Below are 55515 nucleotides of genomic sequence, written 5' to 3' on the forward strand. Positions count from 1 at the left end.
GTTGACTTTTGGCACGCTGTTGAGTTCTCAAGGAACGGTCACTTCCTTCAGGCCGCCTTCCAGCGGGCCCTCCGGGCGCTTCGTTCTTTCGTGTTCTTAGCTTACCAGATGTTTTCCGCTCCGTTTTCGGCGCTTCGTTCATCCAACTCGCTTGTGTCTTCCGCGACCTGACGGCCCGTCCGACGTTCCAAACTTTAGCCGATCCCCGCTCCATAAAGCGAATCCGGCCCGATCTTCCGAATTCGCGCACGACAATTCGCACTGACCCGCGACAAGGCGCGACTCAGCTCGAAATGAGAAGTGGTGATTCAGGAGATCGGCTACCCCGGGACCGTCCGTGCAGAGCGCGCGTCCGGTTCTCCCTGTCAGGCAGCTCGGAGAACACTAGACCTCTGCCGGGGCGACGTCAATCCGGGACCGGGCGGTCCGCCGGGACCTGGAAGGCGAGGACCGCGACGTCGTCGTAGTGGTCGGTGGTGACGCCCATGGTGCGGAGCAGGCGGGCGCAGACCACCTCGGGGCTGCCGATGGCGCCGGCCAGGGTGTGGGCCAGTTGGTCGATGCCGTGGTCGATGTCCTCGTCGCGGCGTTCGACCAGGCCGTCGGTGTAGAGGACGCCGGTGGTGCCGGGGAGGAGGCGGAGGGTGTGGGAGAGGTGGGTGCCGCCTCCGGTGCCGAGTGGGGGGCCGTTCTGCTCCTCTCCTCTGAGGACGGTGCCGTCGGGGCCGCGGAGCAGGAGGGGGAGGTGGCCGGCGGAGGCGTAGACGAGGGTGGCGGGGGCCTGGTCCCAGACGGCGTAGGTGCAGGTGGCGATCTGGTTGGCGTCGATCTCCATGGCGAGGCCGTCGAGGAGGGTCATCACCTCGTGCGGGGGGAGGTCGAGGCGGGCGTAGGCGCGGACGGCGGTGCGGAGCTGGCCCATCACGGCGGCGGCGCGCAGGCCGCGGCCCATGACGTCGCCGATGACCAGGGCGGTGCGGCCGCCGCCGAGGCCGATGACGTCGTACCAGTCGCCGCCGACGGCGGCTTCGGCGCCGCCGGGTTGGTAGGTGGCGGCGACGGTGAGGCCGGCGGGCTGTTCGAGCTTCTGCGGGAGGAGGCTGCGCTGGAGGGTGACGGCGGCTTCGCGCTGGCGGCTCTCGGCCTCGCGCAGGCGGGTGGCGGCGAGGACCTGGTCGGTGACCTCGGCTGCGTAGACCAGGACGCCGACGGGGTGGCGGACCACGTCGTCGTGAGAACCGGAGCCGGAACCGGAGCCGGGGCCGGGGCCATGGCCTTCGCTCGGGGCGAGGGGTGCCGGGCCGGCGCCGACCAGGGCGGCCGAGGCCGCGGCGGCGGCGGCCGCCGGGTCGGTGCCGCCCTCGCTGCCGAGCGGGACGCAGGAGACGTTGTAGTAGCGGCTGCCGTCGAGGCCGATGATCCGGCGGGCCTTGACGCTGCGCGGGCGGCCGCTGCGCAGGGCCTGGTCCATCAGAGGGAGAACGCCGAGGCCGGCGAGTTCGGGGAGGGCCTCGACCGCGGGGAGGCCGGGCGGGCGGTCGCCGAAGAGGTCGCGGTAGGCGCGGTTGGCGTAGCCGAGCTGGTGGAGGGGGCCGTAGGTGACGGCGACCGGGGCGGGGAGGCGGCCGAGGACGTTCCGCAGGTCGTAGAGCTCGTGGATCTCGCGGAGGTCGAGCAGGGCGCCGGGCACGCCGGGCTCGCGCGGGGCGGGCAGGTTGACCGGCTCGCCGGGCGCGGGGGGCGGGGCGGGGCGCCAGGCTGCTCCGGTGAGCCTGGCGCTCCAGCGCATGAGGTTCAAGCGAGGGCCGTTCCTTCGGGGGACCAGCTCGGCGGGTCCGCGAGTCCCCGGGCGAGTTTCTGACGGATCATCACATCGTGTGCTCGGCAGGCCACTCGGCGTGATGGTCCGGACGGGCTGATCCTGTCAGGCCGGGGTGCGATTCCGGAAGTCGTACGACCATTTCGGGGTGTTTCGTCCCATCTTGTGGGACGCACTGCGGCAGGATCCGCCCCGGGCCGGTCCGTCCCGGTCACGGCTTGAAGCCCGCTTCGAACTCCGAGCGCGGGTGTTCGACGGCGCCCAGCGCGACCACTTCGCGGCTGAACAGGCCGCCGAGCAGCCAGCCGGTGAGCACCCTTATCCGCCGTTCGGCGCTGGGCAGTCCGCGCAGGTGGCGGGCGCGGTGCAGCCACCAGGCGCGGCGGCCGGTGAGCCGGCCGCCCCGGCTGGTGTGGGCGACCGCGCGGCGCAGGCCGAGCGAGGTGGAGCAGCTGACCCGGCCCGGCTGGTAGGGCGTCAGGGGACGGTCCGTCAGGGCGGCGGCCAGGTTCTCGGCCAGCAGGGTGGCCTGGGCGAAGGCGTGCTGGGCGTTGGGGGCGCAGTAGGCGGGGTGGCCGAGGCGCTCGGGTGCGGTGGGGTCGGGGACGGAGGCGCAGTCGCCGGCGGCCCAGAGCGCATCCACCGCGACTCCGTCAGGTCCGGCGGCCTGGAGGGTGGGCAGGCAGCGCACCCGGCCGTGCCGGTCGAGCGGGAGGTCGGAGTCGCGCAGCAGCGGCGCGGGGCGGACGCCGGCCGTCCAGACCAGGGTGCGGGCGCGGAAGCGACTGCCGTCGGAGAGGGCCATCAGGCCGTCGGCGGCGGAGTCCAGGGTGGTGGAGAGCCGGACGTCGATGGAGCGCTCGCGCAGTTCGGCCACGGTGTGCTCGGCGAGCTCGGGCGGCTCCTCGGGGAGGATCCGGTCGCGGGCCTCGACCAGGACCCAGCGCAGGTCCTCGGGCTGGAGGTTGTGGTAGCCCTTGGCGGCGTACCGGGCCATGTCCTCCAGTTCGGCCAGGGCGCCGACCCCGGCGTAGCCGGCGCCGACGAAGACGAAGGTCAGGGCGGACTGGCGGAGCTCCGGGTCCCGCGTCGTGGAGGCCAGGTCGAGCTGTTCCAGCACGTGGTTGCGCAGGGCGACCGCCTCGCCGACGGTGGCGAAGCCGAGGCCGTGCTCGGCGAGGCCGGGCACGGGGGCGGTGCGGGAGACCGAGCCGGGGGCCACCACCAGGACGTCGTACGGGAGTTCGGTGAGCTCGACGGCGCCGTCCCGGTCCACGGGGGTGAGCGTGACCCGGCGCTCGGCGTGCTCGATCCGGACCACCCGGGCGGTGAGCACCCGGCACTCCGTCAGCAGGCGGCGCAGCGGGACCACCACGTGGCGGGGGTCGACCGAGCCGGCCGCGACCTCGGCCAGCAGCGGCTGGTAGGTGAGGTAGGGCCGGGGCTCCACCAGAGTGATCTCGGCCCGGCCGTCCCGGAGTTCGGCCTTGAGCAGCTGTTGCAGGCGCAGCGCGGTGGCGGTTCCGGCGCAGCCGCCGCCGACGATCAGGATCCTGATGGGGCCACCTCTTTCCGGGGTGAGCGCGGGTCGACGGCCGGGGCCCGCCCGGTCGCGTCCTCCATGACGCCCTGTCGGGTGGTGTCTTGTCCACAGGCCGTACCGGATCGGGTGGTGGAAACCGGCCGAAGAGTGGACCGTCAGGTGGACCCCAGGTGGCCGGGATTTGCCGTCGTCCGGGCCTTTAGGTCCACTTCTGCCGCGAACTTCCTTGAACTATGGTCGGATTGTGCGTTGGGCCGGGCAAGGTGCCGGTCCCGTGGAGCTGTCCGACTGCAGTGGGCCCGACCGGGGAAGGTTGGTGCGGAAGTCCGCCCGATCCGGGGCGGCACCGTCCTGCTCGGGCACCGCCGTGCACCTGGGGGGTGCCCGAGCGGCCGGACTGTGTGGCGCCCGTCCGGGCGCCTTCGGGGGAGGTTGTCATGACTGATCAGGAACAACTGCTGGGGATGCCCGTGCCACTACAGGCCGAGCGGAACACGACCGGGGTGGTGCCGGAGCAGCGGGGCCCGGGCGCCCGGGAGAGCTACACCGCGCCCGACGAGCCCTCGGGCGCGGCCCGGCTGCGGGTGGACGCCCGGCGGAACCTGGAGAGCGTGCTGCGTGCCGCCCGCCAGGTCTTCGGCGAGCTCGGCTACGGGGCCCCGATGGAGGAGGTCGCCCGTCGCGCCGGGGTCGGCGTGGGCACCGTGTACCGGCGCTTCCCGAGCAAGGAGGTGCTGGTCCAGCGGATCGCCGCCGAGGAGGTGGCCTGGCTGACCGCGCAGGCCAAGGAGTCGCTGTACGGCGGCTCCGGCCCGTGGGAGGCGCTGGCCGGGTACCTCTCCCGGGCGGTCGGCTCCGGCGCCGGGCGGCTGCTGCCGCCCTCGGCGTTCCGCTACGCGGAGGAGCTGGCCACCTTCCGGGACGCGGCGGAGCCGCAGGTGCCCGAGCAGCTGCGGCGCTCCGAGGAGCCCGGGGCACAGCTGACGGAGCAGCAGTCCGCACACCGGACGGCGGAGCCGGCCGGGGACGCGGACCCGCGTCAGCTGCTCCACCTGCTGGCCGCGCTGGTGGCCCGGGCGGGTGCGGCCGGCGAGCTGCGTCCGGGGGTGACCGTCGCGGACGTGGTGCTGGTGCTCACCGCCGCCGTGCCGGTGCACGCCAGGGCGGCGCGCGAGGAGGGTGCCGAGGGCGGGGCCGGCGAGGGTCAACTCCAGGACGCTCCTTCGGAGCGGCTGTTGCAGATCCTGCTGCACGGGCTGCGCGCCCGCTGAGCGGTCAACACCCGTACTGAGCAGGTGTCCTGTCGGTGGGTCCGGGCCCGGGAGGCCTTCCGGGCCCGGACCTCCGGCGGTGCCCGTACGGGTGGGTCCGGGCAGGCGCGGCTTCCCGTGCCCGCTCCGCTATGCCATTCTTTGGCCGTGGTTGGAGCCATTGTCCCGTTGCGTGCCGTTCGCCCGGCCGTGGCCGCGGCCCGCGCCGGTTCGGTGCGCCGGACGGTCACCGTGGTCCGTCGTACGGTCCGGGGGCGCACCCCGGCCCGCTGGGAGGCACGTTGAGCGCCGAGGAGCAGAACGAGCACGGCCACGGGCTCGACGCCCCCGGCCAGGTGCCGGACCAGGCGAGCGCCCCGATCCGCGAGTCGCTGCCCGGTGGCCGGGCCGCCGCGGTGCCGCCGGGCCGGGTGCCCGGGCAGGCCGCCGCGGGCCAGGGCGGGGTCACCCCGGAGGCCTTCATGGGCGTGCCCGGGGAGCCGCCGGCCCGCCCGGTGGTGCCCGCCCCGGCCGATCCGGTCGACGGTGAACGACCGCCCTCCGACGCCGAGTTGACGGCGATGGTGCGGGCCGGGGACGACACCGCGTACGAGGAGCTCTACCGGCGGCACGCCGACTCGGTGCGCCGCTACGCCCGGACCTGCTGCCGGGACAGCTTCACCGCCGAGGACCTGGCCGGCGAGGTCTTCGCCCGCACCCTGCAGGCGCTGCGGGCGGGCAAGGGGCCGGAGTTCGCGGTCCGCGCCTACCTGCTGACGGCGGTGCGCAACGTGGCCGCCGCCTGGGCCCGCAGCGAGCGCCGTGAGCAACTGGTCGACGACTTCAGCACGTTCGCCAAGACCTCGGCCGCCACCATCGACCTGGACCTGGCCGACCCGGGCGCGGACGCCTGGGCGATGGCGATGGCCGACCAGCGGATGGTGATGCAGGCCTACGCCGAACTCCCCGAGGACGACCGGGTGGTGCTCTGGCACACCGAGGTCGAGCGGGAGTCGCCGAAGACCGTCGCGGTGATGCTCGGCAAGACCGCCAACGCCACCGCCGTCCAGGCCCACCGGGCCCGGGACCGGCTCGCCGCCGCCTTCCTCCAGGCCCATGTGTCGGGCAGTCAGGCCCGGGACTGCGAGGCCTACGCCAACCGGCTCGGCGCCTACGCGCGCGGCTCGCTGCGCAAGCGCGCCTCGGCCGAGGTCGGCCGGCACGTCCAGGAGTGCGACCGCTGCACGGCCGCGTACCTGGAGCTGACCGAGATCAACACCGGTCTGCGGGCGGTCCTGCCCGGCGGTGTGCTGGTCTGGGTCGGGGCCGGGTACTTCACCGCCGCCGCGGCTGCGGTGGGGGTCGGCGCGGTCGGCGCCGGGGTGGTGGCCGGGACGGCCGCGACCGGGGGCGCCGCCGCCGGTGGTGGCAGTGGTGGTGGCGGCGGTGCCGCCGCCGTGGGTGAGGGGCTGGGGACGGCCGCCAAGGCCGGGATCGCGGCCGGGATCGCCGTGGTCGCGGCGGCGGTGGCCGCGTACGCCCTCACCGGCGCGCCCGAGCCCAGGCACCCGGCGGCCGCACCGGCCGTCTCCGCACCCGCCGTTCCGCCGCCGGCCGCACCCGCGCCCGTGGTGCCCAAGCCGGTGCCGGCACCGCCGACACCCACCCCCACGCCGGAGCCTCCGGAGGAGCCCACCCCGACGCCCGCCCGCCCGGCACCCGCTGCTCCCGTTCCGGTAGCCACGCCTGCTCCGGCGCGGCCGGCGCCCTCGCCGACCCCGACCCCGACCCCTCCGCCGGCTCCGAGCCCCACGCCCAGCCCGACGCCCCCCTCGGTGCCGACACCGACCCCGCCGGCGCCCCCGGTGGTCACCCCGCCTCCGACGCCCACCCCGCCGACGGTGCCGACCCCGACACCCGTGCCGACGCCGACCCCGACCAGGCCGACGGTCTTCGACTACTGGGCCGACGCCCTGCCGTTCACCCCGCCCGGCGGCCACCGGGACGTGCCGCCGGCCCCGTCGATCCGCCGGGGCGGCGGCTGGCTCTGGCAGCGCACCGGCCTGTGGATCGGCGGCACCCGCTACCAGCGCGGGCTGAGCACCCGGGTGCCCGCGCAGATCACGGTGGACCTGAACCGGAGCTGCACCTCGTTCCGTGCGACGGCCGGGCTGGAGGACGCCGGCCTGCGGTTCGGCGCGGTCCGGCTCTCGGTGGAGGGCGGGGACGGCACGGTGCTCTGGCGGTCCGGGCCGCTGGCGCCGGGCGACCGGGCCGTACCGGTGAACGCCGACCTCGCCGGGCAGCGCTCGTTCCGCCTGGTCGCCCGCGCGGAGTCCGGCGGCTGGGGCCTGATCGACCTGGCCAGTTGGGCCGACGCCCGGATCAGCTGTACCTGATCCGGGCGTCGGGGTGGGTCTGTTGAGCGGTCGTCAGATCGCGCAGCTGCCGTCGTCGTCGCAGACACCGACGGCGGCGGGCTGCTCGGCGGCGGTCTCGGCGGAGACCTGCTCCAGGACGCGCAGGAAGGTCTCGGCCTCCTGGCCGCCCTGGACGGCCCACTTGCCCTCGAAGACGAAGGTCGGCACGGCGGTGATGCCGAGCTCCCGGCCCTCGGCGATCTGCGCGAGGACCTCCTCGGCGCCCTCGTCCCCGGCCAGGTAGGCGGCCACCCGGTCGCGGTCCAGACCGGCGGCGGCCGCGATGTCGGTGAGCGCCGCGCGGTCACCGATGTCCACGCCGTCGCTGAAGTGCGCCTTGAGCAGGGCCTCCTTGAGCACGCCCTGCGCCTCGGGGCCGTACTCGGTCTCGGCCAGGTGCAGCAGGCGGTGACCGAGCAGGGTGTTGGCGTGCAGCGCGGTGGCGAAGTCGAAGGTGATCCCCTCGGTCCTGCCCAGCTCGGTCACCCGGGCGTCCATCGCCACGGACTGCGGGCCGTAGCGCTCGGCCAGCCACTCGCGGTGCGAGGAGGCGGTCTCGGGAGCGTCCGGCACCAGCTGGTACGGCCGGTAGACGATCTCGACACCGTCCTTGCCCTCGAAGCGGTCCAGCGCCTGCTCGAAACGACGCTTGCCGACGAAGCACCACGGGCACGCGATGTCCGACCAGATCTCGACCTTCATGACTCTCCTGCTGCTCCGGATGTTCGGGGGACGGAAAGGTGAACTATCAACCAAGCTGTCCTGATTCCCGGGCGGACGGAGCGGAGCTGTGACGGCCCTCACCGGAGCCTGAACCGCTCAGGCGGCGGGCGGGGCCGGGACCACCAGGACCGGGCAGGCGGCGTGGTGGACGGCGGCGGTGCTCACCGAACCGAGCAGCAGGCGGCTGAACCCGCCGTTGCCCCGGGTGCCGACCACCAGGGTGTGCTGGCCCCGGGTACAGCGGAGCAGCACCTCGACGACGTTGCCGAGCACCACGTGCAGGGCGAGCGGGCCCTGGAAGGGGCGGCCCCGGGTGGACTCGACGGTGGCGACGGAGCGGCGGAGGCCGTCGGCCATGCTGGCCGAGAGCCGCTCGATGCTCTCCTGCACCAGCTCGATCATCCCCGGCGGGTAGCCGGTCGGGGACGGGTTCACCACCGCCAGGACGTAGAGCGGCAGGCCGAAGAGCTCCGCCTCGCTCATCGCCCGGTCGAGCGCCCAGAGGGAGCCGTCCGAACCGTCGCACGCCGCCAGCACCCCGGGCGGATCACCGACGGGCACCTCCGCGGACACCGGCAGCACCTGGGGGTCCGTCACCTTCTCCGTGCTCGACACTCCCCCATGATGGCCCGTCAGCTGGGGAAAGCCTGGTAACCAGGCCCGGAGGGCGGCGACCCCAGGGGCGCGGGGCTCTGCTGATCTGCGGCTCCGCCGCGCGGGCGCGCAGGGGAACGGCAGCACCTGCAACTGGCTCGCCCGCCCCGACCTCGCACTGGTCCGCCTTCCGAACTCGCGCCCGCGCGGCGGAGCCGCAAATCAGCAGAGCCCCGCGCCCCCAGAGGCGTAGCCACTTCCGTTCACGCAGGGCGGGCCAAGGCTGGACGGGTCGGAGTGGGGAGGCCGGTCCAGGCGGAGCCGTGGCGGCGGGCGTGGATGCGGCGGAGCCAGAGCTCGGTGGAGACCAGTTCGGCGAGGCCGGCGACGGTGTCGGGCGGGAGGTCGGTGGCCCGGGGGCCCAGGGTGGCGAGGGCGGTCTGGACGGCGGGGAGGTCGATCAGGCCGGCCTCGGCGAGGAGCGGGGCGCGGAAGAGTTCGGCGAGGCCGTCCGCGGCCAGGTGGAGCCCGGCCAGGTCGGCGGCGGTCCGGTCCGGGCGGGGGCCCCAGTCGGGGGGCAGGTCGGTGGGGGTGGCGCCGGCCAGGACGGCGCGGAGCAGGGCGTGCCGGGCGCCCGGCTGGAGGCGGGTCTCGTCGGGGAGCAGGCGGGCGGCCCGGACCACCTGGTTGTCCAGGAAGGGGGCGTGCAGGCGCTGGCCCTGCTGTTCGGCGGCGTGCAGCAGGGTGCGGTACTCGGCGGCGTGCCGGTGCAGGGCCTGCCGGGCCCGGCGGGCGCCGGGCGGTTCGACGGGGGCGGGGCCGCGCGCGGCCAGCCGGAGCCGGAGGGCGACGGCGGAGAGGGCGTCGTCGGAGAGCCAGCGGGCGGCCGGGCCGGGGACGCACCAGGCCAGTTCGGCGGCCGACCGTTCGCCGGGGCCGCCCGCGGCCGCCCGGTGACGGACCGTCAGCCGGACCGCGGCGTCGTCCAGGGCCTCCGCATACCGGGCGCGGGCCAGCCGGTGGGCGGCGCGCCAGACGGTGAGGGGCGTGCGCAGGCCACCGAACGCGCTGGTGGCCGCCGCCCGTTCGGCCCCGGCCAGGGCGGCGACCGGGGCGGCCAGCCGCCGGGACCGGCCGGCCCTGACCAGGTCCGCCAGCCGGGCCGGGTGGCCGTCCAGCACCTGGCGGGCGCCGTAGCCGGTGAGGTGGTCGGCGCCGCCCGCCTCGAAACGGTGGCCCAGCCGGGCGACGGCGACCAGGGCGGTGCCGGGTTCGTCGGTGAGCGGCCCGGGCGGCATCCCGCCGGCCCCGGACAGCCCGGCCAGCTCCGCGTACGGGAGCGGTGAGGGGACCATCAGCCGCCGCAGCCGGGGCAGTTCCGGCTCGGCCCCGGGCGGGACATCCTCGGGGAGGGTCACCGCGGTGAGGCGTTCGGGCCCGGCCGGACCCGGCCGGGGGCCCGTGGGGCGGGCCCAGGAGCCCTTCACCGCACCGTTCCTGGGCACGGGGGCCTCGTCCTGCTCGGACTTCGAGAGGCCCTCCGAAGCAGGGGCCGGGGCGATCGGCACGGCGGCGGCCAGCAGGGCCACGGTCGCCGAGCCGGTGCCGTACGAGAGGTCCGCCCCGAGCCGGGGACGACCGGTACCGCCCCGGGAGGCGCGGACCCGGCAGCGGACCGACTCCAGCAGCGCGCGGGTCAACTCCCGCACCGCGGGCGCCTCCTCGCGCTGGGCCGGTGCGCCGCTCTGCTCCGGCTCGTAACCGGAGACGTGCGCCCTGCCGTTGCGGATACCGAGCAGATGGCCGGGCGGCACCCGCCGCACCCCCCGGTACGGGGTGGACTCGCCGAGCGCCTCGGGCGACTCCGGGCAGGCCAGCCGGGCCGCGAGGTGGCCGGTGTCGAGCGGGGCCCCCACCAGGTCGGCCAGCGGGAGGGCGGCCGTGGCGTAGGCGGTGCCGCCGTCGTACGGGGTCTGGAAGACCGGCAGGACGCCGGCCAGGTCGGTGAGCAGCACGGTGGAGCGGGGGCCGGTGCGGAGCACCGCCGTGTAGCTGCCGGGCCAGGTGGTGAGGTGGCGGACGGCGCCGCCGCGGGCGGTGGCGAGGCCGGCGGCGAGTTCGGCGTCGGAAGCGCCGCAGCGGCCGAGGACGGCGAGGTGGACGGTGCCGGGCGGCTCCGTCGCGGGGCCGCTCGGCGGCGGACCGGTGGTGACCACGGCCCGGGCCCCGGGGCGCAGCGTCACCAGGCGGATCTCGTCCGCGCGCCAGTCACCCACCGCCCAGAGCGGACTGACGCCGGGCCAGAGCACGGTGGCGGCGATCGGGCGCGCCTCGCCCAGCCCCGGCCCGGGCGCGCTCCCGCACCACCCCGTGAGCCACCGCATCGCGCCTCCCGCCAGCCCGAAGCCTCCGGAGGCCATCGTGCCACCATCTCCCCACGGGATCACGGGACTTACGCCAGTAGACAGACCGTCAGGAACGACGCGCCCGCAGGGCACCGACCCCAGGGCAGCGACCCCAGGGGCGCGGGGAACTGCGCGGGTACGGAAGGCGGACCAGCGTGAGATCGGGGCAAGCGAGCCAGTTGCAGCACGTGCCGTTCCCCGCGCCCCTGGGTCGCTGCGCTGCCGGGCCTTCGCGGTTCACACGGGGCGGACCGGGCCTTCCCCTCCGGGGCCCGGGCCGCCCGTGCGGAGGGTGTGTTGGCATGGGCATCGCGGAATGGCCGAAATGCGTCACCCAGCCCGGGAGGGCATCCGCATGCCCTCCCGGACCCCACCCCCGCCCGCGGGGATGTTGGCGGAGGTGTCCCCCGGCCCGCCGGGTCCTCGACGACGGGCCGACCCACAGCACCCAGCGAATCGCCGACCAGCCCATCGGGCCAGGGGGCACAGCCGGGCGCACGTCTGCACCCGACCGGAGCACGCCCGTCCGGCGCGACCCCGGCGAGGCCGCGGCGCCCGCGCACCACCCCCCTGCGCGACCCGTAGAGCGGCACGCGATCCCGCCATCCGGAATCCGGACTATTAACCCTCGGAACCCGTACGACTACGCTAGGTGGTGCAAGCAGTGGCTCGCGCCGGAAGCCGTCGGCGGGCACGCCACCCCATCCGCCACCCACCCACGGCCTCCGCGCCGTTCACGATCAAGCCACCGTGCACGGGCGCGCTCAATCCGCAGACCCGCCGCACCGCGCCAGGGGGTGCCGCAGCCACCATGACCGCCAGTTCACGAGGGCCGAACGAACGGCTCGGCACGCTCCTCACCGTGGCCCAGATCAGCAATGCCGGCCTCGCCAGAAGGGTCAACGACCTGGGCGCGCAGCGGGGTCTGACGCTCCGTTACGACAAGACCTCGGTGGCCCGCTGGGTCAGCAAGGGCATGATCCCGCAGGGTCCGGTGCCGCACCTGATCGCCACCGCGATCGGCTCCAAGCTGGGCCGTCCGGTGCCGCTGGACGAGATCGGGCTGGGCGACACCGACCCGGCGCCGGAGCTCGGCCTGGCGTTCCCGCGTGACGTACCGGAGGCGGTCCGCTCGGCGACCGACCTGTGGCGGGTGGACCTGGAGCTGCGCCGGGGCCCCGGTGGCGGGCGGTGGAGCGACAGCCTGGCCGGGACCTTCTCGGTCTCGGCGTACGCGACGCCGGTCTCCCGCTGGCTGATCACCCCGGCCGACGGTTCGGTGGCCCGGGAGGCCGGGGTGGCCGATCCGTCCGGGTACCGGGTGGGGCACTCGGACGCGGCCAAGCTGCGCGAGGCGGCCCAGGAGGCCCGGCGCTGGGACTCCAAGTACGGCGGCGGGGACTGGCGTTCCTCGATGGTGCCGGAGTGCCTGCGGGTGGAGGCGGCGCCGCTGCTGCTCGGCTCGTACAGCGACGCGGTGGGCCGGGCGCTGTTCGGCGCGACGGCCGAACTGACCCGGCTGGCCGGGTGGATGGCCTTCGACACCGGCCAGCACGAGGCTGCCCAGCGGTACTACATCCAGGCGCTGCGGCTGGCCCGGGCCGCCGCCGACGTACCGCTCGGCGGCTACGTGCTGGCCTCGATGAGCCTCCAGGCCTGTTACCGCGGCTTCGCCGAGGAGGCCGTGGACCTCGCCCAGGCCGCGCTGGAGCGCAACCGGGGGCTGGCCACCGCGCGCACCATGAGCTTCTTCCACCTGGTGGAGGCCCGCGCCCACGCCCGTAACGGGAACGCGGCCGCCTGCGCCGGGGCGCTCTCCGCCGCCGAGAGCGCCCTGGAGCGCGCGCGGGCGGGCGACTCCGATCCGGCCTGGATCGACTTCTACGCCTACGACCGGCTGGCCGCCGACGCCGCCGAGTGCTTCCGGGACCTCGGGGAGCTGTCCAAGGTCCGCCAGTTCACCCGGGAGGCGCTGGCCCGGCCGACCGAGGGGTTCGTCCGCTCGCACGGCTTACGCCTGATCGTCTCCGCGATGGCCGAGGCCGAGGCCGGCGACCTGGACGCGGCGGTGGCCGCGGGCGAGCGCGCGGTCGACGTGGCCGGCCGGATCTCCTCCCAGCGCAGCCGGGAGTACGTCCTGGAGCTGCTCCGCCGTCTGGAGCCGCACCAGGAGGAACGCCGGGTCCGCGAGCTCACCGAACGGGCCCGCCTGATGCTGGTCGCCCCCGCGTAAATCCGGATGCCCCCACCTCGGGCGCCCGGCTAGTCTCGTCCTCGTCCAGGTGCGCAGGTGGGGGCTACTTCGGATCTGATGGGCGCGGGTTCGAGTCCCGCTGCCGCTCCGGCGGTGTAGCTCAGTAGGTAGAGCATCAGGCTATGCCTCCGCCGCTCTTGTCCTCTGGACGCTCTCGTCACGTCGGGGTGCCCGCACCGGGCGCCCCGACGTGTTTCCGTCTCCGGCCAGTGAGGGAAGTCCAGCATGTCCCGGTTCAACCTCCGGCGGCCTCCGGCGCCGCCCCGCGGTCCGGCCTCGCCGGTGACCACGACCGGGCAGCTGACGGCCAATCACAACAGCGGCACCGGCCACCTCCGGGACGCCCGCTCCGAGCTCTTCCTGCTCGCGGTGGCCAACCTGGTCGGCCAGCGCTCCTTCTACGAGCAGGCCGCCGACCGGGACGACCGCTACTCCCTGCTGGTCCGTCAGCTGGCGGTCTCCGACCCGGAGTGGACCCTCGCCCTGCTCCGCTGGCTCCGCTACGGCGCCGGGCTGCGGACCGCCGCCCTGGTCGGCGCGGCCGAGTTCACCCGGGCTCGGCTTGACGCCGGGGCGCCCGGCTACTCCCGGCAGGTGGTCGAAACCGTGCTGCGCCGGGCGGACGAGCCGGGCGAGCTGCTGGCGTACTGGACCTCCCGCTACGGCCGGGCGCTGCCCAAGCCGCTGAAGCGCGGCGTGGCCGACGCCGTCCGCCGCCTCTACACCGCCCCGGCCCTGCTCAAGTACGACACCGCCAGCAAGGGCTACCGCTTCGGCGACGTCCTGGAGTTGACCCACCCCACGCCCGATCCGGACCGGCCCGGGCAGTCCGGACTGTTCCGCTTCGCGCTGGACCGGCGGCACCACCCGGAGACCGCCGAGCCGCCCGCCGGAGACGAACTGCTGCGTAGCCACCACGAGTTGACGGCCGTTCCGGTGGAGCAGCGGCGTGCCCTGGTGACCGCTCCCGGCGGGGCCGAGCGGCTGACCGCCGCCGGGATGACCTGGGAGGCGCTGGCCGGCTGGCTGCAGGGCCCGCTGGACGCGGCGGTCTGGGAGGCCGTCATCCCGTCCATGGGGCCGATGGCCCTGGTGCGGAACCTGCGCAACTTCGACCGGGCCGGCATCGGCGAGCAGGCGGCCGCCGAGGTCGCCCGGCGGATCTCCGACCCGGTGGAGGTGCGGCGCTCCCGGCAGTTCCCGTTCCGCTACCTGGCCGCCCACCGCACCGCCTCGAAGCTCCGCTGGGGCGCCGCGCTGGAGACCGCGCTCGGCCACTCGCTGGCCAATGTGCCCGCGCTGCCCGGCCGGACGCTGGTCCTGGTGGACCGCTCGGGTTCGATGTTCGACCGGTTCAGCGAGCGGACCGAGCTCAACCGGGCCGACTCCGCCGCGCTGTTCGGCAGCGCCCTGGCGCTCCGCGCCGAGCAGGCCGACCTGGTCGAGTTCGGCTCCGGCCACCAGCGGATCGAGTACGCCCCCGGCGAGGGGGTGCTCGGCATCCTGGAGCACTTCGGCTGGCTCGGCGGCACCGAGACCGCGGCGGCCGTCCGGGACACCTACCGGGGCCACGACCGGGTGGTGATCATCACCGACGAACAGGCCGCCCCCGGCAACGCACTCGCCCCCGTCCCGGCCGAAGTCCCGGTCTACACCTGGAACCTGGCCGGCTACGCCACCGGTCACGGCCCCTCGGGCGGCGCCGCCCGGCACGTCTTCGGCGGCCTCGGCGACTCCGCCTTCCGGCTGATCCCGCTCTTGGAGCGAGGCCAGGACACCGGCTGGCCCTGGGAGTAGGTTGACTGCTCGTCGGCAACGGGCCGGGACCGAGGGGCGGGTTCATGAGCGAGAAGTACGACGTCGTGGTGGTGGGCGGGGGAATCGTCGGGCTCTCCACCGCGTACGCGCTGACCGTCGCCCGGCCGGGCGTGCGGGTCGCGCTGCTGGAGAAGGAGCCGGAGTTCGCCGCCCACCAGACCGGGCGCAACAGCGGCGTCATCCACAGCGGCGTCTACTACAAGCCCGGCTCCCTGAAGGCCCGTTACGCCACCGAGGGCGCGAGCGCGATGGTGGAGTTCTGCCGCGAGCAGGGCATCGCGCACGAGGTCACCGGCAAGCTGATCGTCGCCACCCGGGCCGACGAACTCCCCCGGCTGGCCGCCCTGGCCGAACGCGGCCGGGCCAACGGCATCCCCGTCACCGAGCTCGACCGGGCCGGCATCGCGGAGCACGAGCCCGAGGTCACCGGCCTGGCCGGGCTGCACATCGGCACCACCGGCATCTGCGACTTCCCCGCCGTCGCCCGCCGCTACGCCGAACTGGCCGCCAAGGCCGGGGCCGAGCTGCTCACCTCCACCCCGCTCACCCTGGTGCACCGCCGGGCCGACGGCCTCACCCTGCACGCGGGCGGGCGAGAGCTGCACTGCGAGGTGCTGGTCAACTGCGCCGGCCTGCACAGCGACCGGATCGCCCGGCTGGCCGGGGACGACCCCGGGGTGCGGATCGTGCCGTTCCGCGGCGAGTACTACGAACTCACCGAGCAGCGGCGGTCGTTGGTCCGGGGGCTGGTCTACCCGGTGCCGGACCCGGCCTTCCCCTTCCTCGGCGTCCACCTGACCCGGGGCGTCCACGGGGACGTCCACGTCGGCCCGAACGCCGTCCCGGCGCTGGCCCGCGAGGGCTACGACTGGCGCACCGTCAGCCTCCCCGACCTAGCCGAGACGGCCCGCTTCCCCGGCACCTGGAAGATCGCCCGACGGCACTGGCGCTACGAACTCGGCGAGCTCCACCGCTCCCTCTCCAAGCGCGCCTTCACCACCGCCGTGCAGCGGCTCCTCCCCGCCGTCACCGCCGCCGACCTGGTCCCCGCCACCGCCGGTGTCCGCGCCCAGGCCGTCGCCCCGGACGGCACCCTCCTCGACGACTTCGCCTTCGCCGGCTCCAGCCGCACCGTCCACGTCCTGAACGCCCCCTCCCCGGCTGCGACCGCTTCGCTCCCCATCGGCCGCGAAATCGCCGCACGGGCACTGTCCGCACTGGGCTGACGCCCGGAGGGCAGCGACCTCAGGGGCGCGAGGAACTGCGCGCAGGGGAACGGCAACACGTGCAACTGGCTCGCACGCCCCGATCCAGCGCTGGTCCGCCTTCCGTACTCGCGCAGTTCCTCGCGCCCCTGAGCCCCGCTTCCGCAGTGTCCTAAACTCGGGGAATTGTGACTGCCACCGCCCCCGCACCCCAGAGCTCCCCGTCCGCGCGCCTGTCGGCCGCCCCGGCCGGCTACCCCGCGCCGATGTACCCGCACCGGGCCACCGAGGAGCAGCACCGCGAACACCGCATCCGCAGCTTCCAGCCCCGCCGGGGCCGGATGACCCCCGCGCAGGCGGGGGCGCTGGACCGCGGGTGGGAGCGGTACGGGCTGGCGATCGACGGGACTCCGCTGGACCTGCCGGAGCTGTTCGGCGAGCTGCCGGTCACCCTGGAGATCGGCTTCGGCATGGGCGAGACCACCGCCGCGATGGCCGCCGCCGACCCGGGGACGGGCATCCTGGCGGCCGACGTGCACACCCCGGGCCACGGGAACCTGCTGCAGCTGCTGGAGCGCAACGGTTCGCAGAACGTCCGCCTGGCCGCCGGCGACGCGGTGATCCTGCTGCGCGACATGCTGCCGGACGCCTCGCTGGCCGGTCTGCGGGTGTACTTCGCCGACCCGTGGCCGAAGCCGAAGCACCACAAGCGCCGGCTGGTGCAGCAGTCCTTCCTGGAGCTGGTGCTGCCGCGGCTGGCGCCGGGCGCGCTGGTGCACTGCGCCACCGACTGGGAGCCGTACGCCGAGCAGATGCTGGCCGTGCTGTCGGCCTCGCCCGAGCTGGAGAACCTGCACCCGGAGGGTGACGGGGCCGGTTGGCTGGAGCCGGAGGAGCACCCGGCGGGTTCGGTGCCGGGTTACGCGCCGCGGCCGGAGTGGCGGCCGGTGACCAAGTTCGAGCGGGCCGGGATCACCAAGGGCCACGTGGTGCACGACCTGCTGTTCCGACGCCGCTGACGCCGTTGCCCCGAGGCACCTGACGCCGTATCACAGCACTCCGCGTCAGGTGCCCGATTTGCCCGGAGCCCTCCCCTGGCGGTGGGTGGTTCCCCTACCCTGTGCCGGGTGAGCAGTCCGCCCAGTGGCGGCCCGCCCCGGCCCGCGGCTCCGGCCGGGGGCAGCGCCGCCACCGCCGATCCGCTCCCGCCCACCGCCGGCTCCCCGACGATCCCGGGGCCCCGGGTGCGGCGGGCCGGCCGCCTGCTGCCCTGGCACCCGTACGTGCGGGCCGAGCAGCTGCTGCGCCGGGCCCGGGCGCTGCGCTATCCGGCGCTCTCCTCGGCCCTGGCGGCGTTCGCGCTGGCCGGGTGCGGGGTGCTGATCCTGCAGCTGGTGCACCGGCAGACCGGGACCACCGGGCTGCTGGTGGGGATGGGGCTGGCGCTGCTGCCGCTGCCCTTCGTGCTGGGGGCGCTGGCCTGGCTGAACCAGACCGCCCGGGTGCCGCTGCGGCACACCCTGTTCTGCCTGGCCTGGGGCGCCTGCGCGGCGACCACGGTGGCGATCCTGGCCAACGGCTGGGCCGGGGACTTCCTGATCGCCCGTCAGGGCAGCGTCCGGGGCGAGACCCTGCTGGCCGACGTGGCCACTCCGCTGATCGAGGAGGCGGCCAAGGGCGCGGCGCTGGCGATGCTGCTGCTGCCGGTCCGCAGGCGGCTGCGCTGCCACGTCGAGCGGACCTGCGCGGTGCTGGCCCGGCGGACCCAGCTGCCCGCCCGCCGGGTGGCCAAGGTGGCCCGGGTGCTGCGCCCGTACCGCCGGCCGGAGTTCCGGCCCCGGGTGCGGCCGGCGTACTTCCGCCGTCCGGTGCGGACCCCGGCGCGGCGGCGGGCCCGGTCCAGTCCGCGCACGCTGGCCGCCGGGGTGGTGCTGGGCGGGGTGACGGCCTGCGGCTTCGCCTTCACCGAGAACGCGCTCTACCTGGGCCGGGCCTTCACCGACGACCAGCAGGACCGGCTGGACAGCATCGGCCTGGGCGCCGAGCCGAGCCTGCGGGACTTCGACTCCACCGTGCACACCTTCGTGCTGCGTGGCCTGCTCTCCCCCTTCGCCCACCCGCTGTTCACCGCGCTGACCGGCCTGGGCATCGCCGTCGCCCTGACCACCGGCCGCCGCTGGGTGGCCCGGCTGGCCGCCCCGACGGGGCTGCTGTGCTCGATGTCCCTGCACGGCGCCTGGAACGCGGCGGCCGGCGAGGGCATCCGGGGCTTCCTGCTCGTCTACGGGCTGCTGATGGTGCCCTGCTTCGCCGCGCTGGTCTGCTTCTCCCTGTGGGCCCGCACCAGAGCCCGGGCCGCCCGGCACCGGGAGCTCCAGGCCGCCGCCGCCGGATAACCGATTTTGCTTCTGCGCAGCTCTCACGTACTGTTTGGTTTACCGACGCGGGGTGGAGCAGCTCGGTAGCTCGCTGGGCTCATAACCCAGAGGTCGCAGGTTCAAATCCTGTCCCCGCTACTCAGTAGCAACGAAGGGCCCGATGGAGATCATCCATCGGGCCCTTCGTCGTTCCGCGGAAAACCCGTTGTGCGCCCCGGCGCCTCCTGCCTACAGTGGCGGCACACTGAAGGGAGGTGATCCTGAGTTGAGTTCTTTCAGGATGCGTGAGGTGGCTGCTCGCTAGAGCCGCCCCTGCCTGCGCAGGACCCGAGGGCGTACGACCTCCGGCGGCAGGCGAATTCCAAGCAGTCACCCGGCCCGTGGGCTCACCGGTACATCCCCGGTGCCTCACCGGCCCGCCCCGGCAGGGGCGGCCGGCGAGGAGCAGCCCACGGGCCGTCTGCGTGCCCGCTCCGACCCGAGGTGACGGAGGTCGTGCACGCCCTGCCCGGCGGGTGACCGGTCCGCTACAGTCGCAGCGACTTCGGGAGGGGTGGGCGCGGTGGACCTGCGACAGGACGGCGTGGCGAAGGTCGGGATGGGGTCCGTGGTCGGGGCCGGGCTGCTCGGGCTGGTGCTCTACGCCTCGACCTCGACGGACTGGGCCGGGGCGCTCGGCGGCGGGCTGGTGGTGGCCGCGGCCTTCTCGGTGGCGGGGGCCGGGGTGGGCTTCCTGTTCGGCATCCCCAGGCTGCTGACCAGCGGGGCGGCGTCCAGGCCGGACGACATGAGCGCCACCTCCACCGGCAGCTACTCGCCCAACACCAATCTGGAGCAGGTCTCCGACTGGCTCACCAAGATCCTGCTGGGCGCCGGGCTGACCCAGATCGGCTCCCTGCCCGGCCTGCTCCGCGAACTCGGCCACGCGCTGGCCCCGGTGGTCGGCAACGGCCCCGGCGCCGCGGCCTTCGCGGCGGCGCTGACGGTCTACTTCACCGTGATCGGCTTCCTCTCCGGCTGGCTGCTGACCCGGCTCCGGCTGGCCAAGGCCCTGTCCACCGCCGACCGGCAGACCCTGGACGACTCGGTCCGGCAGACCCGGGCCCGGGCGCACGAGCTGAACTTCACCAGCGCCGAGGTGGAGAAGCTCTTCGCCACCCAGACCGAGGGCCTCCAGGTGCAGGCACTGGCCCTGCTCCAGGGCGACCCGGACCCGGAGAACTACCACCTGATCCTGCGGGCGGTGAGCAGCGAGCTGCCGCCGTTCGTGCTGCTCCAGGCGCTGTTGGCGGCCAAGGCGGCGGTGGAGCACGGCGGGCTGGCGCCGGAGCAGCGGCGGGAGCTGCGGTTCGCGGTGGAGAACAAGATGCGCAACGACCGGGCGGTGCCGCCGGATTCGCGGCGGCGGGTGGTGGCTGGGCAGATCCTGAAGCTGCTCACGGCGGAGGCGGTGACGCCGGTGACGCCAGAGGTGCTGGACGCGGTGGTGCCGGCGGTGCTGGCGGAGCCGGTCCTCCCGGCGGCGCCCCCGGTGCCGGGGCCGGTGCCGGTCCAGGCGAAGGGCGGCGAGGACGTGGCGGGCGCTACGAACGGGCCGAGCGTCGGCGGTGGTCAGCCCGCCGGAGGATGAGCAGCCGGCGGGTGCGGCCGTCCCCGGGGCGGGGGAAGCGGCGCACCTCGGAGCCGACCTGGTGCTCGCCGAGGCGGGCCCGCAGGGCCGGCAGGTGCGGGCACGGGCGGGCGGTGCCGTCGTGCAGCGGGAAGACGCGGACCTCGCCGTCCGGGGCGGTGACCCGGACCAGTTCCAGCAGGGCCGTCAACTGCCGCTCGGGCGGGAAGAGTTCGGGGTAGGCGAAGAGCAGGTAGGAGCTCAGGCTGAGGGCGAAGCTGCCGTCCGCGAAGGGGAGGCGGGGCAGGGCGGCGGCCACGTAGCGCTCGGGGTGGGCGGCGCGGTCGGCGGTGAAGAGCGCGTGGGCGCGGTCCCAGCTGCGCAGGTAACGGTCCGTCGGGCGGGCCCGGGCCGAGGGGTGGATCCCCGGGACGAGGGCCATCCGGGTCCGGGCGGCCCGGGCCAGCGCGGTCAGTTCGGACGGGGCGGCGGTGTAGACGGGGTCGGCGGCGACCACGGTGACGCCGAGGGTACGGGCCTCCGCGGTGAGGCCGGCCGTGCCGCCGGGGCAGTCCAGGACCGGGCCGCGGAGGGCGGCCAGACCGGCGCGGGTGAGGTCGAAGAGGCCGCAGTACTCGTCGAGGGGGCGGGAGGTGACCAGGGTGCTCACCCGATCATCGGAGCACGGCGGGCATGGGGGTGCTCGGCAGCGCGTGCAACTGGGTCATCTGCCCCGGTCTTGCGGTGTGGAGCCTTCCGATTCGCGCCCGCGCGGCGGAGCCGCAGATCAGCAGAGCCTCGCGCCCCTGGGGCGTCTGAGGCAATCAGCGGCACAGGGCCCGGATGGCGAGGCGGTTGACGTTGGTGAGGCCCCGGGTCAGCAGCGGGGTGAGGAAGACGAAGGCCAGGCCGAGGAAGGAGACGCCGAGGATCTGCCAGTTGGAGGTCAGGTAGTACTCGTGGTGGACGCCGGCGTCGGTGGTGAAGTCGTAGAGGCGGTAGCCGGGCCAGTCGGTGTAGCGGGCGAAGACCCACTGGTAGGCGGGGAAGGCGGCGAGCACCCAGCCGACGGTGAGGGTGACCACCGGGAGCACGAAGGCGAGGATCGACCAGGGCAGCATCAGGACCTGGTAGAGCGCGGCGCGCCAGCCGAGGCCGTCGGCCAGGTGGGCGGTGACGGCGCCCCAGAAGCCGGGGCGGCGCCGCTGGACCGGCGCGGGGTCGCCGACCTCGGTGCCGAGCAGGGTGCGGGCGCGGTGGCGCTCCAGCGCGGCGAAGCCGCGGCCGCCGGTGGTGAGGGCGGCCAGCACCGGGAGGCCGAGGACGGTGACCACGAGGCCGAGGCCGGCCGAGAAGAGGGCCACGGTGAAGGCGAAGCCGAGGACCGCGAGCGGGAGGGCGGTGAGCAGGAAGCCCAGTTCGCGGTAGGGGGCGGCGGTGAACGGCGCCCGCCAGAAGCCGGGGTGGGCCGCGCTGTCCGTCCGGCTCTCGTACTGCGCCGCGTAGTGGTGGGTCTGACTGGTCATCACCGGCTCCTGGTCCGCTTGCTGCCGCTCCTGGCTCACGCTCCTACGGTCGCAGCGCGGGGCGGGCCGGCGGAATGAGGCGGGCCGGTGGGTGGGGGGTGGGGTTCTCCCTACCCCCCACGGGCCCGGGCGGTGACGGGGCCGGTGCCGCGGCTTCCCGACGGTCCGTCACCGGATACCGTACGAGGGTGAACCACGAGGACCTCCTGCTCAGCCCCCGCACCCGCGCCGACGACCTGCTGGACTGGGCCGCCGAACAGGGGCGGCACCCCGTGCCGGAGGCCGCGCTGCGCACCGTGCTCGTCCTGCTGGAGCTCGGCGACGGCCGGATGCACGACGGCTTCCCGGAGCTGACCTCCGCGGTGCTGGAGCAGCTGCTGTACGAACGGCTCTACCTGTACGTCCAGCCGGAGTCCGAGCCGGAGGCGTACGGCAGGGCGGTGGAGCTGCTGATCGACCATCAGCGGGCGACCAAGCGGCTGAACGCCAAGCGGCAGGAGAAGCTGCACGCGGAGGCGGAGTGGCAGGGCGAGCTGCTCTGCGGGCTGCTGCGCCAGCCGCACCTGGTGACCTGGCCCCGGCTGTACGCACTGCTGCTGCGGGCGGACGGGGTGGACACGGCGGACGAGGCGGCGGTGCGGGCCTGGCTGGACGGGTTCCGGGAGCTGACGCGGGAGCAGCGGGCCGAGGCGTACGGGGCGTTGGCCGGGCTGGACGAGGTCGGCTCGGACGGCGGCTGGGGTCCGACCCGGGTGATCTCGGTCGGGATGGCCACCGACGGGGCGCGGATGCTGCTGGAGAACCGGCTGATGCAGCGCTCCTACCGGAACCTGGCGGGGCTGAACGCGCTCGGGCTGCCGATGCCGGAGGAGCTCTCGGGGGACTTCGACGCCTTCGAGGCGACGGTGGCCGAGGAGGCGCTGCGGCTGTGCGGCGAGTGGACGGTGCCGGGGCTGGCGGCGCTGCTGGTGCACGAGTACCCGGACCTGGCGCCGGAGCCCGGGCACGAGGAGATCGAGGAGTACCTGACGGCCCAGGGGTACCAGGACGAGGAGTGACGGGACCCGGACCCGCCGCCGGGTGGGCGGCGGGTCCGACGGTGCGTCAGGGGTTGAGGCCGTGGCCGTTCAGCCAGGTCAGCGGGTCGACCGGGGTGGCGCCGGCGGGGCGGACCTCCAGGTGGAGGTGCGGGCCGGTGACGTTGCCGGTGGCGCCGACCTTGCCGAGCTCGGTGCCGGGGGCGACCTGGCCGGAGGCGACGGTGATCGAGGAGAGGTGGCAGTACCAGAGCTCGGTGCCGTCGGGCAGGCTCTGGATCACCCGGTAGCCGTAGGCGCCGGACCAGCCGGCCGAGCTGACGGTGCCTCCGGTGACGGCGACCACGGGGGTGCCGGTGGCGGCGGCGAAGTCCAGGCCGGTGTGCAGGTGGGACCAGTAGGAGCCGGACTGGCCGTAGTGCGCGGTGAGCTGGTAGCCGCTGGTGGGGAGGGTGAAGTCGCCGGCCTGCGCGGCCTCTGCCGCCTGCGCGGTCCTCGCGGCGGCGGCCTCGGCGGCGGCGAGCTCCTGGGCCTGGGCGGTGCGCTTGGCCTCGGCCTCCTGGGCGGCGGCCAGCCGGGCGGTCTCCTCGGCGGTGGTGCGCTGGCCGTCGGCCTGCTGCTGGATGCGGGCGGCGAGGGCCAGCCCGGGGTCGGCGGAGAGCGGGCGCTCCTCGGCGGTGCGGTCCTCGGCCGGCTGGTCGGCGGCGGCGACGGCCGGCGGAGCGGCGGGGACGGCGGCGGCCGGGGCGGCCGCGGCGAAGCCGGTGGCGCCGAGCGTGGCGGCCATCGCGGTGACGCCGAGCAGCGGGCCGGAGGAGCGGGCCTGACGGGGCATCCGGTGCCGGGCCGCGTCCTGCGGAAGCGGGTGGTCGAGCAGCTGGGTGGTGCCGTTACCGTCGTGCCTGGGGTGTGCCTGGGTGTGCGTCGACGCCACGGAGGCGCGCTCCTTTCCTTCCTTCGCGCCTACCGGGTTAGCTGACGGGTTCGGAGCAGGAAGGTCTCCTACGACCGGGTGGGGCCCGGCCGATTCACCCCAAGGAACGTGGTTCCCCGGCTCCCTGGACCTCCCCGTGGGGAGGGCCGTGGGATTAGGCGACGGCGCACGGTGCCGTTCGGGTACGGCGTTGCCGACCGCGCTGCGTTATCAAACGTTAATCCTAGGAGCCCATGATTCCAAGCGGCTTGAGTGGTGCAGTCCATCTCTTTCTGACGCGCCGTGAACCAGGGCCGCCGGGCCGGGTACTCAGCCCCTCGCACGGGCCCGGATTGAGCACCCGTACTCAGGTGGGCCACAAGGGAGTTGGCCATCCTGGGCACATGACCGCAGCCACCCAGCCCCGGACCACCAACGCCTACTACGCCCAGGCCGTGCTCTCCTTCGCGCTGGCCACCGCCGCCCTCGCCCTCGGGGTCCTCTACCTGCCGGTGAACGCCTGGATGCGGGCATTCCTCGCGGTCGGCCTGCTCTGGGAGATCACCTCGGCGTTCACCCTCGCCAAGGTGATCCGGGACCGCCAGGAGGAGGGGGAGATCACCACCCGGGTCGACCAGGCCCGGCTGGAGAAGCTCCTCGCCGAGCACGACCCGTTCCGGGTGGACGCCCCCTGACCCTCCTGCGCCCTTCCTGACCGGCCGTCAGCCCTTGGCGCGCTTGGCGGCGAAGGTCTCGCCGCCCGAGGACCAGTTCTCGGCCGGGATCTCCTCGATCGCCACCCAGATGTTCTCCGGGCTCACGCCGGTGACCCGGGCGTAGGTCGCGGTGAGCTCGCGGGCGATCTCGGCCCGCTGCTCCTCGCTCCGGCCGGACAGCTGCTTGACGTTGATGAACGGCATGACGTCCCTTCCGCGTTCGGACTTCTCCGCTCCGCACGCTAGCACCGCCGCACCCCTTGACGGCTAAGGCTATTAGCCTTAGCTTTGAAGCATGACGACGCAGACGCACCCCGAGACCCGGTACCTCGACCTCCCCGGCGGCCGGCTGGCCTACGACGACTCCCCCGGCACCGGCCTGCCGGTGGTCCTGCTCCCCGGCATGCTCGACTCCCGCACCGTCTACCGGTACCTGCGCCCGCTGCTGGCCGAGGCCGGCCACCGGGTGATCACCCTGGACCTGCGCGGCTTCGGCGAGTCCTCGATCGACTGGGACGACTACTCCCCCGCCGCCCTGGCCGGCGACGTGCTGGCCCTGCTCGACCACCTCTCCATCGAGCGCGCCGCCCTGGCCGGGAACTCCTACACCGGCGCCACCGTGGTCAAGGCCGCCGCCGAGGCCCCGGAGCGGATCGCCGGGATCGCCCTGATCGACGCCTTCGTGGAGAACCTGCCGCCGACCGCCGCCCAGCGCGCCCTGCTCAAGGTGCTCGGCCTGGCCCTGGTGCACGTCCCCGCCTTCTGGGGCCTCTACCTCGACAAGGCCCACCCGGGCGCCAAGCCCGCCGACTTCGCCGAGTACCGGGCCGCCGCGGTGGCCGCCCTGCGCACCCCCGGCCGCAAGAAGGCCACCCGGGGCTACGCCACCGGAGACTCCTCCCCCGAGGGCTGGACGGCCGGGGTGCGCTGCCCCGCGCTGGTGCTGATGGGCCGCCGGGACCCGGACTTCCCCGACCCGGAGGCGGTGGCCGACCGGCAGGCGGCCGCGCTGACGGCCCGTAAGGTGATGATCGACGGTGCCGGGCACTACCCAATGGCGGAGTACCCGCAGGCCACCGCCGACGCCCTGCTCCCCTTCCTGCGTGAGGTCAGCTGATGCCCAGGGTCGGACTCACCCCCACCGGCGTGGTGGACCACGCCGTCGAGCTGATCGACGCTCAGGGCCCGGACACCCTCACCCTCGCCTCGGTCGCCGCCCGGGCCGGCGTCGCCACCCCCTCGCTCTACAAGCACGTCCCCGGCGGCCTGGCCGAGCTGCGCCGCCTGATCGCCGTCCGGGTCACCGAGGAGCTGGCCGAGCGGCTGGACGCCGCGGTCACCGGACTCGGCCGGGACGCGGCCGCCACCGCCCTGCTCCGCGCCTACCTGGACTACGCCGAGCAGTACCCGCGCCGGTACGCCGCACTCCCGCAGGCCCCGCTGGACGACCCCGAGCTGACCGCCGCCGCGGGCCGCCTGGTCGGCGTGATCCTCACCGTGCTGGACGGCTACGGACTGACCGGCGACGAGGCGGTGCACGCCGCCCGCGCAGTCCGTTCGACGGCGCACGGCTTCGCCTCGCTGACCGCCGCCGGGGCGTTCCGGCTGAGCGCGGAACTGACGGTGACTCGGGAGCGGTTGATCGGGGTAGTGGTCGAGGGGCTGCGGAACTGGCCGACGGCGGGTTAGATGTGCGTTCACAGGAACGGTATCCGTTCGGGTGGTTTTCGATACCGAACCGTCGCCGTGGCCGGGTGACACTGACAGCCTTCCGGTACGTACCCGTACCGACGCACCAGCCCGAAGGACGTGCGCATGACGCAGACCACGCCCGCCGCCCGGCCCGCCACCGGGCTGGTCCCCGCGCAGCGCACCCCGCTCACCGGCACCGGCCGCACCGCCGCCGCCCCCGCCGTCTCCACCGGGCGCCGCCTGCTGGCGATCGCGCTCGGCTTCCGCTCGCTGCGCAGCGTCCCGGCCCGTCGGCAGGAGTCGTACGGCGAGAGCGACGGCCAGTAGGCGCGGTAGGCGCGGTAGGCCCCTTGACGCAGGCTGACGGGTGCCTTACGGGGTTCCTGCCTAGAGTGGTCTGACGGAAGGTCAGCCACCGGCGGAGGTCAGGTGCCCGCAGTCACCACGATGGCCCGCCAGCTCACCGACCGGCTGCGCCGCGGCCCCGGCGGACGCTGGGCCAGCCAGCTCCTGGACGGGGACCCGTCCGCCGAGAAGGCCGCGCTCGGCCTGCTCTCGGTGCTCACCCTGCTGCTCGCCCTGCTGGCCATCGTCCTCCCCACCGGCTGCCCGCCGTCCGCCCTGGTGCTCCCGGTGATCCTCGGCGGCTTCCTGCTGCACACCCGCCGTCAGCTGACCCTGCTGGTGCCGGTGGTGGCCGGCCTGGCCGGCTGCTTCCTCTGGCGCGAACCGCTCGGCCTCACCCCCGGCTCCACCTGGGTGGTGATCGCCTCCGCGCTGACCGTGCTGCTGACCTCCCGTCACCGCAGCCGGCTCGGGCTGCGCGGCACCCGGGGCGACTCCATGCTGCTGGAGCTCTCCGAGCGGACCACCGCGCTCGGACGCCTCCCCGACCAGCTCCTGGACTGGCGCTTCCACCAGGCGCTGGCGCCGGTCTCCGGCACCTTCTTCTCCGGGGACTTCCTGCTCGCCTCGCACCGGCCGGAGCAGGACCTGCTGGAGGTGGTGCTCGTCGACGTCTCCGGCAAGGGCAGCCGGGCCGCCGCGCGGTCGATGCACCTCTCCGGGGCATTCGCGATGCTGCTCGGCTCGGTGCCGCCGGAGGACTTCCTGCCGACCGCCAACGACTACCTCTCCCGGCTGGACTGGGAGGAGGAGTTCGCCACCGCCGTCCACCTGGCCCTGCATCCCTCGCACGGCGGCTACCGCCTCTTCAACGCCGGCCACCCGCCCGCCGCCCACTACCACCGGACGGCGGGCGGCAGCTGGCTGCTCGCCACCGACGGCGGCCCGGCCCTGGGCATCCTGGCCGGCTCCCGCTACCCGCCCGTGCACGGCCAGCTGGACCACGGCGACTCACTGCTGCTCTACAGCGACGGCCTGGTCGAGGTCCCCGGTGAGGACATCGACGACGGCATCGCCCGGCTGCTCTCCACCGCGGCGCCCCTCCTCCGCAGCGCCACCGGCGACCCCGCCGCCACCCTCCTCACCGCAGTCGCCCCGGACGTCGCCGACGACCGCACCGTCGTGGTCGTCCACCGCCGCCTGGGCTAGTGCCGTGCCCGGCAGGGGCAGTCAGGGGCGCGGGGAACTGCGCGAGTTCGGAAGGCGGGCACGGCACTAGATCGGGGCATGCGAGCCAGTTGCACGCGCTGCCGTTCCCCCGCGCGCAGTTCCTCGCGCCCCTGACGGCCCTTGCGGGCCGCAGCCGCGTCCGTGCGCCGGAGCCGCCGAAATGGGGGGCGCGGAAATAGGATGGGCGCACTACCCCGCGTGCGGAAGGGCCGGAGTCTGCGATGGACCTGACCGAGCCGTGGCTCGCCTCCGAGGAAGGGGCGGCCCGTGCGCAGGGGCCGCGGACGGTGATGCGCTGCGTGCGGCTGCTGCTGCGCGCGCACGGCGCCGCCGAACTCCTCGGGACGATCCTCTCCGAGGGCCCCGGGTGGATCACCGGTGAGGGGTCGGCGCTGTACCTGACGGACGGCGACGGGATGCTGCGGCTGGCGGCCTCGCACGGTCTGCCGGAGTGGGCGCACGAGCGGTACGGCGTGGTGGACCCGGCCTCGGAGCTGCCCGCCGCGCTGGCGTTGAAGCGCCGCGAGCCGGTGCTGCTGAGCCCGGAGCAGACCAGTGCGGACTATCCGCGCACGCACGCCGGCCGGGGCACCGGGCTGGTCGCGCTGGCGGTACTGCCGCTGGTGGTGGACGGGGTGGCGATCGGTTCGCTGGCGCTGTCGCTGGCGCACCGGGGGACGGTGCCGCGCCGGGACGTGGACGTGCTGGAGACCCTCGCGGAGGCGGTCGCGCACCGGATCTCGCACCTGATCGACCACGTGCAGGCGGCCGACCACATACCGCCGGGGGTCCGGGCCGGAGCCGCGTCGGACGGGCGGCCGCTGCTGGCGCTGGCTGCGAGGGCGGCGGGGGCGGGCGCGTTCGAGCGGGACCTGGTGACCGGCGAGACCAACTGGGACGCCCGGGCGTACCGGCTGTTCGGGCTGGAGCCGCCGGCGGAGGCGGAGACCGCTCCGGCGCCGGACATCAACGGGCTGGTGCACCCCGAGGACCTGCCGGACCTCCAGGCGGCGATGGCGGAGGCGCTCTCCTCGGGCGGTCCGTACCGCTTCGCGTACCGGGTGGTGCGCGAGGGCGGAGAGGTCACCCACGTCCGGGAGGACGGCGAGGTGATGCTGGACGTGCACGGGCGGCCGGTGCGGGTGGCCGGGCTGTTGACGGACCGTCAGCGGGGCGGGGCGGCCGCGCCCGCGCAGCCGTACGGGCTGGATCCGGCGGGTGCGGCGGCACGTTCGGCGCTGCTGCTGGCGCTGACCAGGACGCTCTCCCGGGCGGTGACGGTGCGGGACGTGACCACGGCGATGACGGACATCGCCCGCCCGGCGCTGGGCGCTTCCGGGCTGGTGCTGGACCTGCTGGACGAGGGCCGCTTACTGCCGATCTCGCACGAGGTCTTCGGCGGCCCGTACCGGAGCGAGCTGAGCCGGCTGCACGACCTCTCGGCGGGGGTGATGCAGTCCTCGCTGACCCGGTCGGTGCCGCTGTTCAGCGAGCCGGGCGGGGTGCGGCGGGAGGGGCCGCTGACCCCGGCGGCCTGGGCGGTGCTGCCGCTGGTGGCCTCGGGGCGGCAGGTCGGGTCCTGTCTGATCACCTTCGCCACCGAGCGGGTGTTCAGCCGTGAGGACCGGACGATGTACTCGGCCTTCGCCGGGATCCTGGCGCAGTCGCTGGAGCGGGCCCGGCTGTACGACACCCACCACCACCGGGCGACCGAGCTGCAGCGGGCGATGCTGCCGCGCAGCCTGCCGGCGGTGCGCGGGGTGGTGACGGCGGCGCGGTACCTGCCGAGCACCGAGGGGATGCAGATCGGCGGGGACTGGTACGACCTGCTGCCGCTGCCGGACGGCCGGGTGGGTGTGGTGATCGGCGACGTGCAGGGGCACAACGCCGAGGCCACCGCGGTGATGGGCCAACTGCGCAGCGGGCTGCGGGCGTACGCGACCGACGGGCACGACCCGGCGGCGACGCTGGCCCGGACCAGCCGGCTGCTGGCCGAGCTGGACACCGACCTGTTCGCGACCTGCCTGTACCTGGTGCTGGATCCGGCCACCGGGGAGCTGAGCGGCGCGCGGGCCGGGCACACCTCGCCGGTGCTGGTGTCGGGGCACCGGGCGACCGAGCTGGAGCTGCCGGGCGGGCCGCCGCTGGGCGTGGAGCCGGGCGCGGCCTACCCGTTGACGACGGGTCGGGTCGGGGTGGGCGACACCCTGCTGGTGTACACGGACGGCCTGGTCGAGGACCGGGCGGAGGACTACGACCACTCGGTGAAGCGGATGCTGGGCGGGCTGGAGCTGTGGAGCCGGCGGACCGGCGGGCCGACCAGGGCCACCCCGCAGGCGGGTCTGGAGCGGATGGCGGACCTGCTCACCCTGAACGTGACCGAACGGCGGTCGCGGCCGGACGACGTGGCCCTGCTGCTCCTGCACCGGGTACCCGCACTCGACTGAAATTACCTGTGGGTACCGAAAATTGACGGTGTACCGCCGCCGACCTGCACGGATGTGTCGGAGCCGGTCGGCGGCGTCCCACCATCCGGTCGGATGAGATCACTGAACGTCAGATCCGTTCATCCATCCGTAGGATGACCACCCTAGAATTCGCCGCGTGACGATGACTCAGTGGATCGCGGCGGCCCTCGGAGCCGTCGCCGTCCTCGCCCTCCTGGCCGCCGCCCGGTACCGCGCGGTCGGCCGGACCCTGCGGTCCGCGCTCGACGGGCAGGAGCGTGAGAACGCCGAACTCCACGAGCGGGCACGGGTGGAGGCCGCCCGCCGGACCTCCGAGACGGCCGCCGTCCAGCGCGAGCAGGAGCTCAACGCCAACACCCAGCGCGCCTTCCTGAGCGTCGCCCGCCGCATCCTGGTGATGGCGCACGACCAGCAGGCCGGGCTGGACGAGATGGAACGCAACCACGACGACCCGGAGTTGCTGGAGGGCCTGCTGCGGGCCGACCACGCGGCGGCCCAACAGGCCCGGCTGGCCCAGACCCTGGCGGTGCTCTGCGGCGCCCGGGCCGGGCGGCACTGGCCGGAGCCGGTGGCCCTGGAGGACGTGGTGCGCGGCGCCCAGTCGCGGATCCTGCCGTTCCAGCGGGTGGTGGTGAGCAGCCGGATCGAGACCGCGGTGATCGGCGCGGCCGCCGAGGCGCTGATCCACGCGGTGGCCGAGCTGCTGGACAACGCGACCAGGTACTCGCCGCCCAGCACCCAGGTCTTCGTCACCCTGATGCCGGTGCACAACGGCGCCGTGATCGAGATCGACGACGGCGGGGTCGGGATGGCCGAGCAGGCCATCGAGAAGGCCGCCGCCGCGCTGGCCGGGGGCTCCACCCTGGAGCTCTCCCGGCTGGGCGAGGTACCGCAGTTGGGCCTGGCGGCGGTCGGCCGGCTGGCCGAGCAGTACGGCTTCCGGGTCACCCTCAGCTCGGCGCCCTCGCCGTACGGCGGGGTCCGGGTGGTGGTGCTGCTGCCGACGGCGCTGCTCACCGACCCGCTGCCCGCGCCCCTGCCGCACCAGACCAGGACCGTGGTGCCCGAGCCGGTGGAACCCCCGCCGGTCTCCGGCAGCAGCCTGCCGCGCCGCGCCAACCGGCGCGGCGACACCGCGCCCAGGACCGGCACCACCGGCGGCACCCCCGTGCCGTCGCGCTCCGCCCGGGAGGCCCGCGCCTTCATGTCGCTCTTCCAGGCGGGCACCGCCAGCGGCCGCTCGGCCGCCGGACGACAGCAGGACGGCTTCTCCCACTCCCCCGAACTTCCCCAGCGCCCCGGAGACTTCCATGACCCCCAATCCTGACCTCGGCTGGCTGCTCGCCGACATCGTCAACGTGCCCGAGGTCCAGCACGCCATCGTGGTGTCCAACGACGGCCTGGAGATCGGCCGCAGCGAGCGGATCCACCGTGACGACGCCGAGCGGCTGGCCGCCGCCTGCTCCGGCCTGCAGTCGCTGGCCCGGGGCGTGGCGCAGGGCTTCGGCGGTCCGCAGAGCGCGACCCGGCAGATCATCGTCGAGTACGGCGGCGGCTACCTGTTCGTGGTGGCGGCCGGGGCCGGGGCGCACCTCGCGGTGGTGACCGGCGAGGCGGTGGACGCCGGGCTGGTGGCGTACCAGATGCAGGTGCTGGTGGAGCGGATCGGGGCCCACCTGACCAGCCCGCCCCGGCTGGAGCAGGCGGCCGGGAGCACCCGGTGACCGCGGGCGGCGGGCCGGTCCGGCCGTACGTGATCACCGGCGGCCGGAGCAGGCCGAGCCGGAACACGCTGGCGCTGGAGAGCCTGGTCGCCGCCACCGGTGCCGGTCCCGCCCCCGGTCTGAACCGGGAGCAGCTGCGGATCCTGGCGCTCTGCCGGGAGCTGCTCTCGGTGGCCGAGATCGCCGCCCACCTGCGACTGCCGCTAGGCGTGGTCCGGGTGCTGATCGGCGACCTCTGGGACGCCGGAGCCGTCCACGTCCGTCCCCCCGTGCCGCAGGCCGACCTCCTGCCCACCACCCTCTTGGAGGAGGTGCTCGTTGGCCTCCGCCAACTCCGTTGAGCCACACCCGTCCTACCTTCCGGACACCGTCCAGGGAGCCGTGAAGATCCTGGTCACCGGCCCGTTCGGGGTCGGCAAGACCACGCTGGTCGGCTCGCTCAGCGAGATCGACCCGCTGCGCACCGAGGAGACCATGACCGCCGCCGGGGCGGACGTGGACGACCTGACGGGCCGTCCGGAGAAGACCACCACCACGGTGGCGCTGGACTTCGGCCGGATCACCCTCAACTCCCGGCTGGCGCTCTACCTGTTCGGCACCCCGGGCCAGCAGCGGTTCTGGCCGCTCTGGGAGGACCTCTCGCGCGGGGCGCTGGGCGCCATCGCGCTGGTGGACTCGCGCCGGATCGAGGAGAGCTTCGACGTGCTGGGGCAGCTGGAGGAGCAGCGGATCCCCTTCGCGGTGGCCGTCAACACCTTCCCGGACTCCCCGAGTTACCCCGAGGAGGAGCTCCGGGCGGCGCTCGACCTGCTGCCCGAGGTGCCGATCCTGCACTGCGACGCCCGGGACCGCCGGGCCTCCTACGACGTCCTGATCGACTTCGTGGACCACCTCCACTCGACCGCCGTTCTGGAGCTCCAGCCATGACCACCCCCAAGCCGGACGCGGCGGCCTCACCACCGCCCGGCTGTCCCGCACACCAGCAGGCCTCCCCCGTCACCGGTCTGTGGGGCGCCGCCGTCGCCGAGGACCCGCACGGTCTGTACGCCCGGCTGCGCGCGCAGTACGGCCCGGTGGCCCCGATCGAGCTGGAGCCGGGGGTGGAGGCCTGGCTGGTGCTCGGCTACCCCGAGCTGCTCGAACTCACCCGCAACGAGCAGCTGTTCTCCAAGGACTCGCGCCGCTGGCGGGTACCGGCCGAGGGCCGGCTGCGCTCCGACTCCCGGCTGCTGCCGATGACCTCGTGGCGGCCGACCCTGCTCAACCTGGACGGCGCCGAACACGCCCGGCTGCGCGCGGCGGTGGCCGACACGCTGGCCCAGGTGGACCACCGGCAGCTGCGGCACGCCACCGAGGCCGCCGCCGACACCCTGATCGACGGCTGGGGCCCGGACGGCACCGCCGACCTGATCGCCCAGTACGCCCGGCGGCTGCCGCTGATGGTCTTCACCCAGCTGATCGGCCTGCCGGCCGAGGCCGGGCCGCACATCGTCGAGCTGATCAGCCACTTCGTGGACAGCAGCGAGAAGTCGGTGCGGGCCAACGCCGAGTTCCAGGCGATCCTGCTGGACCTGGTCCGCGGCCGCCGGGAGGCCCCGGCCGCCGACCTGACCTCCTGGCTGCTGACGCACCCCGCCGGGCTCTCCGACGAGGAGGCGGTGCACCACCTGGTGGTGCTGATGGTGGCGGGCAACGAGACCACCATCAACTGGACCGGCAACACGCTGCGCCTGCTGCTCACCGACCGCCGGTTCCGGGCCACCCTGACCGGCGGCCGCCTCACCGTCTCGGACGCCCTGGAGGAGGTGCTCTGGCGGGACCCGCCGACCCAGAACTTCCCCGGCCGGTGGGCGACTTCGGACACCGTGCTGGGCGGCCAGTACATCTCGGCGGGCGACATGCTGGTGCTCGGCCTGGCCGCCGCCAACGCCGACCCGGCGGTGCAGCAGCCGGCCGGGGAGGGGCTCGGCGGCAACCGGGCCCACCTGGCCTGGGGCGCCGGCCGGCACGTCTGCCCGGCCCAGCACCCGGCCCGGATGATCGTGGAGACCGCCGTGGAGACCCTGCTCCACCGGCTGCCCGACCTCCAACTCGCCGTCCCCGCCCACGAACTGGCCTGGCGGCCGTCCCCCTGGTCGCGTGCCCTGGTCGCCCTGCCGGTGCTCTACAGCGCCTTCACTCCCCCGCGCACTCCCCCCGTCGAAAGGCCCGCATGGACTCCTCCCTCGCCCCCCGGCCCGTCCGCCTCGACCCCTTCGGCGCCGACCAGCACACCGAGAACGCCGGGCTCAGGGCGGCCGGGCCTGCGGTCCTGGTGGAACTCCCTGGCGGGGTGGTGGTCTGGGCGGTAAGCCACCACGACACCCTCCAGGCACTGCTGAACGACCCCCGGGTGGGCAAGAACCCGCAGCTGTGGACCACCTTCCGGGAGGGCCGGCTGCCCGAGGGCTGGCCGCTGATGAACTTCGTCACGGTGCCCGGCATGGTGACCGCCGACGGGGCGGACCACCGGCGGCTGCGCGGGCTGGTCACCCAGGCCTTCACCCCGCGCCGGATAGCCGAGCTGGCCCCGGCGATCGAGGCCCGGGCCGTCGTGCTGCTCGACGAAGTCGCCCTGCTGGAGGGCGACTTCGACCTGCGCGCGCACTTCGCCTACCCGCTGCCGATGCAGGTGATCGGCGAGCTGCTCGGCCTGCCGCCCAAGCAACAGGACGAGCTGCACGCGCTCTCCGACACCCTGGTCAGCAGCTCCGCCACCCCGGGTGCCGCGGTGGCCGCGCAGCAGGGCCTGTTCGCCCTGCTCGGCGGGCTGGCGGCGGCCAAGCGGGCCGAGCCGGGCGACGACCTGACCACCGACCTGATCGCCGCCCGGGAGGCCGACGACCGGCTGACCGAGCTGGAGCTGGTCGGCACCCTGCTGCTGATGCTGATCGCCGGGCACGAGACCACGCTCAACCTGATCACCAACGCGGTGCGGGCGCTGCTGGCCCACCCGGAGCAGCTGGCCGCGGTGCTGGACGGCACGTACACCTGGGCGGCGGTGGTCGAGGAGACCCTGCGCTACGACTCCCCGGTCGGGCAGTTCCCGCTGCGCTACGCCGCCGAGGACATCCAGGTCGGCGAGGTGACCATCCGTCAGGGCGAGGCGCTGCTGGCCTCGTACGCGGCGGCGGGCCGGGACTCCGGGCACTTCCCGGACGCGGACCGCTTCGACCTGGGCCGGGCCCCGGCCAAGCACCTCTCGCTCGGCCACGGCCCGCACTTCTGCCTGGGCGCCGGGCTGGCCCGGCTGGAGGCGGAGACCGCACTGCGGCTGCTCTTCACCCGCTTCCCCGGGCTGCGGCTCGCGGACGGCCCGGCCCCGGTGCCGATCGCCTCGTTCGTCAGCAACAGCGTGAAGACCCTGTTGGTCCGTCAGAGCTGATCGGGACCGCTCCCGGTAACCGCCGGTGCGGCCCGCTCGTTGGACCGGCCATGCGTAAGATCACGGCACTCGCCGCCCTCACCATGGCCGGTCTCTCCCTCGCCGCCCCGGCCGCGCACGCCGGCAGCAACATGGGCGGCAAGCTCGACTCCGGCAAGTCGGCCGCGGCCTCCACCTCGGCCGCCGACACCTGCGTGCAGCAGATCGGCGGCATCCCGCTGCTCGGCAAGAACGCCTCCGCCGCCGCCCCGCTGTGCAGCGCGGGCACCTCCGTACCGAAGTAGGGCCGGCGGCACTAGTCGAAGAGGGCGTTCAACTCGCCGTACTCCAGGCCGCCTTCGAGCGCCTGGTAGGTCCCGTGGGTGTACAGCTCCTCGGCGGCCCGGCGGGCGGCGGCGTAGGCCACCTTGGCCAGGCCGGGGCCCAGGCTGATCCGGGCCACGCCGAGCTTCGCCAGCTCGGCCACCGAGAGGGCGCCGTGGCCGGCCATCACGTTCAGCGGCACCCCGGGGAGCGCGGCCAGCAGTTCGGCGATCACCTCCGGGCTGCCCGCGCCGGGGACGAAGATCCCGCTGGCCCCGGCCGCCAGGTAGGCCCGGGCCCGCTCCACCGTCTCGGTGACGTCCTGGTCGCCCTGGAGGAAGACGTCCGTGCGGGCGTTGACGTACAGCCGCACGCCGGCCGCCTCGGCCGCCGCCCGGGCCGCCTCGATCCGCTCGGCCGCCTCGGCGACCGGGCGCAGGCCGTCCTCCAGGTTCACGCCGACGGCGCCGATCGCGAGCAGTTCGGTGACGGCCCGGCCGACCCCGGCCGCGTCGGGCGCCAGCCCGTCCTCCAGGTCGGCCGTCACCGGGACCTCCACCGCCCGGACCACCAGCTCGGTCTGGGCCAGCGCCCCGGCCAGGTCGAGGCCGCCGCCGTCCGGCACGCCCCTGGTCCAGGAGACGCTGGCGCTCGCGGTGGCCACGGCGGGCGCCCCGGCCGCCTCCACCAGTCGGGCGGTCGCGGCGTCCCACACGTTGGCCAGCACCAGGGGATCGCCCGGGGTGTGCAGGCGGTGCAGGAGTTCGGCCTTGGCCCGCTGGTCGTTCTGATTCGTCGTCATGTCCTTCACCTTCTCAGCTCCGTACGGGGCGGACCGGCGCTTCCGCGAACCCGACCTCCCCGGCCGTGCCGGTCAGGCGGCGAGCACCAGCGCGGCCACCACGGGGGCGGCGTAGACCATCGGGAACGGGACGTGGCCCCAGGCCTTGGCCCGCAGCACGGTGACCACCGCGCCGCCGTAGTAGGCCACCAGGCCGATCCCGGCGGCGAGGCCGAGCGGCTCCACCGCCAGGCCCACCAGCAGGCCCAGCGCACCGGCCGCCTTGGCCGCGCCCAGCAGGTTCCACCAGCTCTTCGGCACGCCGTACTGCTCCAGCGGCTGGACCACCCAGACCTGGCGCGACAGCAGCGCGTAGGCCGAGAAGCCCGACATCAGGGCGGCGATCACGGTGACGACGGTGGTGGTGACGTTCATCGGGGGCTCCTCTTGGTGGTGGGGAGCCGGGGCGGTTCCTCGCCGCTCCGGCTGCTCTCACCCCACCGACACGGCCCGGCGGACGGATGTGACAGCCGCTCGGAAAGTTTTCCCGAGGAATCTTCCGAAGCCCTCAACTCCGCTTCGGCGCGGGGCTCATCCGCGCGGTGACGCCGATCCGGTTCCAGGCGTTGATCGCGATGATCACGGTCACCAGCTGGGCCAGCGCGGCCGGCTCGAAGTGCTTCTCCGCCTCCTGGTACACCTCGTCCGGCACCGGCCCGTCGGCGATCCGGGTGACCGCCTCGGTCAGCGCCAGCGCCGCCCGCTCCGCCGCCGTGAAGTACGGCGTCTCGCGCCAGACCGGCAGCGCGTACAGCCGGTGCTCCTGCTCGCCGCCCCGGCGGGCGTCGGTGCTGTGCATGTCCACGCAGTAGGCGCAGCCGTTGATCTGCGAGGCCAGGGTGCGGACCAGCTCGGCCAGCGACGGGTCCACCAGGGCGCGCGACTCCCGGTCCATCCCGATCATCGCCCGGTACCAGTCAGGCGCCAGCTCCGGCATGGAGAAGCGCTGCTCGGGGGCGGACACGTACGCGTTCGGTTCGTTGCTCATGCTCCGACCGTAGGTGCGCGGCGGCCCGCTCCCGTGGTTCATTGGCCCCATGGAATCATGGGCCACTTTCGGCGGGGACCTCCATCTGGACCTGACGGCGGGCCGGGCCGGGGGCCTCGGCCTGCGGGCCGCCCTGGAGGCGGCGGTCCGCGAGGCCGCCCGCGGCGGCCGGCTGCCGGCCGGCACCAGACTGCCCTCCTCCCGCGCCCTCGCCGCCGACCTGGGCATCGCCCGCAACACCGTGGCCGAGGCCTACGCCCAGCTCACCGCCGAGGGCTGGCTGACCGCCCGTCAGGGCTCCGGGACGGTGGTCGCCGACCGGGGCACCATCCCGGCTGCCGCCCCGCCCAGCACTCCGCCGCGCGTCCCGGCCGTCCGCTACGACCTGATGCCCGGCCGCCCCGACCTCAGCCTCTTCCCCCGCACCGCCTGGCTGGCGGCCGGCCGCCGGGCCCTGGCCACCGCCCCGCACGAGGCGCTCGGCTACACCGACCCGCGCGGCCGGATCGAACTGCGCCGCGCCCTGGCCGACTACCTGGCCCGCGCCCGGGGCGTGCGCACCGACCCCGAACGCATCCTGGTCTGCGCCGGCTACCAGCAGGGCCTCGGCCTGCTCTGCCGCGCGCTGGCCGAGCGCGGCGCGCGCTCCCTGGCGGTGGAGGAGTACGGGCTGCCGCCCCAGCAGCAGGTGATCACCGCCGCCGGCCTGGCCACCGTCTCCGTCCCGCTGGACGGCGGCGGCGCCCGCACCGAGCTGCTCGGCGAGCTCACCGCCGGGGCCGGGACGGGCGCCGTGGTGCTCACCTCGGCCCACCAGTACCCGACCGGCGTCCCGCTGCGCCCGGCCCGGCGGGCGGCCGCGGTGGCCTGGGCCCGGGAGAGCGGCGGCTTCGTGATCGAGGACGACTACGACGGCGAGTTCAGGTACGACAGGCAGCCGGTCGGGGCGCTCCAGTCGCTGGACCCCGAGCGGGTGGTGTACGCGGGCACCGCCAGCAAGAGCCTGGCCCCGGGGCTGCGGCTCGGGTGGCTGGCCCTCCCCGCCGAACTGGTCGAACCGGTGGTCCGGCAGAAGGAGTTGGCGGACGGTCAGTCGGGGGTGACGGACCAGCTGGCCCTGGCCGATCTGATCGTCTCCGGCGGCTTCGACCGGCACGTCCGCCGCTGCCGGCTGCACTACCGACGCCGGCGGGACCAGCTGGTCGCCACCCTGGCGGAACGGGCCCCCGAGGTGGAGGTGACCGGGATCGCGGCCGGACTGCACGCGGTGCTGCGGCTGCCGGCCGGATCCCTCTCCGACTCCGAACTGCTGCGCCAGGCGGGGTGGTTGGGGCTCTCCCTGAACACCCTGACCGGATGCAGGACGCCCTCGGCCGGGCCCGCGCCGGAGGGGACGCGGTCGGGGCTGGTGATCGGCTACGCGACCCCGCCGGAGCACGCGTTCGCGGGGGCGCTGGACGCGCTGTGCACGCTGACGCGGCTGTGAGGGCCGGTCAGTTCTTGCGGGCGCCGATCTCGAAGAGCAGAGCGAGGAAGCCGAGGAAGGCGTGGGTGGCGGCCATGTAGATGACGACCCGCCAGAGGACTCGGCGGTCGAAGCGGCGGCCGGGGACGAGGGTCTTGGCCATGGTGGTGCCCCTTTCAGTGGGGAGCGGGCAGGCAGAGGCTGCTGCCCGGACTCTGCAACAAGGTGTGCAGGAAGAGGAGTTCGACGCCGGCCGGGGAGTCGGCGGCGATGCAATGCGGGGTGAGCGAGTCGAAGTGCGCGGAGTCTCCCGGCTCCAGGAGGTGGTCCTGGTCGCCCAGGGTCAGCCGGAGCCGGCCCTTGACCACCCAGAGCCACTCCTCGCCCGGGTGGACCCTTACGACGGCGTCCTGGACGTCCGGCGGCACCTGGACGTGCAGCGCCTGCATCGCCCGCCCGGGCGCACCCGCCCGCCGGTACCCCCAGCCACCCGCCCGCCCCGGCTCGATCACCCCGCCCCGGATCACCGGCTCCGGCTCACCCTGCTGCTCGCCGAGCAGCCCCGACACGGTGGTCCCGTACTCCCGGGCCAGCCCGAGCAGCGCCGGGAGGGAGGGCTGCCGCTGCCCGGTCTCCAGCCTCGACAGGTACGCTGGCGAGAGCCCGACCCGGGCGGCGGCGGCTTCCAGGGTGAGGCGTGCGGCGGAGCGGTGCTCCCGCAGCCGGGCCCCGAGGCCGTCCACCTCGAACTGATCCGCGTTCATGGACCCAGTCCACCGCTTCCGTGCCCTCCGGGCAACCTTTTTGCCTCTGAGGCAAACTCGCCGCTGGGGCAAACGGCTCGGCAGGGCAGCGACCCAGGGGCGCGAGGAACTGCGCGCAGGGGAACGGCAGCACGTGCAAGTGGCTCGCCTGCCCCGATCCAACGCTGGGCCGCCTTCCGTACTCGCGCAGTTCCTCGCGCCCTCGGGTCGCTGCCCTACCGGGCGTATTACGGGCGCGGGATGTTGCGGAGGTTGCTCCTTGCCAGGTCGATCATCCGGCCGACGCCGCCCGAGAGGACGGTCTTGCCGGCGGCGAGGGCGAAGCCCTTGAGTTGGGCGGCGGTGATGTGGGGCGGGATGGAGAGGGCGTTGGGGTCGGTGACGACGTCGACCAGGACGGGGCCGGGGCGGGAGAGGGCTTCGGCGAGGACCTCGCGGACCTTGGCGGGGTCGGTGACCCGCATGGCCTGCAGGCCCGCCGCGCGGGCGAGCGCCGCGTAGTCGACGTCGCCGTTGTCGGTCTCGGTCTCGGGGTAGCCGCTGACCAGCATCTCCAGCTTGATCATGCCGAGCGCCCCGTTGTTGAACACCACCGTCTTCACCGGCAGCCGGTACTTCGCCAGCGTCAGCAGTTCTCCGAGCAGCATGCCGATCCCGCCGTCCCCCGACATCGAGACCACCTGCCGCCCCGGGGCGGCGAGTTGGGCGCCGATCGCGTGCGGCAGCGCGTTCGCCATCGAGCCGTGCAGGAAGGACCCGATCACCCGCCGCCGTCCGTTGGGGCTCAGGTACCGGGCCGCCCAGACGTTGTTCATGCCGGTGTCCACGGTGAACACGGCGTCCTCGTCGGCGAGTTCGTCCAGCACCGAGGCGACGTACTCGGGGTGGATCGGCACCTGCTTCTCGATCTTCTTGGTGTAGGCCCCGACCACCTCCTCCAGCGCCTTGCAGTGCCGGTCCAGCAGGTCGTCCAGGAAGCTCCGGTCCTTCTTCTGCTCCAGCAGCGGGAGCACCGCCCGCAGGGTGGCCGCCACGTCCCCGTGCACCGCCAGGTCGAGCGGGGTGCGGCGGCCGAGCCGGGTGGCGTCGTGGTCGACCTGGACGGTGTTGCGGCCCGGCAGGAAGGAGTCGTACGGGAAGTCGGTGCCGAGCAGCAGCACCAAGTCGGCCTCGTGCAGGGCCTGGTGGCAGGCGCCGTAGCCGAGCAGGCCGCTCATGCCGACGTCGTACGGGTTGTCGTACTGGATCCACTCCTTGCCGCGCAGCGAGTGCCCGACCGGGGCCAGCACCGTCGCGGCCAGCTCCATCACCTCGGCGTGGGCGTCCCGTACGCCCGCCCCGGCGAACACGGCCACCTTCTCGGCCCGGTTCAGCATCCGGGCCAGTTCCTGCACCTGGGACCAGGGCGGGGCGGCCACCGCCCGCTCGGTCAGGTAGTGGCCGGTGCCGGTGGGGTGGGCGGCGGGGAGGGCGGCGACGTCGCCGGGGAAGACCAGTACCGAGACGCCGGGCGAGCCGAGGGCGTGCTGGATGCCGACCCGGAGCAGCCGGGGCAGCTGGGCCGGGCTGGAGACCAACTCGCACCAGGCGCTGCAATCGGTGAACACCCGCTCCGGGTGGGTCTCCTGGAAGAAGCCGGTGCCGATCTGCGACGACGGGATGTGCGAGGCCAGCGCCAGCACCGGGAGGCCGGAGCGGTGGGCGTCGTACAAGCCCTGCATGAGGTGCACATTCCCCGTCAGGACCGCATGTCTCTATCCCCTGGGGCGCATGACGCAGGCGCTCCCAGGACGGCAGAGATCGGATCTGACCAGGGGCTACAAATGACCGTTGCTGTACTACTGCCGCCCGCGCGCCTTTCCGCTGCTGTCGGCCTCGAACCGCTGAATGACCCAACCATCCGTAAGGACCGAGCAGTTCTGTTCGCCCTCGGGTTCGGGGAGGAGGAACTCCGCAAGCTAGGTCTCTGGGACCTCCCGGACGCACCCCCTTCCCGCCTGGCCGAGGGATACGTCCGCCGTAGCCAGGCGCAAGACGACCTCGCGTCGCTTCGACGGCAGGTCAAGGACATCGCTTTCAGGGCCGAGCGGGACGAAGTGCAGATCCGCCGCGTCTGGTTTGAACAGAAGTCAGCTTCCAAGGCATGGGTCCGCCGCACCGAGTTCGACAGCGCCTGCGATGCGGTGCTCACCGGCCAGTCCACCACGTTGTACGTGTGGAAAACGGACCGACTCTCCCGCGAAGGCATGGGCAAGGTCGGACTCCTCTTGGACGCCTTCGACAGGCGTGGAGCCGGCGTCGTCAGCGTGACCGAGGGGGTGGACTCTCGCAAGGGCGGCCGAATGCTGTTCGCCATCCTGTCGGAGCGGGCGCGCGAGGAAGCGAAGGACATCTCACTGCGCGTCAAGAGTACGAAGGACGAGCACAAGATCGGGGGCAGCTTCACCGGGGGCACCTTCCCCTTCGGGACCATGGGGACCGGCGTCAAGGGTGCCCGCAAGATCGCACCCCGTGAATGCGAGTACGCCCCGTCCCGGCGGATCGGCGTCATGCTCTACGAGAACGTCCTGCCGTCCAAAATCGTCGCCGCGCTGACGGCTGATGGGATCGTCCGACGCAACGGGCGCCCCTGGACCGAAGATGCCATCGTCCTCCTCGCCCGGTCACCCACCTGGGCGGGATTGGTGGCGGAGGCCCACCCCATCCTCGACGAACACGGAAACCCCACGGGTAAGTACGGGCGGGCCACCCCGATGATCGGGGAGGACGGCCTCCCCATCACGTGCGGCGAGGGGGTCGTCACCTACGCGGAGTGGGTGACGATCCAGGAGAACATCCGGGCGCGGACCCGAAACCCCACCGGCCAGGGGCATGGGCGCGGCCAACGCCAGCGCACCTGCCTGTTGTCGAGCATCCTCCGGTGCCCCCGTTGCGCTGGGCCCATGGAAAACCAGGGGCGCACGCTGCGCTGCAAGACCCGCGTGGACTTCGGGGTGGAAATCTGCGTGGGGATCGTCACGAAGACGGACCGTGTCACCGCCGCAGTCGAGACTGCCTGGATCAACCACGTGCAGGCACTGCCGCCGACGTCACCCACGATCCATGAGATCGCCCGCCGCTTCCTCGGCTTCATGCAGAACGCCGAGGACATTGCCCGCCGCGAGAAGCTGGCGGCCGGAATCCGAGCGGCACAGGACCGGCGAAAGAAGCTGGACACCCGGTTCTACGTGACCGGCGGCATGGCGGAGGAGGTGTACGACGAGCTGGCGGGGCAGTTGGATGCCCAGGTCCTCGACTTGACTGCGACGCTTGAGTGCCTGGCCGCCCAAGACGACCTGTCGCCATTGGCGGAGGCGGAGAACCTGGCGGCACTGTGGGGGGACGCAGACATAGACGGCCGTAGGGCCCTACTACAGGCCGCCTCGGCGCACCTGACCATGACCGTGCCGTACGGCCAGGGCGACCGGACACCGATTGAGGAGCGTCTGCGGATCAGTTGGCTTAGCCAGCCGACGCCTGGCATGCGGGAGGCGGCGGTGGAGGCGGCCGAACGAACGCGACTGCGAAAGCTAGCCCAGCAGAAGGCGGCACTCGCTGCCTGACGGCTCGTCAGATGATCAACGGCCCGACCCTGGGTCTTCCAGGGTCGGGCCGTTCTGCGTTGGCACTGACCAACCGTGTAGTTGTGTCGGTTCTGACCTCTTCCCCGGTAAACACCTAATACCTATAGAGCTAAACCAGGGGGACCCTTCGAACCTACACTTCTGCACGCACCACCCTCCGCTCTACGTCTGCTCTCTAAAGCCTGTGCGAGCCCCGGCAGCAACTGCCCGGCCCCGCTAGCCCGGTGACCACTACCCCGGGCGTCCAGCCCGCGCAGGTACACCCCCGGTTCGACTCCGGGGGCGGGCACGGCAGATACGAATTTCGTACCCGAGGGGGCAGCTACGAGCACCACGACCTACGGCCCCACACCGGGCATCACCCCGTTCTCCGTCCTCCGGTCCGACATGGGCCCGTGGATCAACCGGCGCCGGATGTGGCGGGAGCTGGGCGTCGGCGCCGACGAGGGCCGGGAGCACCTGAACACCATCGGCCTGGAGGACAACTACGGCAACAAGGGCTTCAAGGCCGGGGCTTCCGTCTTCGACCCCGTCCTGGCCGAGGCGTCGTACCACTGGTTCTGCCCACCGGGCGGCCGGGTCCTCGACCCCTTCGCCGGTGGCGCCGTCCGTGGCCTCGTCGCCGGGAACGGCGGCTACCGGTATACCGGCGTAGACCTCAGCCCCGGCCAGGTGGCGGTCAACCGTGACGCCGCCGAGGACTGGCACAACCGCCAGCTCCTCACCGCCCACCCGCACTGGGTGACCGGTGACGCCCGCGACGCCCTGCCCGGCATGGCGGACGGGAGCGCGGACTACGTGTTCACCTGCCCGCCCTACCACTCGCTGGAGCGGTACTCGGCGGACCCGGCGGACCTGTCGAACATGACCTGGGCCGACTTCACCGACGCCTACTCCGCGGTCGTCCGTGAGTCCGTCCGCTGCCTGGCAGACGACAGGTTCAGCACCTGGGTCGTCGGTGAGGTCCGAGGCAGCACCGGCCGCCTGCGCGGCCTCGTCCCCCTGACCATCGCCGCGCACGAGGCGGCGGGGGCCCGGTTCTATAACGACGCGGTCCTGCTGAACAGCCTTGGTACGGCGCCGATGCGGCTGCCGAACCAGTGGCGGGCGAGCCGAAAGATGGGGCGCGTCCACCAGTACGTCCTCACCTTCGTGAAGGGTGATCCGAAGCGGGCGACGCAGGCGATCACCGGAGGTGGTGCGGAGTGAAGCGAGCGTGTCTCGACTGCCCGGCCCGTGCCGTCCGTCGTGGCCGGTGCTCCAAGCACCACGGGATCTTCGTCAACCAGTCAGCCCGCTCCGCCCGTTGGCGCACCGTCGCCATGGGCCATGACGCCGCCCGGTCCGTCCGCCGCACCCTCCGCGCCGCCGGCTTCGGCACCTGCGCGGGCTGCACGGTGGACTACCTGGCGTCCGCGCTGGAGGTGGACCACATCGTCCCCATCTCCCGGGGCGGGACGGACACGGCGGACAACGTGCAGGTTCTTTGCAAGGGCTGCCACCGGGCGAAGACCCGGCGGGACATGGGGTACGAGGGCGCAGCGTTCTAGTGATGGCCCTTCTTCGTCCGCAGCACATCAGCTACGACGTACCCAGTGGAGGCCGTGATATCAAACTTCTCCCGTTCCGATGAATCCATGGGACGGATTAGTGCTACCTCATCCCCTGCACTCAGGGCTACATACTTAGTACCTACGATCTCGTGACTATCTTCGAACTCAGTCCCCGAATCCAAGTCCTTAACTCCCCTGACTACCACATCCAGGATCAGCCTCTTGTCCCGCCCGGAGAGTTTTCTAATCTTATCGGCCGCCAACTTTGTGACGATCACCTTGCGTTCGCTCACTGAGATCCTCCCGTCCCGCCTGCGAACTGGCCTTCAACGGGGTCAATCTCGCCTGCAAGCTGGCCCTCTATTTGCTCAAATGGAACTGTCATGCCAGCTTCGATTTGCTTCTCGGCCTCCTGGATCGAACTAGCGACCTGCGCCAGGTTGAGTTGAGCAATTCCCGGCAGGCCTTGCTTTCCTTCCATTCGCGGCCCGAAATACCAGAGAATTAGCAGTAGAACCCCAAGGGGCAATAGCGCCCCCACAATTATGCTATCCAGGCCGAGAAAGAATCCCGCCAAAGCTGACCCCAACATCACTGCTCCAGCAATGGCGAGCCCCGACTCACGGTCAAGCTTTAGTCGCGCCATAGCAATTCCCTCAATCGCGCTCGCGATCTAAGTATCCGCCCGCTTCGTATGGCCTGCACGTGCTTCACATGAGGCGGCCATTGACTGGAGGACGCCCTGCCCTGGTCTTCAAGCAACCGCCGGGCGGAGCTTCCGCCGGACTGGCGCCGCCGTCGCCGTACCGTCCTGACGCGGGATCAGCACCGTTGCGTGGCTGTCCTGCTGGACGGTGGCCGGTGTACGGAGGCGGCCACGGACGTGGACCACATCATCCCCGGCGCGGACCACAGCCTGACCAACTTGCAGGCGCTGTGCCGCTGGCACCACAGGCGGAAGACCGCAGCAGAGGCAGCAGCCGCACGTGCTGCCGTCCCCCGCCCCGCCCGTGCCCGCCCAGGGGCCCGTCACCCTGGTGACCTCTGAACCGTCCGTGGCCGGGGCCCCAGGCGCCCGCCAGGGCCTGCCTCGTGGCCTGCTCGGTCCGTTCGTCCACCAGCCTGCCCAGGGGGGTGGGGGGTGACCCCCTAAGCGCCCTCTCGGCCCCCGCAGGCGTATAGCATCTCGCTGCCTGTACGAGTTCCAGGGCCGTGAAGCCGGTCTAACCGCCCACCGGAAATTCTCAGCCTGTGACATCCGGGGCCGGGGGCTCGATCTGCTGCCGCATCTGCTCGCGCCTCGTCGCCTCCGTGATCTCCAAGCGGCGGGTCTCGGCTTCGATCTCAGCCTTTCGGACCTCGGCCCGTGCTGCGATCTTCGCCTGCGCGACCACTCCTACCGCAGTGGCGGCAGTTCCTACTGCCGTAACCACACCCGCGATGTCGCCGACCGCGATGGCGCCGGCAGCGATTACGCGGCTAATGACAGCGCCCTGCTTCCGAGGATCACCGCCGATGGTCAGGGTCTCGTCCCTGGCGTCGTGGTCGGCGCCAGTCGGAGTGCTCTCGCCCTCCGAGGGGCCGGTGCTTTCTGACATGGCATCAGATTAGGGTCCATCGGTCCGCTCCGGTAGATGCTTATGCGACTGATACCCCCGAGGAGGTGCCCGTGCCCGGACCCGTGCCCAAACGGTCCTCCCAGCGGCGCCGCCGCAACAAGGACCCGGACGGCCCGACGCCAGTGACCGCACCGGCCGGGGCTGCCCCGGCAGTCCCGGAGCCCGACCCGGAGTGGCACCCGATCGCCGGCCGCTGGTTCAACTCCCTGATGGAGTCCGGCCAGGCGCAGTTCTACGAGGCGTCCGACTGGGCCACCGCCGTGTACGTCGCCGAGGCGATGAGTCGGAACCTGGCCCAAGGTGCCCGGTTCTCAGCCCAGTTGTTCCAGACCGTGCTGTCCGGCATGGGTGACCTGCTGACCACCGAGGGAGCCCGGCGACGGGCGCGGGTGGAGCTGGAGCGGGCCGGGGCGGACGAGGACCCGGCGGAGGCCGCGCACCTGGTGCTGATGGAGCACTACCGCCAGGCCGCCGACTCCGCCGAGAGCGGCTAGCGGATACCAATTTCGTACCTGCCGAGGGGAGTTGACTGCTCGATCTCACCCCGGTCCGTACGTGGCCGGACACCGTCCCGCCGCCCTCCCGCACCCTCGGCTGGGCTGTCCTGGACTGGATGGGCCGCTACCTCCTCCAGCCCGACGGCCCGGATGCGGGCAAGCCGTTCCGCCTGACCGGTGAGCAAGCCCGGGTCGTCCTCCGCTGGTACGAGATCGACGACCGCGGTGCCTTCGTCCACCGCCAGGGCACCGTCCGCCGGCTCAAGGGCCACGGCAAGGACCCCTTCGGCGCGGCCCTCTCCGCCGTCGAGATGATGGGCCCGTGCCGCTTCGGCGGCTGGCGCCCCGACGGCACGCCCCTGGCTGTCCCCCACTCCGCGCCCTGGGTTCAGATCGCCGCCGTCTCCAAGGACCAGACCCGCAACACGATGCGGCTGTTCCCGGCGATGCTCTCGCCGAAGGCCATCGCGGAGTACGGGCTGGACCTCGGCAAGGAAGTCATCTACTCCCGACGGGGTGGGGTGATTGAGGCCGTCACCAGCTCCCCCCGTTCGCTGGAGGGCGGCCGACCACCCGGGCCACATTCGTTCTGATGAACGAGACCCATCACTGGGTCTCGTCCAACGGCGGCCACGAGATGGCGATGACCATTGCGGGCAACGTCGGCAAGAGCCGTGGCGGTGGCGCCCGGACGCTGGAGATCACCAACGCGCCCCAGCCGGGCGAGGACTCGGTGGCCGAACGTACCTGGCACGCCTGGTCGAAGATCGCCGAGGGCAAGGCCCGGGACTCCGGCCTCTACTACGACTCGGTGGAGTCCCCGCCGGTGGACATGTCCGACCCGGAGCAGCTCCGGGCCGGGATCATCGCCGCCCGGGGTGACTCCGACTGGCTCGACATCGACTGGATCATCTCCACGATCTACAGCGGCCACATGCCGCGCAGCCGCTCCCAGCGGATGTTCCTCAACCAGTTGGTCACCGCCGAGGACCAGCTGATCTCACCGGACGACTGGGACCGCCTCGCCACCGAGGAGGCCCTGGAGCCGGGCGACGAGGTCACGTTGGGGTTCGACGGAGGCCGGACTGACGACGCCACGGCCCTGTGCGCGGTCCGCGTCCGCGACCGCCTAATCGTCCCCCTCGGTATCTGGGAGGCCCCCGACGGTCCGGCCGGTGACGGTTGGGAGGTCGACCGCCAGGCCGTGGACGGTGCGGTCCGCAACGCCCTTGCGACGTACCGGGTTGCCGCCTTCTTCGCCGACGTCGCGCTGTGGGAGTCCTACGTGGACGCCTGGTCGGAGGACTACCGGGAGCAGCTGGTCATCCGGGCCAGCACCCAGTCCGCCGTCGGCCGGGACATGCGCGGCGGGCTCCAGGAGCTGACCGCCGCGAATGAGCGGCTGGTGTCGGCGATCGAGTCTGGCACCGTTCGGCACGGCCCCGCCGGCTCCCCGCTCGCGGCCACCCTGCGCCGCCACGTGCTGAACACCCGGCGCAGGCCGAACCGCTGGGGCCTGTCCTTCGGGAAGGCGTCGCGGGAGTCCGGCCGGAAGGTCGACGGCTACGCCGCCACGCTGCTGGCGGACCTCGCCCGGCACCGCCTGTTGGAGTCCGGCAAGACCCGCAAGAGCGAGCGCACCGGCGCCGTTTACTTCTTCTGACCAGCACCGCAAGGGAGTTGACTGAGCAATCCCGAATCCGCGGTCGTCCCCGAGACGGCCGCAGAGACCGGCCTGGCCGCCCTGCGCGGTGACCTCGTCCGCCTCGACCGCATTGACCGGTACATCCGGGGTGAGCACGACGGCCCGTACGTGCCGCGCCAGGCCACCGAGGAGTACAAGCTCCTGGCCAAGCGCGCCGTCTCCAACTGGCTGCCGCTGGTGGTCAAGGCGATGGCGCAGACGCTCTCGGTGGAGGGCTACCGGCGCACCGGTACCCCGGCGGGGACTGCCCCGGCGGAGTGGGCGGCGTGGCAGCACAACCGGCTCGACGGCCGTCAGGCCGCGATCCACCGTGCTGCCCTGACCTTCGGGCAGTCCTTCGTCACCGTCCTGCCGGACCCGGCCGTGCCAGGCCAGGCCCGCGTCCGGGGCGTATCGCCCCGCCGGATGATCGCCTTCTACGAGGACCCGGCGGCGGACGCCCTGCCCGTCTGGGCACTGCGGGTGGACTCGGTGCCGACCAGCGCGGACGAGGCCGCGCGGGGCTGGTTCTACGACGCCACCGGGGTCACGGAATTGAGCATCGGGGGCAGTGACGGCACCAAGGTGCTGTCCTTCACCGGGCACAACCTTGGCGTCTGCCCCGTCGTCCGCTTCGCCCCGGAGATCGACCTGGAGGGCCGCGTCACCGGCGTGGTGGAGCCGGTCATCACCCTCCAGGACCGGATCAACCAGACCAGCTTCGACCAACTGGTCGTGCAGAGCTTCGGCGCCTTCAAGGTGAGGACGATCGCCGGCCTCGTCCCGGAGCTCGTCCGCGACCCCGAGACGGGCGAGCCGGTGGTGGACCAGACGACCGGTAGGCCGAAGGTCGTCCCGATTCAGGCCGACGTGTCCCGATTCCTCGTCGCCCCCGACCCGGACACGAAGTTCGGGCAGCTCGACGAGACCCCGATGGGCGGGCACCTGGAGGCCCTGGAGGCCGGGGTCCGCAGCCTGGCCGCCGTCTCCCAGATCCCCGGGCACAACCTCCTCGCCACCCTCCTGGCCAACATGAGCGCGGAGGGCCTGAAGGCCGCCGAGGCCTCGATGTTCCGGGCGATCGAGGAGGTCAAGCGGGCCTTCGGGGAGTCCTGGGAGCTGGTGCTGGCCCTGTGCTCCCAGATCGCCGGAGCGGTGCCGGACCCGGCCGCCCAGGTGACCTGGCGGGACGCCGAGTCCCGCTCGCTCTCCCAGACCGTTGACGCCCTCGGCAAGGCCGCGCAGATGCTCCGCGTTCCGCCCCGCGCGCTGTGGCCCCGCATCCCGGGTGTCAGTGCGACGGACGTGGAGGAGTGGGCGCAGACTGCGGCGGAGGACGACCCGGCCAACCGCCTGGCCGATTCCCTCGCCAAGGCCACCGCGTGAGCCGGGCCGTCCTGGCGCTGGTGGAGGAGCACCGGCTGGCCCAGGCCCGCCTCGGTTCCGCCACCGCCGCCGGGGCCCTCGCTGCCTGGCAGTCCGTCAATCCGTCCAACCTGACTGCCACCGGGGCTGGTTGGCTGTCCGCCGTCCTGGCCCTGGTCCGCCGTGACCGGGAACGGTCCCGGCAGGTCAGTACCGCGTACTACCGGCTCCACCGGGCCCTGGCCACTGGCACCACCGTCCCGCCCCGTTACGGCGGGTACGCCTCCGGCTCCGTCCTCCTGGGTGACCTGCGCGCCGGGTGGATGCAGGCGGTGGACGGGCTGATCACCCCCGAGGAGAACCACCTGACCGACCAGCGGCCCGTCCAGCTCAGCCTCTTCGACTGGCCCGAGCCGGACGAGGACGCCCAGGACGCCGCCGCGCGAACCGCCCTCGCCGTGACCGGCCCGGTCCGGGTCCAGCAGGCCACCGCGCGCCTGGACGCCGACCTGGCGGCCGGTTGGGTGGACGGTCACGGCTACGTGTCCGCCCTGAGCGACGCCGCCGCGACCGCTGGTCTGTCCGCCGCCGGCTCCGCCGACCGTGAAGCCCTGCGCGGAGGACGGGAGTTCCTGGCCGCCACCACCCGCCGGGACGCCCGCGTCCTGGGCTGGGCCCGCGTCCCCGACGAACGCCCGTGCTCCTGGTGCGCGATGCTCGCCAGCCGGGGCGCCGTCTATAAGAGCCGGGACGCCGCCGTCCTGCGGAACTCCGCCGACGGCCTGCCGACGGACCCGGAGGACCTGGAGAAGTACCACCCGATGTGCCACTGCCAGATCCGCCCGGTCTACAGCCGCACCGAGGCCGCATCCCCGGCGACCGAGCGGTACGCGCAGGAGTGGAAGACCGTCACCAAGGGCCTCAAGGGTCCCGCCGCGCTGGCCGCCTGGCGCCAGCACATCACCACCACGAACAAGGAGAACCGCTGACCGAGCAGACCCCGGAGACCCCGGCCGAGACCCCCGCCGTCCCCACCCCGGCGGTGCCGTCCGAGCAGCCCCCGGCCACCGAGCCGACCGGCACCACGGAGCAGGACGAGTCCGCCCTCCCGGAGTGGGCCCAGGCTGCCCTCGCCGACGCCCGCGCCACCACCACCCGCCTGGCCGAGGTCCAGACGGCGCTGGCAGCCGCGACCACCCCGGAGGAGCACGAGGCGGCCACCGTCCGCATCACCGCCCTGGAGGGCGAGCTTCACCGCGAGCGCCTGGGCCGTGCCTACAACCTGCCCGCCGTCTTCGCCGCCCTGATCAGCGGCGCGGACGAGGCCGAACGGGACACGCACGCCAAGGAGCTGGCCCAGGCGTTCCACACCCGCACCACCACCCTGGGCACCGGCGGCCTCACCCCCGGAGCACCCGCCACCCCGACCGACCCGGCCGCCCTCGCCGCCCTGGTCACCCGCTCCCGCGCCTGACCAACTCCGCCTAGCGGATACCAAATTCGTACCTGCCGAAAGGTAAGAACCTGCCCAACCAGTTCCTCAAGGCGGAGACCATCGCCGCCACCGCGCTCGGCCTCCTTGAGCGCGACCTCATCCTCAGCCGCCTCGTCTGGACCAACGGCGGCTTCGACTTCACCGGCACCAAGAACGACACCGTCACCATCCGCGTCCCTGCCCGGCTGGAAGCCCGCGAGCAGGCGTGGCGCGCGGCCAACCCGGCGGACATCGTCCTGGACACGATCCAGGAGGACGGCGTCAACGTCAGCCTCAACAAGGACATTTACTCCGCCGTGCAGATCACGGATGAGGAACTGACCCTGGACATCAAGGACTTCGGCGCGCAGGTCCTCGCCCCGCAGGTCGGTGCCGTCGCCCGCGCCATCGACACCGGCGTCGCCTCCCTCATCGAGGGCGCCCCGTACACCAACACCGTCACCCTGGACGGGAAGGACCCGTGGGCCGGTGTCCTGGAGGCCCGCGCCGTGCTGAACAAGCAGCACGTCCCGTTCAAGGACCGCACGCTGCTCGTCGGGTCCGACGTGGAGACCAACCTCCTGAAGTCCGAGCGGATCAGCAAGGTCGACCAGTCCGGGTCCGACGCCGCGCTGACGGAGGCCACCCTGGGCCGCCTCGCCGGGTTCAACGTCGTCACCTCCACCGTCATCGACCCGAAGGCCGCGTACGCCTTCGTGCCGTCCGCCTTCGTCCTGGCCACCCGCGCTCCGGCGATCCCTGGCGGTGCCGCGTTCGGCGCCTCCCAGTCGTACAACGGGCTGTCGATGCGGTGGATCAAGGACTACGACTCGGCGAAGCTCCGTGACCGCTCGGTGGTGAACATCTACGCCGGGTTCAACACCATGCTCGACAAGGTGGACGGCAAGGGTGCGCCGAAGCTGCTGCGGGCGGTCAAGCTGACGCTCCCCGCCGCCCCGTAGGGGGCTGGCTGACCCAGCCCCTCGCCTCGCTGGCCGAGCTGGCCCGCCGGCTCGGCTACACCCCCGAGGGCCCGGACCTGGCCCAGGCGGAGGCAGCCCTGGCGGACGCCTCCGCCGTGGTCCGGGCCTACGGCCTGCCCTGGCCAGACCCTGCCACCGCCCCCGACATCGCCCGCTCCGTCACCCTCGCAGCCGCCGAGCGCCGGGTGCGCAGCCCGGAGGGCTACCGGATGGAGATGCAGGGCGCCTACTCCTACCAACTGCCCGCCTCCAACCCGCTTGGCGTCGACCTGACGTCCAGTGAGATCCGGCTCGTGCGGGCCGCCAGCGGGGTGTCCACCGGCGTCTACTCCGTGCCCGTCGCCGGGATCGGCGGCAGCCTGTGAGCCTGCTCGACCAAGGCGGCGAACTCGTCGTGGTCTACCCGCTGGTGGACACGGACGACGGGTACGGCGGCACCACCCCCGCCCCGGGACGCCCGGTCACGGTGCGGGCCTCCGTCCGCCCGGCAACGACCGCGGAATCCCCTGCGGAGGGCCTGCTGGCCACTGCCGACTACTGGGTGACGGCCCGTCACCTGCCCGCAGGACCCTGGGCCCGGGTGGAGTGGGACGGCGTGGTCTGGGCCGTCATCGGCCACCCGCGCCGCTTCCGGGGCACACGCCGCACCAACTACGACAGCGCACTGATCAGGACCCGGGGAGGTGGCGCCGCTGGCCACGGTGAAGCCGAACGCTAACGCGATCGTCGCCCACCTCCCCGGCGTCCGCCGGGCCGTCCGCCAGGAGCTGGAGGAGCGGGCCGCCCGGGTCCGCGCCGCCGTCGCCCACCACACCGACACCGGAGACCTCGCCACCTCCCTGGACGTCACGGTCGATGGCCCGGACTCCACCGTGTCCATCGCCGACCCGGCGATCCTGGCCATCAACTACGGCCACCAGAGCCCCGATGGCACCTGGGTCCCCGGCCTCCACCTCATCGAGGAGGCCCTGTGATCCCCGTCCTCCCCGACGCCGACGCCCTCGTAACCGGCGCTTTGCGCAAGGGCCTTGGAACCGGTGTGACGGTGCGGGTGCTGTGGCCGACCGACTGGGACCGGCACCTGCCACTCGTCACCGCCCGCCGTGTCGGCGGCTCCGCCGGCTCACCCGGTGGCATCGACTCCGCCCTCATCGACGTCCAGTGCGCGGCCACCACCCGCACCGCAGCCTCAGCCCTCGCCCGCACCGCCCGCACCGTCCTCCTGACCGCCTGCCGCGACCAGTTCGCCGGTGCGGACGGCTACCTGAGCACCGGGCAGGACGTCAGCGGCCCCGCCGAGCTGCGCACGGGCAACCCGTCCGCCGGGCCGGACCTGCACCGGTTCCAGGCCACCTACCGGATCACGACCCGCCCGCACCCGCCCACCACCATCACCAAGGAGTAGGCCACTTGCCGATTTCCGACACCGCCGTCATCGTCCCGGCGGGCGGCTACCTGTACACCGCCTCGCCGGACGAGCCGAAGCCCACCATCACCGATCCACTGAACCCGGGCGCCAAGTGGACCAGCGTCGGCCACACCAGCCTCGATGCCCTCCCGGAGTTCAGCCGTGACGGCGACGACGCCGAGACGAAGGGCTCGTGGCAGAACTCCGCACTGCGCCAGACCAGCCCCGCCGTCACCTACTCCGTCACCTTCAAGAGCATCCAGGCGACCGCCGACACCTACAAGCTGTACTTCGGCGCCGGAGCCGAGGCCGTCCAGACCGACGGCTCCTTCCGCATCCCCGCCAGCCCGACCCCCCAGGTACGGGCGCTGCTCCTGATTCTGGTGGACGGCAAGCGCTTCCTCCCGCTCTGGCACCCGCGCGTCTCCCTGCTCGGCTCCGACGCCGTCTCGATGGCATCCGATGACTTCGTGAGCTTCCCCATCAAGGGCACCCTCCTGGGCAGCACCCTGATCGGCGGCGCCCTCGGCGAGTGGGCCGCCCTGACCTGACCAGGTACCAAATTCGTACCCGCCCCCACCCATTGACCCCGAGGAGCTGCCCCTGACCACTGCCCTGTCCTGCGCCGACCTGATGGCCGAGGTGTCCGCCGAGTACACCGGCCTGCCGCTGACCACCCGCACCGGCACCACCCTGACCCTGCGCAACCTGTTGCTCCTGCCGGACGCCGGCCTCAAGTCCGCGCGGGTCCTGCTGTCCGCGATCGGCGACGAGACGACCGCGGAGCACGACCTGGAGGACCTGGCGCCGAAGTTCCGCGACCTGCTGCTCCTGGTCGCCGACCAGCCCCAGGTACTGGCCGCCGAGATGGAGGACTGGCCGCTGGGCATGTCGATCCGCGTCGTCACCGCCTGGCAGGAGGCGACGCAGATGGGGGAAGCCTCAGCCTCGGAGAGCTGATCAACCAGCACGGCGGGGCACTGCGGGCCGACTTCCAGCGGTTCTACGGCCTCGACCTGGCCGACCTCTGGCGCGGCACCCTCACCCCCCGCCGGGCCTGGACGCTCTCCGAGCACCTGCCCGACAGCTCCGCCCTCGCCGCCTCCCTGGCGGGCGGGCCGGAACACAGGGGCTGGACTCTCCAGAACCACCTCCTCGCCCACCTGATCACCGCCGTCCGCTACGCGGATGCCAACAACGTCCGCGTCAACGGCGGGCGGTTGAAGCGTGACCCGGAGCCGGTGAAGACCCCCCAGCACGGTGCCACCCGACGCCCGTTGCTGGACCTGGCCGCACATCCGCTGGCCATTGAACTGAACAGCGCGACGATCACCGGAGGTGAGTGACTGGCCGGACCCGGTGGACGTGAGGTAGGGCGCCTGAGCGTCCGCGTCCTGCCCAACACCAGCAGGTACCAGGAATCCCTCCAGCGGTACCTGGACCGCGTAGAGCAGCGCGTCTCGACGAAGATCCGCGCGGTCCTGGACGAGGACCAGATCGAGCGGGACCTGGGCCGCATCACCCGCGCCCTGCGCCTGCCGATCCGCCTCGTCCTGGCGGACGGGGCTCTGGACGAGATCCGGGAGAAGCTGCGCACGCTCACCCCGCCGATCATCGTCCCGGCGCGCGTCAAGGTGGACGCGTCCGAGCTCCACGAGATCCGCGCTGCCGCCCAGGTCCTGGGCCAGGAGGCGCAGCCCACCAGCCGCAAGCTGGCCCCCCTCGTCGGTGCGCTCGGCCAGCTCGGGCGCGTCGCGGCGACCGCCGGGGCCGTTCCGGGCCTGGCTTCCCTCGGCGCCGGACTGGCCGCGATGGCCCCGGCTGCCGCCCTCGCCGCCCCGGCCCTGCTCGGCGT

The 55515-nt window shown here is 73.5% G+C and carries 55 protein-coding genes, 1 tRNA gene, 2 pseudogenes and 1 riboswitch (1 of these 59 only partly in view); of the genes and pseudogenes, 40 read left to right on the top strand and 18 right to left on the bottom strand.

Annotated elements, in window-relative coordinates; all coding sequences use genetic code 11:
- Nucleotides 1-427: 427 nt before the first annotated feature.
- Both ACZ6ZR_RS28150 and ACZ6ZR_RS28155 read right to left on the bottom strand, forming a co-directional pair.
- Nucleotides 428-1798 (bottom strand): annotated as a pseudogene (locus ACZ6ZR_RS28150) (PP2C family protein-serine/threonine phosphatase); the annotation flags it as partial.
- A 232-nt stretch (nucleotides 1799-2030) separates the two neighbouring features.
- Nucleotides 2031-3377: an NAD(P)/FAD-dependent oxidoreductase gene (locus ACZ6ZR_RS28155; RefSeq protein WP_465647073.1), complete on the bottom strand. Its 1347-nt coding sequence runs from the start codon at nucleotides 3375-3377 to the stop codon at nucleotides 2031-2033.
- A gap of 422 nt (nucleotides 3378-3799) precedes the next feature.
- Here ACZ6ZR_RS28155 and ACZ6ZR_RS28160 point away from each other — a divergent pair, with 422 nt between their 5' ends.
- Together ACZ6ZR_RS28160 and ACZ6ZR_RS28165 are read left to right on the top strand one after the other, a co-directional pair.
- Complete coding sequence (locus ACZ6ZR_RS28160; protein ID WP_465646947.1) at nucleotides 3800-4633, top strand: TetR/AcrR family transcriptional regulator; 834 nt, start codon at nucleotides 3800-3802, stop codon at nucleotides 4631-4633.
- Between the two features lie 281 nt (nucleotides 4634-4914).
- A complete protein-coding gene (locus ACZ6ZR_RS28165; RefSeq protein ID WP_465646949.1) occupies nucleotides 4915-7011 on the top strand; it encodes a sigma-70 family RNA polymerase sigma factor in 2097 nt (698 codons plus the stop codon).
- A 33-nt stretch (nucleotides 7012-7044) separates the two neighbouring features.
- Here the strand turns inward: ACZ6ZR_RS28165 and ACZ6ZR_RS28170 are convergent, their stop codons facing one another.
- The 3 genes from ACZ6ZR_RS28170 to ACZ6ZR_RS28180 form a co-directional block, all read right to left on the bottom strand.
- Entirely contained in the window at nucleotides 7045-7734 is a 690-nt protein-coding gene (locus ACZ6ZR_RS28170; protein WP_465646951.1) for a DsbA family oxidoreductase, read from the bottom strand.
- Between the two features lie 117 nt (nucleotides 7735-7851).
- Entirely contained in the window at nucleotides 7852-8370 is a 519-nt protein-coding gene (locus tag ACZ6ZR_RS28175; RefSeq protein WP_465646953.1) for a universal stress protein, read from the bottom strand.
- 242 nt (nucleotides 8371-8612) lie between these two features.
- Nucleotides 8613-10733 carry an asparagine synthase-related protein gene (locus tag ACZ6ZR_RS28180; protein WP_465646955.1) on the bottom strand — a complete coding sequence of 707 codons (2121 nt, stop codon included), beginning with the start codon at nucleotides 10731-10733 and terminating at the stop codon, nucleotides 8613-8615.
- An 832-nt stretch (nucleotides 10734-11565) separates the two neighbouring features.
- Here ACZ6ZR_RS28180 and ACZ6ZR_RS28185 point away from each other — a divergent pair.
- The 7 genes from ACZ6ZR_RS28185 (at nucleotide 11566) to ACZ6ZR_RS28215 (ending at nucleotide 20039) form a co-directional block, all read left to right on the top strand.
- Entirely contained in the window at nucleotides 11566-12987 is a 1422-nt protein-coding gene (locus ACZ6ZR_RS28185; protein WP_380150558.1) for an MFS transporter, read from the top strand.
- A gap of 246 nt (nucleotides 12988-13233) precedes the next feature.
- A complete protein-coding gene (locus tag ACZ6ZR_RS28190; RefSeq protein WP_465646957.1) occupies nucleotides 13234-14805 on the top strand; it encodes a TROVE domain-containing protein in 1572 nt (523 codons plus the stop codon).
- A 44-nt stretch (nucleotides 14806-14849) separates the two neighbouring features.
- Nucleotides 14850-16052 (top strand): L-2-hydroxyglutarate oxidase, encoded by a 1203-nt coding sequence (lhgO, locus tag ACZ6ZR_RS28195; protein WP_465646959.1) that lies wholly within the window; start codon nucleotides 14850-14852, stop codon nucleotides 16050-16052.
- Nucleotides 16053-16219: 167 nt separating this feature from the next.
- A complete protein-coding gene (gene trmB / locus ACZ6ZR_RS28200) occupies nucleotides 16220-17050 on the top strand; it encodes a tRNA (guanosine(46)-N7)-methyltransferase TrmB (RefSeq protein ID WP_465646961.1) in 831 nt (276 codons plus the stop codon).
- 108 nt (nucleotides 17051-17158) lie between these two features.
- The gene (locus tag ACZ6ZR_RS28205) at nucleotides 17159-18427 is read left to right on the top strand and encodes a PrsW family intramembrane metalloprotease (RefSeq protein WP_465646963.1); all 1269 of its coding nucleotides are present in this window, start codon (nucleotides 17159-17161) and stop codon (nucleotides 18425-18427) included.
- Between the two features lie 46 nt (nucleotides 18428-18473).
- Nucleotides 18474-18547: transfer RNA gene (locus ACZ6ZR_RS28210), tRNA-Met, on the top strand.
- A gap of 424 nt (nucleotides 18548-18971) precedes the next feature.
- On the top strand, nucleotides 18972-20039 hold the full coding sequence (locus ACZ6ZR_RS28215; protein WP_465646965.1) for a hypothetical protein: 1068 nt from the start codon (nucleotides 18972-18974) through the stop codon (nucleotides 20037-20039).
- On the opposite strand, the gene ACZ6ZR_RS28220 is transcribed toward ACZ6ZR_RS28215, so the two are convergent.
- Entirely contained in the window at nucleotides 19993-20688 is a 696-nt protein-coding gene (locus ACZ6ZR_RS28220) for a class I SAM-dependent methyltransferase (protein ID WP_465646967.1), read from the bottom strand. The genes ACZ6ZR_RS28215 and ACZ6ZR_RS28220 overlap by 47 nt on opposite strands.
- A gap of 154 nt (nucleotides 20689-20842) precedes the next feature.
- A complete protein-coding gene (locus ACZ6ZR_RS28225) occupies nucleotides 20843-21544 on the bottom strand; it encodes a sensor domain-containing protein (RefSeq protein ID WP_465646969.1) in 702 nt (233 codons plus the stop codon).
- A 188-nt stretch (nucleotides 21545-21732) separates the two neighbouring features.
- Between ACZ6ZR_RS28225 and ACZ6ZR_RS28230 the strand changes: the two genes are divergently transcribed.
- On the top strand, nucleotides 21733-22602 hold the full coding sequence (locus tag ACZ6ZR_RS28230; RefSeq protein WP_465646971.1) for a hypothetical protein: 870 nt from the start codon (nucleotides 21733-21735) through the stop codon (nucleotides 22600-22602).
- Between the two features lie 46 nt (nucleotides 22603-22648).
- Here the strand turns inward: ACZ6ZR_RS28230 and ACZ6ZR_RS28235 are convergent, their stop codons facing one another.
- A complete protein-coding gene (locus ACZ6ZR_RS28235; RefSeq protein ID WP_465646972.1) occupies nucleotides 22649-23515 on the bottom strand; it encodes a M23 family metallopeptidase in 867 nt (288 codons plus the stop codon).
- Between the two features lie 12 nt (nucleotides 23516-23527).
- Nucleotides 23528-23686: riboswitch (cyclic di-AMP (ydaO/yuaA leader) on the bottom strand.
- A 212-nt stretch (nucleotides 23687-23898) separates the two neighbouring features.
- Between ACZ6ZR_RS28235 and ACZ6ZR_RS28240 the strand changes: the two genes are divergently transcribed.
- Complete coding sequence (locus ACZ6ZR_RS28240; protein ID WP_345284396.1) at nucleotides 23899-24189, top strand: YiaA/YiaB family inner membrane protein; 291 nt, start codon at nucleotides 23899-23901, stop codon at nucleotides 24187-24189.
- Between the two features lie 27 nt (nucleotides 24190-24216).
- Here the strand turns inward: ACZ6ZR_RS28240 and ACZ6ZR_RS28245 are convergent, their stop codons facing one another.
- Nucleotides 24217-24414 (bottom strand): tautomerase family protein, encoded by a 198-nt coding sequence (locus ACZ6ZR_RS28245; protein ID WP_465646974.1) that lies wholly within the window; start codon nucleotides 24412-24414, stop codon nucleotides 24217-24219.
- 91 nt (nucleotides 24415-24505) lie between these two features.
- Here ACZ6ZR_RS28245 and ACZ6ZR_RS28250 point away from each other — a divergent pair, with 91 nt between their 5' ends.
- From ACZ6ZR_RS28250 to ACZ6ZR_RS28300, 11 genes are all read left to right on the top strand, one after another.
- Nucleotides 24506-25327 carry an alpha/beta fold hydrolase gene (locus tag ACZ6ZR_RS28250; RefSeq protein WP_465646976.1) on the top strand — a complete coding sequence of 274 codons (822 nt, stop codon included), beginning with the start codon at nucleotides 24506-24508 and terminating at the stop codon, nucleotides 25325-25327.
- Nucleotides 25327-25899, top strand: coding sequence for a TetR/AcrR family transcriptional regulator (locus ACZ6ZR_RS28255; protein ID WP_465646978.1), 573 nt, complete (start codon nucleotides 25327-25329; stop codon nucleotides 25897-25899). The genes ACZ6ZR_RS28250 and ACZ6ZR_RS28255 overlap by 1 nt, the downstream gene beginning before the upstream one ends.
- A 126-nt stretch (nucleotides 25900-26025) precedes the next feature.
- Nucleotides 26026-26229, top strand: a complete 204-nt coding sequence (locus ACZ6ZR_RS28260; protein ID WP_465646980.1) for a hypothetical protein — start codon at nucleotides 26026-26028, stop codon at nucleotides 26227-26229.
- Between the two features lie 102 nt (nucleotides 26230-26331).
- The gene (locus tag ACZ6ZR_RS28265) at nucleotides 26332-27456 is read left to right on the top strand and encodes a PP2C family protein-serine/threonine phosphatase (RefSeq protein ID WP_465646982.1); all 1125 of its coding nucleotides are present in this window, start codon (nucleotides 26332-26334) and stop codon (nucleotides 27454-27456) included.
- A 242-nt stretch (nucleotides 27457-27698) separates the two neighbouring features.
- Nucleotides 27699-29924: a SpoIIE family protein phosphatase gene (locus ACZ6ZR_RS28270; protein WP_465646984.1), complete on the top strand. Its 2226-nt coding sequence runs from the start codon at nucleotides 27699-27701 to the stop codon at nucleotides 29922-29924.
- Nucleotides 29925-30087: 163 nt separating this feature from the next.
- A complete protein-coding gene (locus ACZ6ZR_RS28275; RefSeq protein WP_465647075.1) occupies nucleotides 30088-31272 on the top strand; it encodes a sensor histidine kinase in 1185 nt (394 codons plus the stop codon).
- Nucleotides 31256-31669, top strand: coding sequence for a roadblock/LC7 domain-containing protein (locus tag ACZ6ZR_RS28280; RefSeq protein ID WP_465646986.1), 414 nt, complete (start codon nucleotides 31256-31258; stop codon nucleotides 31667-31669). The genes ACZ6ZR_RS28275 and ACZ6ZR_RS28280 overlap by 17 nt, the downstream gene beginning before the upstream one ends.
- Nucleotides 31666-32010 carry a DUF742 domain-containing protein gene (locus tag ACZ6ZR_RS28285; protein ID WP_465646988.1) on the top strand — a complete coding sequence of 115 codons (345 nt, stop codon included), beginning with the start codon at nucleotides 31666-31668 and terminating at the stop codon, nucleotides 32008-32010. The genes ACZ6ZR_RS28280 and ACZ6ZR_RS28285 overlap by 4 nt, the downstream gene beginning before the upstream one ends.
- Entirely contained in the window at nucleotides 31988-32596 is a 609-nt protein-coding gene (locus ACZ6ZR_RS28290; RefSeq protein ID WP_465646990.1) for a GTP-binding protein, read from the top strand. The genes ACZ6ZR_RS28285 and ACZ6ZR_RS28290 overlap by 23 nt, the downstream gene beginning before the upstream one ends.
- Nucleotides 32597-33881: 1285 nt before the next feature.
- Nucleotides 33882-35093 carry a cytochrome P450 family protein gene (locus tag ACZ6ZR_RS28295; protein WP_465646992.1) on the top strand — a complete coding sequence of 404 codons (1212 nt, stop codon included), beginning with the start codon at nucleotides 33882-33884 and terminating at the stop codon, nucleotides 35091-35093.
- Nucleotides 35094-35143: 50 nt separating this feature from the next.
- A complete protein-coding gene (locus ACZ6ZR_RS28300; protein WP_465646994.1) occupies nucleotides 35144-35377 on the top strand; it encodes a hypothetical protein in 234 nt (77 codons plus the stop codon).
- Nucleotides 35378-35388: 11 nt separating this feature from the next.
- Here ACZ6ZR_RS28300 and ACZ6ZR_RS28305 read toward each other — a convergent pair whose 3' ends face one another.
- From ACZ6ZR_RS28305 to ACZ6ZR_RS28315, 3 genes are all read right to left on the bottom strand, one after another.
- On the bottom strand, nucleotides 35389-36198 hold the full coding sequence (locus ACZ6ZR_RS28305; protein WP_465646996.1) for an isocitrate lyase/PEP mutase family protein: 810 nt from the start codon (nucleotides 36196-36198) through the stop codon (nucleotides 35389-35391).
- Between the two features lie 72 nt (nucleotides 36199-36270).
- Nucleotides 36271-36612: a DoxX family protein gene (locus tag ACZ6ZR_RS28310; RefSeq protein ID WP_465646998.1), complete on the bottom strand. Its 342-nt coding sequence runs from the start codon at nucleotides 36610-36612 to the stop codon at nucleotides 36271-36273.
- A 133-nt stretch (nucleotides 36613-36745) separates the two neighbouring features.
- Nucleotides 36746-37225, bottom strand: a complete 480-nt coding sequence (locus ACZ6ZR_RS28315) for a carboxymuconolactone decarboxylase family protein (protein ID WP_465647000.1) — start codon at nucleotides 37223-37225, stop codon at nucleotides 36746-36748.
- A 49-nt stretch (nucleotides 37226-37274) separates the two neighbouring features.
- Here ACZ6ZR_RS28315 and pdxR point away from each other — a divergent pair, with 49 nt between their 5' ends.
- A complete protein-coding gene (pdxR, locus tag ACZ6ZR_RS28320) occupies nucleotides 37275-38711 on the top strand; it encodes a MocR-like pyridoxine biosynthesis transcription factor PdxR (RefSeq protein WP_465647002.1) in 1437 nt (478 codons plus the stop codon).
- A gap of 7 nt (nucleotides 38712-38718) precedes the next feature.
- Here pdxR and ACZ6ZR_RS28325 read toward each other — a convergent pair whose 3' ends face one another.
- The 3 genes and pseudogenes from ACZ6ZR_RS28325 to ACZ6ZR_RS28335 all read right to left on the bottom strand — a co-directional run.
- On the bottom strand, nucleotides 38719-38853 hold the full coding sequence (locus ACZ6ZR_RS28325; protein WP_465647004.1) for a DUF6126 family protein: 135 nt from the start codon (nucleotides 38851-38853) through the stop codon (nucleotides 38719-38721).
- Between the two features lie 13 nt (nucleotides 38854-38866).
- The gene (locus ACZ6ZR_RS28330; protein WP_465647006.1) at nucleotides 38867-39454 is read right to left on the bottom strand and encodes a helix-turn-helix domain-containing protein; all 588 of its coding nucleotides are present in this window, start codon (nucleotides 39452-39454) and stop codon (nucleotides 38867-38869) included.
- A 227-nt stretch (nucleotides 39455-39681) separates the two neighbouring features.
- Nucleotides 39682-41190, bottom strand: a pseudogene (locus tag ACZ6ZR_RS28335) (thiamine pyrophosphate-dependent enzyme); the annotation flags it as partial.
- An 87-nt stretch (nucleotides 41191-41277) separates the two neighbouring features.
- Here ACZ6ZR_RS28335 and ACZ6ZR_RS28340 point away from each other — a divergent pair.
- From ACZ6ZR_RS28340 to ACZ6ZR_RS28350, 3 genes are all read left to right on the top strand, one after another.
- Nucleotides 41278-43056: a recombinase family protein gene (locus ACZ6ZR_RS28340; protein ID WP_465647008.1), complete on the top strand. Its 1779-nt coding sequence runs from the start codon at nucleotides 41278-41280 to the stop codon at nucleotides 43054-43056.
- Between the two features lie 408 nt (nucleotides 43057-43464).
- Nucleotides 43465-44286 (top strand): class I SAM-dependent methyltransferase, encoded by an 822-nt coding sequence (locus tag ACZ6ZR_RS28345; protein ID WP_465647010.1) that lies wholly within the window; start codon nucleotides 43465-43467, stop codon nucleotides 44284-44286.
- A complete protein-coding gene (locus ACZ6ZR_RS28350) occupies nucleotides 44283-44627 on the top strand; it encodes an HNH endonuclease (protein WP_465647012.1) in 345 nt (114 codons plus the stop codon). The genes ACZ6ZR_RS28345 and ACZ6ZR_RS28350 overlap by 4 nt, the downstream gene beginning before the upstream one ends.
- Here the strand turns inward: ACZ6ZR_RS28350 and ACZ6ZR_RS28355 are convergent.
- The 3 genes from ACZ6ZR_RS28355 to ACZ6ZR_RS28365 form a co-directional block, all read right to left on the bottom strand.
- The gene (locus ACZ6ZR_RS28355; protein ID WP_465647014.1) at nucleotides 44624-44923 is read right to left on the bottom strand and encodes a hypothetical protein; all 300 of its coding nucleotides are present in this window, start codon (nucleotides 44921-44923) and stop codon (nucleotides 44624-44626) included. The genes ACZ6ZR_RS28350 and ACZ6ZR_RS28355 overlap by 4 nt on opposite strands.
- A complete protein-coding gene (locus ACZ6ZR_RS28360; RefSeq protein WP_465647016.1) occupies nucleotides 44920-45276 on the bottom strand; it encodes a hypothetical protein in 357 nt (118 codons plus the stop codon). Before ACZ6ZR_RS28360 ends, ACZ6ZR_RS28355 begins: the two co-directional genes overlap by 4 nt.
- 598 nt (nucleotides 45277-45874) lie before the next feature.
- Nucleotides 45875-46228 carry a hypothetical protein gene (locus tag ACZ6ZR_RS28365; protein WP_465647018.1) on the bottom strand — a complete coding sequence of 118 codons (354 nt, stop codon included), beginning with the start codon at nucleotides 46226-46228 and terminating at the stop codon, nucleotides 45875-45877.
- 71 nt (nucleotides 46229-46299) lie between these two features.
- Between ACZ6ZR_RS28365 and ACZ6ZR_RS28370 the strand changes: the two genes are divergently transcribed.
- The 14 genes from ACZ6ZR_RS28370 to ACZ6ZR_RS28435 form a co-directional block, all read left to right on the top strand.
- Nucleotides 46300-46743 carry a phage terminase small subunit gene (locus tag ACZ6ZR_RS28370; protein WP_465647020.1) on the top strand — a complete coding sequence of 148 codons (444 nt, stop codon included), beginning with the start codon at nucleotides 46300-46302 and terminating at the stop codon, nucleotides 46741-46743.
- 119 nt (nucleotides 46744-46862) lie between these two features.
- Entirely contained in the window at nucleotides 46863-47339 is a 477-nt protein-coding gene (locus ACZ6ZR_RS28375; RefSeq protein WP_465647022.1) for a hypothetical protein, read from the top strand.
- Entirely contained in the window at nucleotides 47339-48409 is a 1071-nt protein-coding gene (locus tag ACZ6ZR_RS28380; RefSeq protein ID WP_465647024.1) for a terminase, read from the top strand. The genes ACZ6ZR_RS28375 and ACZ6ZR_RS28380 overlap by 1 nt, the downstream gene beginning before the upstream one ends.
- An 81-nt stretch (nucleotides 48410-48490) precedes the next feature.
- The gene (locus ACZ6ZR_RS28385) at nucleotides 48491-49816 is read left to right on the top strand and encodes a phage portal protein (RefSeq protein WP_465647077.1); all 1326 of its coding nucleotides are present in this window, start codon (nucleotides 48491-48493) and stop codon (nucleotides 49814-49816) included.
- Nucleotides 49813-50784, top strand: a complete 972-nt coding sequence (locus ACZ6ZR_RS28390; protein ID WP_465647026.1) for a VG15 protein — start codon at nucleotides 49813-49815, stop codon at nucleotides 50782-50784. Before ACZ6ZR_RS28385 ends, ACZ6ZR_RS28390 begins: the two co-directional genes overlap by 4 nt.
- Before the next feature lie 53 nt (nucleotides 50785-50837).
- On the top strand, nucleotides 50838-51269 hold the full coding sequence (locus tag ACZ6ZR_RS28395; protein WP_465647028.1) for a hypothetical protein: 432 nt from the start codon (nucleotides 50838-50840) through the stop codon (nucleotides 51267-51269).
- A 317-nt stretch (nucleotides 51270-51586) separates the two neighbouring features.
- Complete coding sequence (locus ACZ6ZR_RS28400) at nucleotides 51587-52231, top strand: hypothetical protein (RefSeq protein WP_465647029.1); 645 nt, start codon at nucleotides 51587-51589, stop codon at nucleotides 52229-52231.
- Nucleotides 52232-52347: 116 nt separating this feature from the next.
- Nucleotides 52348-52617: a hypothetical protein gene (locus ACZ6ZR_RS28405; protein ID WP_465647030.1), complete on the top strand. Its 270-nt coding sequence runs from the start codon at nucleotides 52348-52350 to the stop codon at nucleotides 52615-52617.
- Nucleotides 52614-52970, top strand: coding sequence for a head-tail adaptor protein (locus ACZ6ZR_RS28410; RefSeq protein WP_465647032.1), 357 nt, complete (start codon nucleotides 52614-52616; stop codon nucleotides 52968-52970). The genes ACZ6ZR_RS28405 and ACZ6ZR_RS28410 overlap by 4 nt, the downstream gene beginning before the upstream one ends.
- The gene (locus tag ACZ6ZR_RS28415) at nucleotides 52954-53226 is read left to right on the top strand and encodes a DUF5403 family protein (protein WP_465647034.1); all 273 of its coding nucleotides are present in this window, start codon (nucleotides 52954-52956) and stop codon (nucleotides 53224-53226) included. Before ACZ6ZR_RS28410 ends, ACZ6ZR_RS28415 begins: the two co-directional genes overlap by 17 nt.
- Nucleotides 53223-53657, top strand: coding sequence for a phage tail termination protein (locus tag ACZ6ZR_RS28420; RefSeq protein WP_465647036.1), 435 nt, complete (start codon nucleotides 53223-53225; stop codon nucleotides 53655-53657). The genes ACZ6ZR_RS28415 and ACZ6ZR_RS28420 overlap by 4 nt, the downstream gene beginning before the upstream one ends.
- A gap of 5 nt (nucleotides 53658-53662) precedes the next feature.
- Nucleotides 53663-54211, top strand: a complete 549-nt coding sequence (locus ACZ6ZR_RS28425; protein WP_465647038.1) for a phage tail tube protein — start codon at nucleotides 53663-53665, stop codon at nucleotides 54209-54211.
- A gap of 64 nt (nucleotides 54212-54275) precedes the next feature.
- Nucleotides 54276-54620, top strand: coding sequence for a phage tail assembly protein (locus ACZ6ZR_RS28430; RefSeq protein WP_465647078.1), 345 nt, complete (start codon nucleotides 54276-54278; stop codon nucleotides 54618-54620).
- A gap of 674 nt (nucleotides 54621-55294) precedes the next feature.
- Nucleotides 55295-55515 carry the 5' portion of a phage tail protein gene (locus tag ACZ6ZR_RS28435; protein ID WP_465647040.1) on the top strand. The gene runs 1960 nt beyond the window's last position, so only the first 221 of its 2181 coding nucleotides appear in the window; it begins with the start codon at nucleotides 55295-55297; its stop codon lies off the right edge, out of view.

The organism is Kitasatospora sp. NPDC088742 (genome assembly GCF_055584905.1).

Excerpts from the sequence above, each read along its gene's own strand:
- ACZ6ZR_RS28330 (WP_465647006.1), bottom strand. The coding sequence starts at position 39,454 with ATGAACGCGGATCAGTTCGAGGTGGACGGCCTCGGGGCCCGGCTGCGG.
- ACZ6ZR_RS28305 (WP_465646996.1), bottom strand. The coding sequence starts at position 36,198 with ATGACGACGAATCAGAACGACCAGCGGGCCAAGGCCGAACTCCTGCAC.
- ACZ6ZR_RS28310 (WP_465646998.1), bottom strand. The coding sequence starts at position 36,612 with ATGAACGTCACCACCACCGTCGTCACCGTGATCGCCGCCCTGATGTCG.
- ACZ6ZR_RS28295 (WP_465646992.1), top strand. The coding sequence starts at position 33,882 with ATGGACTCCTCCCTCGCCCCCCGGCCCGTCCGCCTCGACCCCTTCGGC.
- ACZ6ZR_RS28180 (WP_465646955.1), bottom strand. The coding sequence starts at position 10,733 with ATGCGGTGGCTCACGGGGTGGTGCGGGAGCGCGCCCGGGCCGGGGCTG.
- ACZ6ZR_RS28365 (WP_465647018.1), bottom strand. The coding sequence starts at position 46,228 with ATGTCAGAAAGCACCGGCCCCTCGGAGGGCGAGAGCACTCCGACTGGC.
- ACZ6ZR_RS28170 (WP_465646951.1), bottom strand. The coding sequence starts at position 7,734 with ATGAAGGTCGAGATCTGGTCGGACATCGCGTGCCCGTGGTGCTTCGTC.
- ACZ6ZR_RS28300 (WP_465646994.1), top strand. The coding sequence starts at position 35,144 with ATGCGTAAGATCACGGCACTCGCCGCCCTCACCATGGCCGGTCTCTCC.
- ACZ6ZR_RS28260 (WP_465646980.1), top strand. The coding sequence starts at position 26,026 with ATGACGCAGACCACGCCCGCCGCCCGGCCCGCCACCGGGCTGGTCCCC.
- ACZ6ZR_RS28240 (WP_345284396.1), top strand. The coding sequence starts at position 23,899 with ATGACCGCAGCCACCCAGCCCCGGACCACCAACGCCTACTACGCCCAG.
- ACZ6ZR_RS28280 (WP_465646986.1), top strand. The coding sequence starts at position 31,256 with ATGACCCCCAATCCTGACCTCGGCTGGCTGCTCGCCGACATCGTCAAC.
- ACZ6ZR_RS28325 (WP_465647004.1), bottom strand. The coding sequence starts at position 38,853 with ATGGCCAAGACCCTCGTCCCCGGCCGCCGCTTCGACCGCCGAGTCCTC.
- ACZ6ZR_RS28190 (WP_465646957.1), top strand. The coding sequence starts at position 13,234 with ATGTCCCGGTTCAACCTCCGGCGGCCTCCGGCGCCGCCCCGCGGTCCG.
- lhgO (WP_465646959.1), top strand. The coding sequence starts at position 14,850 with ATGAGCGAGAAGTACGACGTCGTGGTGGTGGGCGGGGGAATCGTCGGG.
- ACZ6ZR_RS28225 (WP_465646969.1), bottom strand. The coding sequence starts at position 21,544 with ATGACCAGTCAGACCCACCACTACGCGGCGCAGTACGAGAGCCGGACG.
- ACZ6ZR_RS28375 (WP_465647022.1), top strand. The coding sequence starts at position 46,863 with ATGGGCCGCTACCTCCTCCAGCCCGACGGCCCGGATGCGGGCAAGCCG.
- ACZ6ZR_RS28255 (WP_465646978.1), top strand. The coding sequence starts at position 25,327 with ATGCCCAGGGTCGGACTCACCCCCACCGGCGTGGTGGACCACGCCGTC.
- ACZ6ZR_RS28380 (WP_465647024.1), top strand. The coding sequence starts at position 47,339 with ATGAACGAGACCCATCACTGGGTCTCGTCCAACGGCGGCCACGAGATG.
- ACZ6ZR_RS28250 (WP_465646976.1), top strand. The coding sequence starts at position 24,506 with ATGACGACGCAGACGCACCCCGAGACCCGGTACCTCGACCTCCCCGGC.
- ACZ6ZR_RS28275 (WP_465647075.1), top strand. The coding sequence starts at position 30,088 with ATGACTCAGTGGATCGCGGCGGCCCTCGGAGCCGTCGCCGTCCTCGCC.
- pdxR (WP_465647002.1), top strand. The coding sequence starts at position 37,275 with ATGGAATCATGGGCCACTTTCGGCGGGGACCTCCATCTGGACCTGACG.
- ACZ6ZR_RS28315 (WP_465647000.1), bottom strand. The coding sequence starts at position 37,225 with ATGAGCAACGAACCGAACGCGTACGTGTCCGCCCCCGAGCAGCGCTTC.
- ACZ6ZR_RS28245 (WP_465646974.1), bottom strand. The coding sequence starts at position 24,414 with ATGCCGTTCATCAACGTCAAGCAGCTGTCCGGCCGGAGCGAGGAGCAG.
- ACZ6ZR_RS28340 (WP_465647008.1), top strand. The coding sequence starts at position 41,278 with ATGACCGTTGCTGTACTACTGCCGCCCGCGCGCCTTTCCGCTGCTGTC.
- ACZ6ZR_RS28185 (WP_380150558.1), top strand. The coding sequence starts at position 11,566 with ATGACCGCCAGTTCACGAGGGCCGAACGAACGGCTCGGCACGCTCCTC.
- ACZ6ZR_RS28345 (WP_465647010.1), top strand. The coding sequence starts at position 43,465 with ATGGGCCCGTGGATCAACCGGCGCCGGATGTGGCGGGAGCTGGGCGTC.
- ACZ6ZR_RS28360 (WP_465647016.1), bottom strand. The coding sequence starts at position 45,276 with ATGGCGCGACTAAAGCTTGACCGTGAGTCGGGGCTCGCCATTGCTGGA.
- ACZ6ZR_RS28160 (WP_465646947.1), top strand. The coding sequence starts at position 3,800 with ATGACTGATCAGGAACAACTGCTGGGGATGCCCGTGCCACTACAGGCC.
- ACZ6ZR_RS28270 (WP_465646984.1), top strand. The coding sequence starts at position 27,699 with ATGGACCTGACCGAGCCGTGGCTCGCCTCCGAGGAAGGGGCGGCCCGT.